Raw genomic sequence first — 54,573 nt, 5'->3', positions numbered from 1 at the left:
CGTAGGCGGGGCGGGGCAAGGAGTCAGTCCTCGTCGAGGCTGCCAGCGACCGCGTTCCAGATCTCGTCGGCACGCCAGCGCTCGCGACCGCCTCTGCCCGCTCGCCCGAGTGACCGGAGCCAGCCGTACTCCTCGGCTCGACGGAGCAACGCGGATGCCGTCGGCTGTGACACGCCGAGCGCCCTCCGGACCGACGCCACCGTGAGGACGGGGTTCTTGAAGATCACGTCGACGAGCCCGGGGAGCGCCGAACGCTCCGTCCGCGCAGCGAGGCGGTATCGCTCGCGGATCTCCACGAGCTGCCGGATCCGCTCGGCGCTGTCATTCGCTCGGACGGTCACCGCCTCGGCGAAGAACTGGATCCACTCGTTGACCTCTCCGCGCTCCCGAACGGCCTGCAACCGCTCGTAGTACTCGGTTCGGTGTTGTTCGAAGTACCCCGAGATGTGCAAGATCGGCGCGGGCAGGATGCCGTCTGCGATCAGCGAGAACCCGATCAGGAGGCGCCCGATCCGACCATTGCCGTCGAGGAACGGGTGGATCGTCTCGAACTGGTAGTGCATCAGAGCGCACTTCACCGTGACCGACATCGAGTCCAGTGGTGCGTTGACGAAACGCTCCCAGTCGTCAAGGGTCTCGGGAAGGTGGTCCTGGTGCGGCGGGATGAACCGGGCAGTCTCCGGTCGAGCGTTCGGAGATCCGATCCACACTGGTGAGCGACGAAGCTCACCGGGCGACTTCTCGTCTCCACGGACCTCCCGCATCAGGGTCTCGTGGAGCGAACAGATGAACCGTTGGGTGATGGGGAGATCTGCGAGGAGCGCCACTCCCTCGCGGGCGGCCCGGAGGTAGTTGTCCACCTCGCGGAGATCCTCGTCGAGGATCTCGTCGTCGTTCTCGACGCTGAGCACATCGCTCAGTGACGCCTGGGTCCCCTCGATGCGCGAACTCGCCAGCGCCTCCTGCGCCATGGACGGGCCGAGCAGGAGTTCTGGTTCCTGGATGAGCTGCCCGAGCCCGGCGAGCCGACCGATCGCGATGTCCGCGCGGGACACTGCGGCGTTCGTCATCGGCTCGAGGACGAGCTCACGTGGTAACGGCGCGGGCAAGAAGTAGGCGTGCGGCCACTCGGACAACGGACGCGTGGCGAGTGTGCCGAAGCGTTCTGATCGGAAGTCTTCTCGGCGCATCTCCTCATCATAAGCAAAGTGCCCTCTGCCCTATAACTTCAGATCGAACTTCCAAGCACCTGCACGTCGGGACGCGGGGACGTTCGATCCGTCATGCAAGTCAGGGGGCCGCGGCTAGTCGAAACGGACCGTGCTGGTGGGCGACGTCGCGCCCGTACCCGTCGCGGCCTCGTCCGCTGCTCCTCGAAGGTGCCGCAGCCGGGACCGCACACCGCCGTCCTGGCGACGCAGGACGATCGCAACGTCCGCCACGGACATCCCCGCGGCCGTCATTGCCTCGAGCCCGGTGTCCTCTTGCTGCGTCCACGGCGCGTAGGCGGCGGGCCGGTCGAGCCGAGCAGCGTCGACCTGCGGGTTGCCGGTCGGTGCAGCCCGGACCACCAGCGGGGACGACGGGTCGTCCGCTCCGGACGTCGTGGCGACGGCCGGCACCGGCGCCGACGCTGACCGCGGGCCGGTCGCCCGGACGTCCAGGCAGACGACGGCGGTCACCGGATGGCGTGCCACGACCGCTCCTGCGGGCGACCGGAACACCAACTCGGTGTCGTCACGGTCCACCGTGCCGACCTCCACGTCGCTGAAGCCGCCGGTATCGAGGACGATGCGCATGGTTCCCCCGTTCGCGCTGACCAGATCTGCTGCGAGGCTACCGGTCGCCGGCCGGGGCACGGTCGACGACCGCCCGACGGACACCCTCCACCGCCGCGGCGACCGCGCGCTCGCGGGCCTCGGCGTCCTCGGTCTCGGAGTCGTGCACGAACACGGTGGCGCCCCGCCGGGCACCGCAGAAGTCGACAATGCCGTGCTCGACCTGCGTCCGGAGCCCCTCGGCGTACCCGTGCCGTTCGTACACGCCGGCGTCGTCGCCCGCGATCGGCACCAGGTGGACAGTGAGCCGTTCGAGCGCCCGACGGATGCCGCCGTCCGGATCGACGTCGAACGCCCAGCCGTTCACGAACACGCGGTCGATCCACCCCTTGAGCACCGCGGGCACGGACCACCACCAGACCGGGAACACGAGGACGAGGTCGGTGGCGCGGTCGATGCGCTGCTGCTCGGCGACGACGTCGGCCAGCGCGTCCGTGCCGGTCCGGTAGGTCTGCCGGTCGGCGAGGGTGAAGCGCGGGTCGAACCCCTCGGCCGCCAGGTCGGCGGTCTCGACCGTCCCCGCGGGCAGGGCGTCCCGCAGGCGAGCCGCGAGGTGGTGGGTGAGGGAGTCGGGGTCCGGGTGGGCGGTCACGATGAGCGTCGGCACACCGCATCCTCCCGGAGCCGGCTGGGTGGTACCGGGACACCCGCTGTCGCCCGGCCGCGCCGGCTCACACCGCGGTCAGGTCGAGGGACCAGGCGACCTCGCGCGCGAGCTGCCCGGTCCGCCGGAACGACCGGACCTGGTGGGTGGCGGCCAGGGCGGCCGCCAGGTCGTCGCGGTCGGCGAGGGTGAACCCGAGCGACTGCCAGAACGGACCGGAGCGCCGCGAGAACAGCCACGCCCGTCGCGCGCCCGTGACCGCGGCGTGGTCGACGGCGAAGCGCGCGAGCCGGGTGCCGTGGCCGAGCCCCCGGAGCTGCGGCGCGACCGCCACGCTGCGGACGAGCACGTGGACGCCGTCGGCGCTCGTCTCGTACCCGGTGCTGCCGACCACGCGGCCGTCCTCGGCACGGTCGACCCACAGCCGGACGGTCGGCTCGAGACCGGCACGGTCGTGGCCAGCACGGTCGAGCCCGGCGACGGTCAGGTCGGCACCGACGAGGAAGGTGCGGAGGTCGTCGACCGCACCGGTGTCCACGCGCTGCAGGGTCAGAGGTCGACGCCCGTCCAGCGCGGCCCCGTCGCGGTGACGACGACCCGGCGCGGCTCGTCGGGCACGTCGTCCGGATCGAGGTCGTCGTCGACACCGTGGTCGGCCGCGTCGGCACCGGTGGCGCGCGTGATCTCGACGTCGAGCACGCTGTCGCTGATGCCGTCGACCATGCCGCGACCCCACTCGACGACGACGATGGCGGCATCCCAGTCGAGGTCGAGGTCGTCGAGCTCGACCGGGTCGGACAGACGGTAGGCGTCGACGTGCACCAGGTCGGGGCCGGCGGCCGTCGGGTGCGTCCGGGCGAGGACGAAGGTCGGGCTGGACACCTGGCCGCGCGCACCGAGTGCGGCCCCGAGCCCGCGCGTCAGGGTCGTCTTGCCGGCACCGAGCGGCCCGGTCAGCACGACGAGGTCCCCCGCGCGCAGCACCGCGGCCAACCGGGCCCCGAGCTCCCCCATCGCCTCGGTGCCGTCGACGGTGGTGTCGAGCAGGACGTGCGGCAACTCGGTCACGGCCGCTCGCCCCGCAGGTACTCCCCGACCCGTCCCTCGATGTCGTGGCCCTCGTAGAACCGGGGCACACGGCTGCCGATCCGGCAGACGATCTCCTCGCCGATGGTCTCGAGCGCCGCGCCCCACTCGAGCACGGTCATCTCGTCGTGCTCGCCGGTGCCGAACAGCACGACGGTGTCGCCGGTCTGCACGTCGTCCTCGCCGACGTCCACCAGGAACTGGTCCATCGCGACGCGGCCGGCGATCGGGTAGCGCTTGCCGCCGATCGCGACCTCGATGCGGCCCTGCGCCAGACGCGGGACCCCGTCGGCGTACCCGACGGGCACGAGCGCCAGGGTCGTCTCGGTCGCCGTGCGGTACGTGTAGTCGTAGGAGACGCCGGTGTCGACGGGGACGCGCTTCGTCTTCGCGACCGACGCGGTCAGGGTCATCACCGGCTCGAGTCCGAGGTCGGCCGCCGAGACGCCGTCGGCTCCGGGGATGCCGAACAGGTTCGCGCCCATCCGGACCATGTCCTTGCGGAACTCCTTGCGCTCCAGCCCCGCGAGCGACGCGGCGACGTGCTCCATCGGGACGTCGAGCCCCAGGTCCTCGGCGATCTCGATCGCGGCGTCGAACACGGCGACCGCGGCGCTGTCCTCGTGGTCGGACGCCTCGGCCAGGTGCGTGTACGCGGCGACGACCTCGATGCGGCCGTTCCGCTGGGCGTCCCGGGCGAGCTCGACGAGCGCCGGCCAGTCCGCCGGGGTCGCGCCGTCGCGGTGCAGGCCGGAGTCGACGCCGAGGTGCACCCGGGCCGGTCGCTGGTCGACGGCGTCGATGATGCGCTGCAGCTCGGCGACGTTCGAGACGCCGAGGTCGACGGCCGAGTCGATGGCGTCACGGAAGTCCAGGTCGGGGTCGTGCTGCCAGGTGAACAGGTGGACGTCCTCGCCGACGCCGATCGAGCGCAGGCGCAGGGCCGCGGGCACCGTCAGCACACCGATCCAGCGGATGCCGGCGTCGACGGCGGCGAGCGCGATCGGCTCGAGGCCGTGTCCGTACGCGTCGGCCTTCATGATCGCCATGACGGCGACCGGGTCCATCCACTCGCGGACACGGTCGAGGTTGGCCCGGTAGGCGTCGAGGTCGATGCGCGCCTGACGCAGCGGTGCGGAGCTCACGTCGTCCTCCGTTCCACGCTGCGGCCGATCCGGGCGACCACCTCGTAGTTGATCGTGCCGATGGCGTCGGCCCAGTCCTCGACGGCTGGGTCGCCGTTCGCGGGGTCGCCCCACAACACCGCCTCGTCGCCGACCTGCACGTCGGCGTCGCCGATGTCGACGTGCATGGCGTTCATCGCGACCCGTCCGACCACCGGGAACGTCCGGTCGCCGATCCGCACCGAGACCCGGTTGCCGAAGTCCCGGTCGAAGCCGTCCGCGTAGCCGAGGCCGATCACGGCGAGACGGGTGTCCGTCTCGGCGCGCCAGGTGTAGCCGTAGGAGACGCCGTCGCCCGCGGCGACCGGCACGGTGCGGAGCACGGCGGCGGTGACCCGCATCGCGGGGCGCAGCCCCAGGTCAGCCGAGGTGCGACCGTCGAAGGGGCTCAGCCCGTACAGGGCGAGTCCGACGCGGGACAGGTCGTGGCGGGTCTCCGGCACGGCGATGCTCGCGGCACTCGCGGCGAGGTGCACCACGTCCGGCACGATGCCGTTCGCGGCGAGGCCGTCCAGCGCCCGCTGCAGTGCGGCGTCCTGGTCGAGGTCGTCGGTGCGCGACGCGTTCGACAGGTGGGACATGAGCCCTTCGACCCGGGTGCGGTTGCCGCCGCGGGCCAGGGCGCCGGCGGTCGCGAAGAGCTCGGCCCACTCGGACTCGACCGCACCGTTGCGGCTCAGGCCGGTGTCGACGCACAGGTGCACGGCGCGGACGTCGGAGTCGGCTGCTGCGGAGAGCTGCTCGACGCTCGACACCGCGGGCGTGACGTCGAACTGCGCGGCGCGACGGAAGTCCTCGTCGGGGGCGTGCAGCCACGCGAGGATCCGGACCCCCTCGTCGATGCCGCCCTGCCGCAGCGCGACGGCCTCGTCGATGTCGGCGACCCCGAGCCACTCGGCACCGGCGTCCACGAAGGCCTGCGCGGCGTCGAGGGCGCCGTGGCCGTAGGCGTTCGCCTTGACCACCGCGATGACCCCGGCCGGGGCGACCCGGTCGGCGATGGTCGCGTAGTTCTCGATCAGGGCTCCGCGATCGACCGTGATGCCGGTGAACGCACTCACCGGGGAGTTCCTTCCAGGACCACGTCTGTTCCTTCCAGGACCACGAACGCGGTCGCGATCCCTCCATCATGCGAGAGCGACAGGTGCACGCTCGTCACGCCACGCGCGTCCGCCACCTGCCGGGCGCCCTGGTGCAGGGTGAGCGACGGGTTCCGCTGGTCGTCGGACACGACCTCGAGGTCCTGCCAGCTCAGCCCGGCACTCGACCCGAAGGCCTTGATCAGGGCTTCCTTGGCAGCGAACCGTGCGGCGAGGGACGCGATCGGCCGGGGTTCGCCGTCACGGACCTGCTCGGACGGCGTGAACAGCCGCGCCAGCATCGCCGGTGTGCGCTCCAGCACCCGTTCGAACCGTTCCAGGTCGACCACGTCGACCCCGATCCCGATGATCACCGTCGCGACTACTCGACGGTGACCGACTTCGCGAGGTTGCGTGGCTGGTCGACGTCCAGGCCCTTGGCCGCGGCGAGCTCCATGCCGAACATGTGCAGCGGTGCCACGGCGAGCAGCGGCTCGAACAGCGGGGTCGCGAGCGGGATCCGCAGGACCTCGTCGGCGAAGGGCAGCACCGCGGCGTCGCCCTCTTCGGCGATCGCGATCACCCGGGCACCGCGGGCGCGGATCTCCTGGATGTTCGAGACGACCTTCGGGTGCAACGACCGGGGGTCGCGCGGCGACGGCACGATGACGAAGACGATCTGGCCCGGCTCGATGAGGGCGATCGGGCCGTGCTTGAGCTCACCGGCCGCGAAGCCCTCGGCGTGGATGTACGCGAGCTCCTTGAGCTTGAGGGCGCCCTCGAGTGCGATCGGGTAGCCGACGTGGCGGCCGAGGAACAGCACGCTCCGGGTGTCCGCCATCCAACGGGCCAGGTCCTTGATGCCGGCGGCATCCTCGATGGTCTGCTGCAGCTTCGGCGCGAGCCCCTCGAGCTCGGCGACCTGCTCGGCGATCTGCTCGGTGGTGAGCGTGCCGCGCAGCGTCGCCAGGTGCAGCCCGAGCAGGTAGAGCGCGACGCCCTGGGCGATGAAGGCCTTGGTCGACGCGACGGCGACCTCGGGCCCGGCGTGCGTGTAGATCACGGCGTCGGACTCACGCGGGATCGTGGCGCCCTGGGTGTTGCAGATCGACAGGACCTGCGCGCCCTGCTCGCGGGCGTACTTGACGGCCATGAGCGTGTCCATGGTCTCGCCGGACTGGCTGATCGAGACGACCAGGGTGCGCTCGTTCAGCACCGGGTCGCGGTAGCGGAACTCGTGCGCGAGCTCGACCTCGACCGGGATGCGGGCCCACTGCTCGATGGCGTACTTGCCGAGGATGCCGGCGTAGGCGGCGGTACCGCAGGCGATCACGATGACGCGGTCGACCGTCGCCAGGCGCTCGGCGATCGGGTCGAGGTCGGTCAGCGTGACGGCGCCGTCGTGGACGCGACCGAGGATCGTCTTCGCGACGGCCTCGGGCTCCTCGCTGATCTCCTTCGCCATGAACGAGCTCCAGCCGCCCTTGTCGGCGGCGGAGGCGTCCCAGTTGACCTCGAACTCGGTCGGCGTCGCCGGGGTGCCGTCGAAGTGGATGACGTCGACGCCGTCGGGGCGGATCGTGGCGATCTCGTCCTGCCCGATCGACAGCGCGCGCTGTGTGTGGGCGACGAACGCGGCGACGTCCGAGCCCATGAAGTTCTCACCGTCGCCGAGCCCGACCACCAGGGGCGAGTTGCGACGGGCACCGACGACGACGCCGGGCTGGTCGGCGTGCACGACGAGGAGCGTGAAGGCCCCTTCGAGCCGCTGCACGGCCTGCTGCATGGCGGCGGTCAGGTCACCGGTGTCGCGGAAGGCGCGTCCGACCAGGTGCGCGGCGACCTCGGAGTCGGTCTCGCTGCGGAACTCGATGCCCTCGGCCTGCAGCTCGGCGCGGAGCTCGGAGAAGTTCTCGATGATGCCGTTGTGGATGAGGGCGAGCTTGTCGCCGTCGGCCAGGTGCGGGTGGGCGTTGCCGTCGGTCGGGCCACCGTGGGTCGCCCAGCGCGTGTGCCCGATGCCCGTCGTGCCGTCCGGGATCGGCGACGACTCGAGCTCGTCGACCAGGGCCTGGAGCTTGCCGGCCTTCTTGGCCGACACGAGGTCTCCGGCTGGGTCGACGACGGCGATGCCCGCCGAGTCGTAGCCGCGGTACTCGAGGCGACGGAGGCCACCGAGGAGGACGTCCTGGCTGCTGTTGCTGCCGACGTAGCCGACGATTCCACACATGGAACCGATCCTACGGTCTGCCTGGACGCCGACCCTGCGAAGTCCCGGGGGTGGGGATAACGTTTCGGCCATGGGACGCTTCGACGACATCGCCATCACCACGCTGCACGGCGAGGACACCACGTTCGGCGCCTACGCCGACAAGGCCGTACTGGTCGTGAACGTCGCCTCTCGGTGCGGCCTCGCCCCGCAGTACGAGCAGCTCGAGGCCCTGCAGAAGCAGTACGGCCCCCGCGGGTTCACGGTGCTGGGCTTCCCGAGCAACCAGTTCCTGCAGGAGCTCGGCTCGTCCGAGGCGATCGACGAGTACTGCTCCACCACGTGGGGTGTCACGTTCCCGATGTCCGAGAAGGTCAAGGTCAACGGCAAGAGCGCCCACCCGCTCTACCAGGCCCTCAAGGAGACCCCGGACGCCGACGGCAAGGCCGGCCGGGTCGCCTGGAACTTCGAGAAGTTCCTCGTCGCCCCCGACGGCTCCGTCACGCGCTTCCGCCCCACCACGAAGCCGGACGCCCCCGAGGTCGTCGCCGCCATCGAGGCGGCCCTGCCCGCCTGACGCGTCGCGTCCTGCGGACGCGCACCGAGCACTGGACGGGAGGCCCGGGGCACGTGAGCCGACCGGCTCACGTGCCCCGGGCCTCCCGTCTGTACGCTCGATCCCATGCCGTTCTCGGAGACCGCCGTCGCGCACCCGACCCCGTTCGTGGAGATCCCGCGTGACGAGTGGTCCCAGCTCGCCCCGAAGGAACACCTGTCGCTCACCGAGACCGAGATCGTGCAGCTGCGCGGTCTCGGCGACCGGTTGGACATGCAGGAGGTGCAGGAGGTCTACCTGCCGCTGTCCCGCCTGCTCACGCTCTACGCCGCCGGCGCGCGGAACCTGCACGCCGAGACGAGCCGGTTCCTCGGGGAGCGCGCCGGACGCACGCCGTTCGTCATCGGCGTCGCGGGTTCCGTCGCGGTCGGCAAGTCCACCGTCGCCCGTCTGCTGCGCGAGCTGACGAAGCGCTGGCCGGACACCCCTCGGGTCGAGCTCGTGACGACCGACGGCTTCCTGTACCCGAACGCCGAGCTCGAGCGCCGCGGGATCATGGACCGCAAGGGCTTCCCGGAGTCGTACGACCGCCGCTCCCTGCTGCGCTTCGTGAGCCAGGTGAAGAGCGGGGCCACCGAGGTCCGCGCGCCGTACTACTCGCACCTGGTCTACGACATCGTGCCCGATGCCGAGATCGTCGTCCGGCAGCCCGACGTGCTCATCGTCGAGGGCCTCAACGTGTTGGCGCCCCCGGTGCACGGGCGGCTCGCGCTGTCCGACCTGTTCGACTTCACGATCTACGTGGACGCGAAGACGAAGGACATCGAGTCCTGGTACGTCGACCGGTTCCTCGCCCTGCAGGAAGAGGCGTTCTCGAGCCCCGACTCGTTCTTCCACCGGTTCGCCTCGCTCTCGCGTGAGGACGCGGTCCGGACGGCGACCGAGGTCTGGCGGGCGATCAACGAGCCGAACCTGCTCGAGAACGTGCTGCCCACGCGATCCCGCGCCACCCTGGTGCTGAAGAAGGGCGCGAACCACAAGGTGAACTCGGTCCTGCTCCGCAAGATCTGAGCGGAGGGGGCAGCGCAGCCAGCAGGGCAGCGCAAAACACCGGTGTTCGCGAGCTGAACCGCGTTCTGCGCGTGTTCAACCGGCGAACACCGGTGTCTTGCGGAGGGGACCCTACGCGGCGTCGAGCGCCAGGCGGTCCTGCACGACGGCGGCGAGCTCCTCGGCGATGCGCTGGGCGTCGTCCTGGGAAGCGGCCTCGACCATGACGCGCACGACCGGCTCGGTGCCCGACGGACGGAGCAGCACACGACCGCTGTCCCCGAGCGCCTCACTGGCGGCGGCGATGGCGTCCTGCACGCCCTGGTCGGCGAGCCCGTGACGATCGACGCCCCGGACGTTGAGCAGCACCTGCGGGAACACCGTCATGCACGAGGCGAGCTCCTGCAGGGTCTTGCCCGTGCGCGCCATCTCGGCGACCAGGTGCAGCCCGGTCAGGATGCCGTCACCCGTGGTGGCGAACTCATTGAAGATGATGTGACCGGACTGCTCGCCACCGATGGAGTAGTCGCCCTCGGTCATCTTCTCGAGCACGTAACGGTCGCCCACGCCCGCCTCGATCACGGTGATGCCCGCGTCGGCCATGGCGCGCTTCAGCCCGAGGTTCGACATGACCGTCGCGACGAGGGTGTCGTCCTTCAGCCGTCCGCGCTCCTGCAGGGACAGCGCGAGGATCGCCATGATCTGGTCACCGTCGATCGCGTTGCCCGCGGCGTCGACCGCCAGGCAGCGGTCCGCGTCCCCGTCGTGCGCGATGCCGACGTCGGCACCGTGCTCGAGCACCGCGCGGGCGAGGTTGTCGATGTGGGTCGAACCGACGCCGTCGTTGATGTTCCAGCCGTCGGGGTCGGCGCCGATGAGCGTCACGCGGGCTCCCGCGTTGACGAAGACCTCGGGCGAGACGCCGGCGGCGGCACCGTTCGCGCAGTCGAGCACGACGTGGATGCCGTCGAGCCGGTGCGGCAGCGTGCCGAGCAGGTGCACCACGTAGCGGTCCTCGGCGTCGGCGAACCGCGAGATGCGCCCGACGTCGATGCCGGTGGGGGTGGGTGCGGAGTGGTCGTGCATGGCCGCTTCGATGCGGTCCTCGACCTCGTCCGGCAGCTTGCGGCCACCCGTGGCGAAGAACTTGATCCCGTTGTCGGGAGCGGGGTTGTGCGATGCGGAGATCATCACGCCGAAGTCGGCGTCGATGTCCGCGACGAGGAACGCCGCGGCGGGGGTGGGGATGACCCCGGCGTCGAGCACGTCGACGCCGGCCGAGGCGAGCCCGGCCGCGACGGCGGCACCGAGGAACTCGCCGGAGACGCGCGGGTCACGCGCGAGGACCGCGCGCGGGCGCGGTCGACCCGACGCCCGGCGGGCGTCGGCATGGTGTCCGTGTGTGAGGACGGCCGCGCTCGCCTGGGCAAGACCCAGTGCGAGCGCGGCCGTCAGCTCGCCGTTGGCGAGACCACGAACCCCGTCGGTACCGAACAGACGCGGCATTGCGATCTTCAGCCGGTGACGACTAGCGCTTCGAGAACTGCGAAGCCTTGCGGGCCTTCTTGAGACCGGCCTTCTTGCGCTCGATGACGCGGGCGTCACGGGTGAGGAAGCCGGCCTTCTTGAGGGCCGCGCGGTTGTTCTCGCGGTCGATCTCGTTCAGGGTGCGGGCGATGGCGAGGCGGAGCGCGCCGGCCTGACCCGAGGGGCCGCCACCGGTGATGCGGGCGACGACGTCGTACGAGCCGAGGAGCTCGAGCACCTTGAAGGGGTCGTTGATGAGCTGCTGGTGCAGCTTGTTCGGGAAGTAGTCCTCGAGCGTGCGGCCGTTCACGACGAACGTGCCGGAGCCCGGGACGAGCCGGACGCGCGCGATGGCCTCCTTGCGGCGCCCGACGGCACCGCCGGAGACGTTGAGGATCTGACGGGGAGCGGCCTCGGCAGCGGCGGGTGCGCTCTCCGTGGTGAAGCTCTCCGGGGTCTGGTCGAGGGAATCAGCGATCTGAGCCATGAGTTTTCTGTGTCCTTGAAGTCGTCGTGGCCGGAACTACTGTGCGACCTGGTCGAAGATGTACGGCTTGGGCTGCTGCGCGGCGTGCGGGTGCTCCGCGCCGGCGTAGACCTTCAGCTTCTTGAGCTGCTCGCGGCCGAGGGTGTTCTTCGGCAGCATGCCGCGGATCGCCTTCTCGACGGCGCGGGTGGGGTGCTTCTCGAGCATCTCCGGGTAGGAGGTCGCCGTCAGGCCGCCCGGGTAACCCGAGTGACGGTAGTAGACCTTCTTCGCGAGCTTCGAACCGGTCAGGGCGACCTTGTCGGCGTTCACGATGATGACGAAGTCACCCATGTCCATGTGCTGGGCGAAGGTGGCCTTGTGCTTGCCGCGCAGGAGCGCCGCGGCGTGGGTGGCGAGACGGCCGAGGACGACGTCGGTGGCGTCGATGACGATCCAGTCGTGCTGGACGTCTGCCGGCTTCGGTGAGAACGTGCGAGTCACAGGAGTGCTGCTTTCGTGTCGAGGTGAGGAGTCCGTGAATCCCACTCCGGTCGGGAGTTCCACGGGCAGAAGCACGGGGAACACCTCGGTTGGAGGGCTCATCTGACTGTCCGCGCGCGGGGCGCACAGACCAAGGTGAGAGCCTAGCCGACGCGGGGTACGTCGGTCAAACGCGGCTGACTGCCGGCCTGGAGGCGCCGTGCCAGCCCGCACCGCGCCTCCCGTCCGTCGCGCGGTCGCGCCCACCGCGCATGGGTGAGCAGAAGACGTCGGGTCCGCACCGCGAACCCGACGTCTTCTGCACACTCATCGCCCCGACGGGGGGCGTGGGGACTACCCCGCGGCGGCCGCGGTCCTGCGGCGACGCACGATCAGCACACCCGCGCCCGCCGCGAGCAGCAGGAACGCCACCAGCGCACCGGCACCGAGGCCCGCAGCACCCGTGAACGCGAGCTGCCCATCCGTGGTGATCGTGATCGGGGTCCACCCGATCAGGCTCCCGTCCGCAGCCGTCACCGCCAGCCGGTGCGCACCAGCCATCGTGTCCGCCGGGATCGTCACCCGAACCGTCCCGTCAGCAGCAACCACAGCCGTCCCGATCAGCGTCGGCTCCGAGAACAACCACACGTTCACCGTGTCACCGGCAGAAGCAGTGCCGACCGTCACCGTGATCGTCTCCCCCGCACGAGCGGTCGCCGGAGCAGACACCCCGCCACGGTTCGCCTCCGTCAACAACGACTCCGACGGTGCCACCGGAGCAACCGGCGGGGTGATCCCGTCGACCGGCGGCACCGGAGTCGGGGTCGGGGTCGGCGTCGGGTTCGGCACCGGGGTCGGCGTCGGCACCGGCGTCGGGTCCGTGCCCGGGTCGGTGCCCGCGGCGTCAAGGTCGAACCCGACCAGGATCGGGTCGTGGTCGCTCGCCCGGTACACGTCGTCGGTGTACAGGTTCGTCGCGTTGTAGTTGTAACGGCTGTACTCCAGGCCCACCGACTCGACCGAGTTGATGTTCCAGATGTCCACGCCCGTGACCGTCTCGAGCGCGGCCTCCGACGCGAACACGTGGTCGAGCGAGCCGCTCAGGCCGGAGAACACGTACGAGTACTCGGTGCTGTCGAGCGATGGGCCGAGGTCGGTGTAGCCGGCCTCGTCGAGGACCACCACCGGGTCCTCCTTGCTGTAGGCGTTGAAGTCGCCGAGCATGAACACCTTGTCGGTGCCGTACTGCTCCTGCATGTCGGTGGAGAAGGTCACGAGGGCCTTCGCCTGCTCGACGCGGTCGGCGTTCGAGGCCCCCTGCCCGTCGCCCTGGTCGGCGTTCTCACCGGTGCCGGAGCCCTTGGACTTGAAGTGGTTCGCGATCACCAGGAAGTCGTCGTCCGCGGTGCCGCCGACCGGGCGGAACGCGTCCGCGACGGGCTGGCGGGCGTTCGTGAACGCGTCGTCGAGCAGGATCGTCGACTCGCCGACGGGCTCGACGCGGTCCTTCTTGTAGATGAGGGCGAGGCGGATGACGTCCTCGCTCGCGGGCACGACGGCCGGGGACTTCGCGTAGGCCCAGGTGTCCTGGCCGGTGGCGGCGTTGAGCGCGTCGACCAGGGTGGCCACGGCGGCGTCACGGTCCTGACCGAAGCGGACGGAGTTCTCGATCTCCTCGAGCGAAACGACGTCGGCGTCCAGGCCGTTGATGGCCTTCACGATCTTGACCTGCTGGCGCAGGAAGTCCTCCTGCTCGGCGGCACCGCGGGCGTCGCAGCCGGAGTTCACCGTGACGGGGTCACCGGCGCGGTCCGTGTAGTACTTGCAGCCGGTGAGCTCGTCGCCCGTGGTCGGGAAGTAGTTGAGCACGTTGAAGCCGGCGAGCTTCAGGTCGCCGCCGACGTCCTGCGGTGCCGGCTGGCGCACCTTCGAGAACGACGCCGGCAGCTCGGCGGCCGGGGTCGCACCCGTGATCGGGGCGGTCGGCTGGAACTTCCACCCGTTGTTGCGGTAGTCGAGGACGACCGGCTCGGTGAAGGTGGCGGCGGCCCCGACCGTGACCGGGCCCTGGGTGAGCCACGACACCGGGATGCCCTGGTTCGCCTGGGTCAGGAAGTTGGTGCTCGCACCGTCGTCGAGCGTGACCTTGCGCGCGGCGTTGTCGGCCTCGACGGCCTTCGCCTCGGCGCTGCCCGGTCGGCCGACCTCGGTCGGCTGGATGAGGCGCTTCGTGCCGCTGGCGAGCACGACCTCGCCGTACTGGTTCGTCGTGTAGTTGTCGGCGACGGTGTACGCCCCCTGCGGAGCGACGAGCATGCTCTCGAGCGACTCCCGCTGGGCGTCGGACGACGGGAACGCGACCGCTGCGGGCTGTGGCGCCGCGACGGTGTCGTCCAGCTGCTGCAGCGACGAGGCGCCGGACACCGTGAGCTCGGTCAGGCCGAAGTACTCGGACACGGCGCCGGTGACCCGGACGTGGTCGCCCTCGTGCACCAGGCCGGCGGTGGCCGACGAGAAGACGAACACCGCGTCGGACGCGGTGTGGGCGCCGAGGTCGATCGCACCGCCGGTGCCGGGGGTCTGGATCGTGTAGCCGTTGAAGCCGCCGGTGCCGTAGACCGCGGTGACGACGCCGTCGGTCGTGACGTTCTTGCCGGCGTACGGCGAGGTGTCCGTGGCGCCCTGCAGCTGGGCGATGGTCACCGTCTCGGCGGGGGTGCCGGGCGTGGGGGTCCCGCCGTCACCCGGGTCGGTCGGGTCCGTGGGCTCGGTCGGTGCCGTCGTCTCGCCCGCGGCGTTCCGTGGGGTGAGCGTCGTCGTCATGGAGAAGTCCGCACCGTTGACGTCGGTGTCCGTGGTGCCCTGGCGGACCAGGCCGTTCGGCACGGAGTTGTCCCCGGTCACGGTGCGCACGGCCGACTCGAACGTGTTCGAGGCGCCGTAGCCGAGCAGGTCGACCACGCCGTCGGTGCCGGTGGCGACGGGTCCGGCGGCGAGCGCCAGGGGTGCGGTGGCGTCGGACAGCACGAGCGTGCCGGTGGTGCCCGACGGGTTGAGCGTCGCGGTGTCGTCGGCTGCGGGCAGGTCCTCGCCAGCCGGGCTGGCCCCGCCGTTGCCCGCCATCGACACCAGGAAGGTGCCCTTCGCCGGCACGGTGCCCTCGAGCGCACTGGCCGAGAACGTGCCGGCGCCCGTGGCGGACCGGTACTGCAACGACCACCCGTCGAGCGACACGGCGGCGTCGGTCGGGTTGCCGATCTCGACGAACTTCTCGTTGTAGAACGCGCCCTTGCTCCCCGCCTTCAGGTAGGCCTCCTCGATGACGAGGCCGGTCCCCTCGGGGTTCGCGGTCGCTGCGGTGACGGTGACGAGTGGGGCCGCGAGGAGCGTCGCGGCCGCCGTGGCGCACAGCAGAGTGCGCCCGAGGGTGTTGGCCATGCCCGCACGCTACCGACCTGCGGGGACATTCAGGTTGCGTCGAGGTAAATGATTGCGTTCGGCAACATCAGCCGATCGCGCGGCATCAGCCGATCGGCAGCCAGGTCCCGCCCACGCGTCGGACGGCCGGTCCGTGTCCCGGCAGCACGAGCGCCGGGAACGGCAGCACCCGTGCCGACTCGAGCGCGCGGTCCTGGTCGGCGGTGAAGAAGGGTGTGATCATCCGCGGCCGCGGGGCCCACGACCCCGGCTGGGTGTCGTGCCGACTGACGACCGCGTCGCCCGTGACGATCGCGTCCGCCGCGGGCAGCAGGTACGCCGTCGAGCCGTCGGTGTGGCCGACGGCCGGGAACGGTGCGATCGCCCGACCCGCGAAGTCCGCACCGGTGAACGCGCGAGCGGACGGCACGGTCGTGGGTCGGAGGGCGTCGGAGCGGATCGCCCGTGCCAGCCAGGCGAGCACGCGGGGGCTGGCGAGCCGGCCGCCGATCTCCGCCGGGGTGACCTGCTGCCGTTCCGGTCCGCGCACGTTGGCGAGCTCGTCGGCGTGGGCGAGCACCTCGACGTCGGGGTACCGCTCGAGGATCCCGGGGATGCCGCCGACGTGGTCGACGTGTCCGTGCGTCACGTAGACGCGACGCAGGTCAGCGGGGTCGTGTCCGGCGGCGCGCACGGTGTCGAGCACGAGGTCGGTGTCGGCCGGGTAGCCGGCATCGATCAGCGCGACGCCGTCCTCCTCCGCCAGCACCACCCAGTTGGACACGGGGCCCTCGACGAAGACGACTCCGGGGGCGACGGACACGACGGAACGGGGTTCGCGCGGGCTCATCCCTCGACGGTACCGTCCGCCGACCGTCGGGCCCGGGTCTGCTCCGCCCGCTCCGCGAGCTCCGCGTCTGCCGGGTAGCCCACCTCGGTCAGCGTCAGTCCCTTCGCCGGCGCCGTCTTGAAGGCGCTCGTGCGCTCCTCGGCGACGCGCAGTTCCTCGAGGCGGTCGGGGCCGAAGCGGCCCTCGCCGACGGCGATGGTCGCGCCGACCATGGCCCGCACCATCGAGTGGCAGAAGGCGTCGGCCTGGAGGCGCGCCACCAGCACGCCGTCCGGCTCGCGGTCCCAGCGGAACTGCTGCAACGTCCGGATGGTCGTCGCCCCCTCGCGCGGCTTGCAGAACGTCGCGAAGTCGTGCAGCCCGAGCAACGTCAGCGCACCGCGCTCCATCGCTGCCGGGTCGAGCCTCGCCGCGTGCCAGACCGTGTGCCCACGACGACGTGGATCGCGCGGGGCGTCGGCGTCCGCGATCCGGTACTCGTACCGGCGCCAGAGCGGGGAGAACCGGGCGTCGAACCCCGCGGGTGCCACCGAGGCACCGGTGACGACGACGTCCCCCTCGGGTGCCGCGATGCCGTTGACCCGCTTGAGCAACCCGTCGAGCGATGACCGGCCCGTCCCGCGCTTGGCGGTGAGCGCTGCCCACTGTTCCGCCGACAGGTCCAGGTGCGCGACCTGCCCCGTGGCGTGCACCCCGGCGTCGGTGCGTCCGGCAACGGTGAGCAACGGCGGTTCGCCCCAGCGGGTGAACACGGTGGCGAGTGCGGCCTCGAGGGCGCCCTGGACGGTCCGGAGCCCGGGCTGCCGGGCCCACCCGGAGAACGCCGCCCCGTCGTAGGCGATGTCCAGCCGCAGCCGCACGTCGCCCGTGCCGTCAGGGTCCTGGAAGCCGACCGTCTCGTCCACGTGACCACCGTAGCGGGGGTGATCCGTGCCTCCCGGCCCGCGTTCCGTCTGCCGGACGTGCGGCCGCCCGTACCCGCTCAGCCGCGCGGACGGCCGAACGCCGACGGACCGGTCCGGGTGTCGAGGTCGTCGGTGGCGCGTCGCTCGGACTCGACGATCCCGCGCAGGGCGACGAGCGCGGCCGAGGTGACCGCGACGTGCGAGGGGTTCTCGCGCGATGCGTCGAGCGCGCTCTCGAGTCGTGCGATGGCCTCTTCGGCCTGGTCCTCCGGGGAGTCGCCGCGGATCGTGCTGGCGATCTTCCGCAGTGCCTCGGCGATGGGGGTGGCGAACGCGGGGTCCGGACGCCCGACGCCCTCGGACACCGGGCCGGAGCGTGCCACGAGCTCGGTGAGGTCGGTCGTGTACCAGGCGACCCGCTCCAGTGCGCGGAAGCGTCCGCCGTCCTTCTGGAGCCGTGCTCGCGACCCGCGCAGGGCACCGCGGGGGTTGAGTCGACGGCTCTCGTGCGCGATCGCCACCCGTGACCGGACGTCCGCGATCGCACGGTCCAGGCGGTCCTGCTGGTGGTCCCACGCCTTCTCGTCGCGCTTGCCCTCCTCGAGCACGGCTGCCAGCCCGTCGAGGTGGTCCGCCAGCACGCCGTTCACCGCGTCGATGCGGTGTTCGGCGTCCCAGAAGTGCAGCGGCGGGAACACCAGGAAGTTGACCAGCAGCCCGATCACGACGCCCACCGCCATCTGCACGAGGTACCCGAGCGAGTACCCCTCGGCGTTGGCACCGCCGACGAGCAGGACGAAGAGCGCCGCGGTGGACACCCACGAGCTGCCCTCGCCCAGCACGCGGAACCCGCCGACCAGCACCCCGACGCCGACCGCGAGCGCGATCGCGAGGAAGCCGGGATCGCCGACCCACATCGTGAACGCGGCGATGAGGATGCCGAGGGCGATCCCGACCAGGGTCTGCACACCGCTCCGGATGCCCGCGAACACCGTCGTCTGCATCGCGACGACGGCGCCGAGTGGCGCGTAGTACGGGTACTCGGCCGCGACGCCCGGGATGTGCCGCGCCACGAACCAGGCGATCACCGCGGCGGCGGCGGCCTTGCCGGCGTGCAGCAGGCGCGGCTGTGTGCCCGAGGTCCGGCTCCACCGCCAGACCCGGGTCCCCAGACCCGCAACGTGCTGGAACGCCATGACTTCCTTCCGTCGCACCCGGCCCGTGACGGTACGCCGAGCAGTCGGTGTGCACGACCAGCCTCGGACGCGAGGAAGCCCCCGCGACCTGGGTCGCGGGGGCTTCCTCGTGGTGGTGCAGCGCCCCGGAGGGCACCGGACTACTTGGTGTCGGCGTCGTCCGACTTCTCGGCGGCGTCGGCCTCGACCTCGGCAGCAGCCTCGGTCTCGGACTCGGTCTCCACCGGGGCGGACTCCTCGGTGGTCTCGGTCTCTTCGACCGGGGCCTCCTCGGTGGTCTCGTCGGCGGCGGGCTCGTCGACCGGGGCGGCAGCAGCGGCCGGAGCCGAGTTGCGCTTGACCGGAGCGGGCGTGCTCGAGACGGGCTCGAGGACGAGCTCGATCGACGCCAGCGGGGCGTTGTCGCCCTTGCGGAAGCCGAGCTTCGTGATGCGGGTGTAACCGCCCTGGCGGTCCTCGACCTGGGGAGCGATCTCGGTGAACAGCGTGTGCACGACGGACTTGTCGCGCAGGATGCTGATCACACGACGACGCGCGTGCAGGTCGCCGCGCTTCGCGAACGTGATGAGACGCTCGGCGACCGGGCGGAGGCGCTTGGCCTTCGTCTCGGTGGTCGTGATGCGACCGTGCGTGAAGAGGGCGTTGGCGAGGTTGCTCAGGAGCAGGCGCTCGTGGGCGGGACCGCCACCGAGGCGGGGGCCCTTGGTGGGCTTCGGCATGTCAGTTCTCCAGTGGTGAAAGTGGTGCGCGCGGTGTCAGCGCGCTTGCGCGTGAGCGCGAGGTCAGTTGTTGGACTCGTCCTCGTCGTACCCGCTGTAGAAGTGGGCGCCGTCGAATCCGGGGACGGTGTCCTTGAGGGACAGGCCGAGCTCGGTGAGCTTGTCCTTGACCTCGTCCACCGACTTCTGACCGAAGTTGCGGATGTTCATGAGCTGCGTCTCCGACAGGGCGACGAGCTCGGACACCGTGTTGATGCCCTCCCGCTTCAGGCAGTTGTAGCTGCGGACCGACAGGTCGAGGTCCTCGATCGGGGTCTGCAGTTCGTTCGAGAGCACGGCGTCGACCGGCGCGGGGCCGATCTCGATGCCCTCTGCCGCCGTGTTGAGCTCGCGAGCGAGCCCGAACAGCTCGACCAGCGTGCGACCGGCCGACGCGATGGCGTCGCGCGGCGTGATGGCCGGCTTCGCTTCGACGTCGACGACCAGGCGGTCGAAGTCCGTGCGCTCACCGGCACGCGTCGCCTCGACGCGGTAGGTGACCTTGAGGACGGGCGAGTAGATCGAGTCGATCGGGATCTGCCCGGCTTCGCTGAACTCGGAACGGTTCTGCGTCGCCGAGACGTAGCCACGGCCACGCTCGATCGTGAGCTCGAGCTCGAAGCGCGCGGTGTCGTTCAGGGTCGCGATGACGAGTTCCGGGTTGTGGATCTCGACGCCGGCCGGAGCGGAGATGTCCGCCGCGGTGACCTGACCGGCACCCTGCTTGCGCAGGTACGCCGTGATGGGCTCGTCGTGCTCGCTGGAGACGACCAGGCTCTTGATGTTGAGGATGATCTCGGTGACGTCTTCCTTGACACCGGGAACGGTGCTGAACTCGTGGAGGACGCCGTCGATGCGGATGCTGGTGACAGCCGCGCCGGGGATCGAGGAGAGGAGCGTGCGGCGCAGCGAGTTGCCGAGGGTGTAACCGAAGCCCGGCTCGAGCGGCTCGATGACGAAGCGCGAGCGGTGCTCGGAGATCGGCTCCTCGGTCAGGGTGGGGCGCTGTGCAATGAGCACTGTGGGATTCCTTTCGGCGAAGTGTCCGCTATATGACACTTGGCGGTACGACGGGGCCGCATGGGCCCCGACGGGTCTGTTGAGTTGTGATCACGCGCACACACGTGCGCGATCGAACGACCAGGAATGGCCGCGGGCCCTGCCCGCCCTCGCCGGAACGGATCCGGTCAGGGGACGAGCAGGGCGCGGCCGGTTGCTCCTCGCGTCAGACGCGACGGCGCTTGGGCGGGCGGCACCCGTTGTGCGCCTGCGGCGTGACGTCGTTGATCGAGCCGACCTCGAGGCCAGCGGCCTGGAGGGAACGGATCGCGGTCTCGCGACCCGAACCCGGGCCCTTCACGAAGACGTCGACCTTCTTGACGCCGTGCTCCTGCGCCTGACGCGCAGCGGACTCGGCAGCGAGCTGCGCCGCGAACGGCGTCGACTTGCGCGAACCCTTGAAGCCCACGGCACCCGAGGACGCCCAGCTGAGGACGGCACCCGACGGGTCGGTGATGCTGACGATCGTGTTGTTGAACGTGCTCTTGATGTGGGCCTGGCCCACAGCGACGTTCTTCTTCTCCTTGCGGCGCGGCTTGCGCGCGGCAGTCTTGGGGGTAGCCATCGGGGTCTCCTATCGAGCCTTCTTCTTGCCTGCCACGGTGCGCTTCGGTCCCTTGCGGGTACGAGCGTTGGTCTTGGTGCGCTGACCGCGCACCGGGAGACCACGACGGTGGCGAAGACCCTCGTAGCTGCCGATCTCGACCTTGCGGCGGATGTCGGCGGCGACCTCACGGCGGAGGTCACCCTCGACCTTGAAGTTGCCCTCGATGAAGTCACGGAGGGCGACGAGCTGGTCGTCGGTCAGGTCCTTGACGCGGATGTCACCGGAGATACCGGTCTCCGTCAGTGCCTGGACGGCGCGGGTACGGCCGACGCCGTAGATGTACGTGAGTGCGATCTCCACGCGCTTCTCGCGCGGGATGTCGACGCCTGCTAGACGTGCCATGTGATGGCTGCTCCTGTTGTCGATGGAGGTGTGGCGCAGTACCGGTGCTCGGGCCTCCGCCCCGAGGTGTCCCCCGGTCGTCGTGCGACCGGGTTCTGGTACTGCGTTGTCGATCTTCAGTTGTGGGTCGTGCTCGAGCAGCCTGGTGTCCGATGGACACCGTCGGCGCCGGTCACGCGCCCGGGACTAGCCCTGGCGCTGCTTGTGACGCGGGTTGCTCTTGCAGATCACCATGACGCGGCCCTTGCGGCGAATCACACGGCAGTGTTCGCAGATGGGCTTGACGCTGGGGTTGACCTTCATGGTTCTTTCCTCGTGCTCGCTGGCTTCGTGCTCGGCAGGATTGCCGTGCCGTTCCTTTCCAGCTCGCGGATCACTTGTAGCGGTAGACGATCCGGCCGCGGGTCAGGTCGTACGGGCTCAGCTCAACGATCACGCGGTCCTCGGGGAGGATGCGGATGTAGTGCTGGCGCATCTTCCCGGAGATGTGCGCGAGGACCTTGTGTCCGTTCGTCAGCTCAACGCGGAACATCGCGTTGGGCAGAGCTTCGAGCACCGAGCCTTCGATCTCGATGACGCCGTCTTTCTTGGCCATAGCCTCACTGTCGCTTGGTTGTGGAACAGGTGTGATCCCCGAACCGGTCTGCGGGTCGGTCGCCACACCCGAGAGGGCATGACACACCAAAGATCGATCTTATGTGGTAAACCCGCAATTGCCAAGTGGGGACGCGGAACACCCCACGTCTGGGGCTTCCGGGGCCGTGCCTGAGCGTTGCACAGTGGTTTGACGGCGCGCTCCGGGCGCACACATGCGCGCGAACCGTAGTTTTGCTCCGCAGCCACGTCCGTCGCACCAGCAGCTCGCGCCGGACCACCGAACGGAGAACACGTGCCCGACGCCACCCGACGCCCCTTCGCCAGCCACGGCAAGCAGGCCCGTCGCCGGGGTTGGGGCACGCTCGTCACCGTCGTCGCAACCGCCGTCGCCGTCCTGCTCGTCAGCGGCACGAGCGTCGCCGCGATCGCCGGGGCACAGCTCGCCACCGCGCCGCAGACCGTCGCGCTGAGCACCGACGACCAGAGCACCGCGAAGACCGCCGACATCTCGGCGATCAAGGGCGGAGCGAACATCCTGCTCATCGGGAGCGACACCCGGGTCGGCCAGTTCGACTCCGACGAGGACGTCGAGGGCGCCCGCAACGACGTCACGATGCTCATCCACATCTCGGCGGACCACCAGCAGCTCACCGCGGTCAGCTTCCCCCGCGACCTGATGGTCCCCATCCCGGCCTGCACGAACCCCGCGACCGGCACGACCTACCCGGCTTCCACCTCGGCGATGTTCAACACCGCGCTCGGCAACGGCGGCGTCTCCTGCGTCGTGGACACGGTCGAGAACCTGACCGGCCTGAGCATCCCCTACGCCGGGCTCATCACGTTCGACGGCGTGATCGAGATGTCGAACGCCCTCGGCGGTGTGGACGTCTGCGTCGCCGAACCGATCGACGACACGTTCACCGGCCTGCACCTCACGACGGGCTCGCACTCCCTCGAGGGCTCGGACGCCCTGGCCTTCCTGCGCACCCGCCACGGGGTCGGCGACGGCAGCGACCTCGCCCGCATCAGCTCGCAGCAGGTGTTCCTGTCGGCGCTCCTCCGCAAGGTCACCTCGGACGGCACGCTCTCGAACCCGATCACGCTCTACAAGCTGGCCGGCGCGGCCCTGTCCAACATGACGCTGTCCGACGGCCTGGCCCAGACCGGCACCCTCGTCAAGCTCGCGGCAGCCCTTCGCGGGATGAGCACGGCCAACATGCTCTTCGTGCAGTACCCGGTGGCCGACGACCCCGCCGACAACGCCCGCGTGATCGTCGACCAGGAGACGGCCCACACCCTGAACGTGGCGCTGCAGAACGACGTCCGGTCGTCGCTGAGCGACTCGAGCACCGGTCGCGCCTCCGAGGAGTCGCCGTCGAGCGGCGGGACGTCGAGCAGCACCGGGTCGTCCGGCTCCTCGGGTTCGTCCGGTACCTCGGGTTCGTCCGGGACCTCGTCCGCCGGCACACCGTCGGCGACGCCGAGCGCGACCGCAACGCGGACACCGACCGCGTCGGCGACGCCGCTGCCCTCGTCGATCACCGGGCAGAGCGCCTCCGAGGAGACCTGCTCCGTCGGCAACTGACGCCACGGCGCGTGCGCCCGGCGGTGGTCGGGTGGGTCCACGCGACGTCGTCGACGCGGCGGACGCCAGCCGGGCCTCCCGGCCGTCGCATCGTACGGAGACACCCAGCGTGGGCACCGCGCGCGGACTGGAGGCCCGTCCTACGGGATCGGGACGGGCGTCACACCCAGCGGGGCCAGGCCCCGAGCGCCGCCGTCGGCGGCCGTGAGCACCCAGATGCCGGCCGCGTGGACCGCGACGCTGTGCTCCCAGTGCGCGGCGTCCGAGCCGTCGAGCGTCCGGACCGTCCACTCGTCGTCGTCCGTCGAGCTGTCGATCGCGCCGGCCGTGACCATCGGCTCGATGGCGACCACCAGCCCCGGCTTGACGGCAGGTCCGGCGCCACGGACGCGGTAGTTGAAGACCGGCGGTTCCTCGTGCATCGACCGGCCGATGCCGTGGCCGGTGTAGTCCTCGACGATGCCCCACGCACCGGTCTCGTCGATCGCGTCCTCCACGGCGGAGCCGACCTCGTGCAGGTTCTTCGCGTGGGCGAGCGCGGCGATGCCGTGCCAGAGCGACCGCTCGGTCGTGTCGCAGAGCGTCTGACGGGCTGCGGTGACCGCAGCGTCGCCGCCGGGCACGACGGTCGTGAACGCGCTGTCGCCGTTCCAGCCGTCGACCTCGGCGCCGGCGTCCACCGACACGATGTCGCCGGGCGCGAGCACGCGCTCACCGGGGATCCCGTGCACGATCTCGTCGTTCACCGACACGCACAGCGTGTGGCGGTAGCCGGGCACGAGCTGGAAGTTCGGGATTCCACCGCCGTCACGGATGGTGCGCTCGGCGATCGCATCGAGTTCACCGGTGGTGGTTCCCGGACGGATGGCTGCACGGACGGCGTCGAGCGCCTCGGCGGTCAGCAGACCCGGCCGGACCATCGCCCGGAGCTCGTCCGGGGTCTTGTAGATCGAGGGCTTCTTGAACCGCACCACGCTGGTCAGACGGTCGCGGAGAGCCCGCGGCCCGCCAGTGCCGTCTGGATGCGGTCGCCGACCTCGTCGATGGCACCGAGGCCGTCGACGTCGACCACGAGGCCACGCTCGCCGTACGCCGCCACGATGGGCGCCGTCTGCTCGGCGTAGACCTGCTGGCGACGACGGATCGTCTCCTCGTTGTCGTCGCTGCGGCCCTGGTCCTCGGCCCGCTTGAGCAGGCGACCGACGAGCTCGTCCTGGTCGGCGACGAGCTGCACGACGGCGTCGATCCCGGTGCCCTGCTCAGCGAGCAGTGCGTCGAGGTACTCGACCTGACCGACCGTGCGCGGGTAGCCGTCCAGCAGGAAGCCGTGCTCGGCATCGGGCTCCTGCAGGCGGGACTTCACGAGCTCGTTCGTCAGGGAGTCCGGCACGTAGTCGCCGGCGTCCATGATCGCCTTCGCCTGCACACCGAGGGGCGTGCCCTCTGCCACGTTCTTGCGGAAGATGTCCCCGGTCGAGATCGCGGGGATCCCGAAGGACTCGGCGACGCGGCCGGCCTGGGTGCCCTTCCCGGCTCCGGGAGGTCCGACGATGATGAGACGTGCGCTCAACGGAGAAGCCCTTCGTAGTGACGCTGCTGCAGCTGCGAGTCGATCTGCTTCACGGTCTCGAGACCGACACCCACGATGATGAGGATGCTCGCGCCACCGAACGGGAAGTTCTGGTTCGCGCCGAACAGCGCCAGTGCTGCCAGCGGGATGAGCGCGATGAGACCGAGGTAGAGCGAACCGGGCAGCGTCACCCGGGTGAGGACGTAGTCGAGGTACTCGGCGGTCGGACGACCGGCACGGATGCCGGGGATGAACCCGCCGTACTTCTTCATGTTGTCGGCGACCTCTTCGGGGTTGAAGGTGATCGCCACGTAGAAGTACGTGAACCCGACGATGAGCAGGAAGTACAGGACCATGTAGAACCAGTTGTCACCCGAGGTCAGGTTGTTCTGGATCCAGGTCACCCACGCGGCCGGCTCGGAACCGTCCGAGGGCTGGTTGAACTGCGCGATCAGGGCCGGCAGGTACAGCAGCGACGAGGCGAAGATGACGGGCACGACGCCGGCCATGTTCACCTTGATCGGGATGTAGGTGTTGTTGCCGCCGTACGTCCGCCGCCCGACCATGCGCTTGGCGTACTGCACGGGGATCCGCCGCTGTGACTGCTCGACGAACACGACGGCCATCATGATCACGAGTCCGACCAGGATCACGAACAGGAAGAGCTCGAACGACTGCGACTGCTCGATCGCCCAGAGCGCCGACGGGAACTGGGCCGCGATCGACGTGAAGATCAGGAGCGACATGCCGTTGCCGATGCCGCGCTCGGTGACGAGCTCGCCCATCCACATGATGAGGCCGGTACCCGCGGTCAGCGTGACGACCATCAGCATGATGGCGTACCAGCTGTCGTTCGAGATGATCGACGTGCAGGACGCGGAGGCGTTGGTGCCGAACAGGGCGCCGGAGCGGGCGACCGTGATCAGGGTCGTGGACTGCAGCACACCGAGCGCGATGGTGAGGTAGCGCGTGTACTGCGTCAGCTTCGCCTGGCCAGACTGGCCCTCCTTGTAGAGGGTGTCGAAGTGCGGGATGACCACACGCAGGAGCTGCACGATGATCGACGACGTGATGTACGGCATGATGCCGAGCGCGAAGACCGAGAGCTTCAGCAGCGCGCCGCCGGAGAAGAGGTTGATGAGGTCGTAGAGACCGCCGGAGGACGACGCGCTGGCGAGACAGCTCTGCACGGCGGCGTAGTCGACGAACGGTGCCGGGATGTACGACCCGAGACGGAACAGCGCGATGATCGCGAGGGTGAAGCCGATCTTCTTGCGAAGATCAGGGGTGCGCATGATGCGCGCGACCGCTCTGAACACGATGACTCCGAACTTGTGGGACCGGGGCCGTCGATCGCGGCCGGACCGGTTTCGGTCGGCAGGGCCGACCCGGCTGGCGGATGCCGGCCACTGTCAAGGAAACCGTAACGGCGGCCCGTGCGCAAACGCACGGGCCGCCGACGGGGGTTACTGGGAGACGGTGCCGCCAGCAGCCACGATCTTCTCGGCGGCGGACGCCGAGACCTTGTCGACCGTGACCGTGATCTTCACGGTGATGTCACCCTGACCGAGAACCTTGACCTTCTCGTTCTTGCGGACGGCGCCCTTGGCGACCAGGCCCGCAACGGTGACGTCGCCACCATCGGGGTAGAGCTCCGAGATCTTGTCCAGGTTCACGACCTGGTACTCGACCCGGAACGGGTTCTTGAACCCGCGGAGCTTCGGGGTGCGCATGTGCAGCGGCATCTGCCCACCCTCGAAGCCGACCCGGACCTGGTAACGGGCCTTCGTGCCCTTGGTACCACGCCCAGCGGTCTTGCCCTTCGAGCCCTCACCGCGACCAACACGGGTGCGGTCCTTCTTGGCGCCCTCTGCAGGACGGAGGTGGTGCAGCTTCAGCACCTGCACGCGCTCGTTCTTCTCGTCGCTCATGCGTCGACCTCCTCGACCTTCACGAGGTGCGCCACCGTCGCGATGTACCCGCGGTTCTGGGAGTTGTCCTCACGCTCGACCGAACGGCCGATGCGCTTGAGGCCCAGGCTGCGCAGGGTGTCGCGCTGGTACTGCTTCTCGCTGATAACGGACTTGATCTGCGTGATCTTCAGCATCGCCATCACGCACCTGCCTTCTCGGTCGCGGCACGCAGGGCTGCGGCCTCGGCCTGGAGCAGACGGGCCGGGACGACCCGCTCGACGTCGAGGCCACGACGGCTCGCGACGGCGCGGGGCTCCTCGAGCTGCTTCAGGGCCTCAACGGTCGCGTGCACGATGTTGATGGTGTTCGACGAGCCGAGCGACTTGCTCAGGACGTCGTGGATGCCGGCGCACTCGAGCACGGCGCGGACCGGACCACCGGCGATGACACCGGTACCGGGGCCCGCCGGACGCAGGAGGACGACGCCAGCGGCGGCTTCACCCTGCACCGGGTGCGGGATCGTGTTGCCGACGCGGGGGACGCGGAAGAAGTTCTTCTTCGCCTCTTCGACACCCTTGGAGATCGCCGTGGGGACCTCCTTGGCCTTGCCGTAGCCGACGCCCACGAGGCCGTTGCCGTCACCGACGACGACGAGCGCCGTGAAGCTGAAGCGACGACCACCCTTGACGACCTTCGAGACGCGGTTGATGGTCACCACGCGCTCGAGGAACTGGCTGTCGCCACCGCGGTTGTTGCGGTCGCGGCCCTGCTGACGGTCACGACCGCCACCACGACGGCCACGGTTGTCAGCGGAGTCGCGGTTGTTGGACGCGGAGCCCGCGGCGGTCTCGACCGGACGCTCGGCGACGGCAGGTGCCTCCGCCTCCTTGCCGGTCTTGGCGCCCTCGGTGGTCGCCTCGGCGGTTGCGTCGGTGGCCGTGGCCTCCGTGCTCGCCTCGGTGGTCTCCGTGGTCTCGACAGCCTCGGTCTCCGTGGCCTCGACGGCCTCGGTCTTGGCGTCTTCGTTGGTGTTCGCGTTGTCGCTCACAGGTTCAGCCCTCCTTCACGGGCACCATCGGCGATCGCGGCGACGCGACCGGCGTACTTGCTGCCACCGCGGTCGAAGACCACGGCCTCGACGCCAGCCGACTTCGCGCGCTCGGCGAGGAGCTCACCGACGCGACGGGCCTTGGCGGTCTTGTCGCCGTCGAACGAGCGGAGGTCTGCCTCCATCGTCGAGGCGCTTGCGAGGGTGTGACCCTTCGAGTCGTCGATGACCTGCACGAACACGTGACGCGACGAGCGGGTGACGGCGAGACGGGGACGAGCCTCGGTGCCGGTGATCTTCTTGCGGAGACGGTTGTGACGACGCGCCTTGGCGGCCGCCTTGCTCTTGCCTCGTGTCTTGAGGAGTCCCATGATCACTTACCTGACTTTCCGGCCTTGCGGCGCACGTTCTCGCCGGCGTAACGGACACCCTTGCCCTTGTAGGGCTCGGGCTTCCGGAGCTTCCGGATGTTCGCGGCGACCTCGCCGACAGCCTGCTTGTCGATACCGGCGACGGTGACCTTGTTGTTGCCCTCCACCGCGAAGCTGATGCCCGCCGGCGGCTCGACCGTGATCGAGTGGGAGTACCCGAGGGCGAACTCGAGGTTCGAGCCCTTGGCCGCGACACGGTAACCCGTACCGACGACCTCGAGGCCCTTGGTGTAGCCCTGGGTCACGCCGATGATGTTGTTGGCGATGAGGGTCCGGGTCAGTCCGTGGAGCGAACGCGACTCGCGCTCGTCGTCCGGACGGGTGACGAGGACCTGGTTCTCCTCGACCTTGGCCTGGATGGGCTCCGCGATGACGAGCGCGAGCTCGCCCTTCGGGCCCTTGACCGCCACGTTCTGACCGTCAACGGAGACGGTGACGCCGGCGGGGATGTCGATGGGGAGACGTCCGATTCGTGACATTGTCGATCACCACACGTAGGCGAGGACTTCCCCACCCACGCCCTTCTGCTCGGCTTCGCGGTCGGTCAGGAGGCCGGAGGAGGTCGAGAGGATCGCCACGCCGAGGCCACCGAGGACCTGGGGGATCTCCGTCGACTTCGCGTAGACCCGGAGGCCCGGCTTCGAGACGCGCTTGATGCCGGCGATCGAACGCTCGCGCTCGGGGCCGTACTTCAGGTCGATGGTGAGGGTCTGCCCGACTCGGGCGTCCTCCACCTTCCACTCGCTGATGTAGCCCTCACGCTTGAGGATGTCGGCGATGTTCTTCTTGAGCTTGGAGCTCGGGAGCGCGACTGCGTCGTGGTGCGCGGAGTTCGCGTTCCGCAATCTGGTCAGCATGTCTGCGACCGGATCGGTCATCGTCATGATGTTCGTCCATTTCTCGCCTGGTTTCGACACCCGTTCCACGAATGCCGACCTGAGCGATCGAGTGATCCCGGGGCGGTTCCCCGAGATCGGTGTGTTCGTGCGTGCGGGCCGGAGGACGTGAATCCTCCGGCCCGCACCGCCCGAAGTAGTTTAGACCGTCTGCTCGTTGGAGCGGAACGGGAAGCCGAGCTGGCGGAGCAGCGCGCGTCCCTCGTCGTCCGTCTTCGCGGTGGTGACGACAGTGATGTCGAAGCCGCGGACACGGTCGATGCGGTCCTGGTCGATCTCGTGGAACACGGACTGCTCCGTGAGACCGAACGTGTAGTTGCCGTTGCCGTCGAACTGCTTGTCGCTGAGACCGCGGAAGTCGCGGATGCGGGGCAGTGCGAGCGTCACCAGGCGGTCCAGGAACTCCCACGCGCGGTCACCACGGAGGGTGACGTGCGCGCCGATGGCCTGACCCTCGCGCAGCTTGAACTGTGCGATGGACTTGCGGGCGATGTTGACCTGGGGCTTCTGACCCGTGATCGCCGTGAGGTCCTTGATGGCCCCCTCGATGATCTTGGAGTCACGAGCGGCCTCGCCGACACCGGTGTTCACGACGACCTTGACCAGGCCGGGGACCTGGTTGACGTTCGCGTAACCGAACTGCTCGGTGAGGGCCGTCTTGATCTCGGCCAGGTACTTCTGCTTGAGGCGCGGCTGGATCTTGCCAGCGGACGCAGCAGTCGTGTCAGTCATCAGAGCTTCTCACCAGACTTCTTCGCGTAGCGGACACGGACGGTCTTCTTGACGCCGTCCTTCTCCACCTCTTCGGTGCGGAAGCCGACACGCGTCGGCTTCTTCGTCTTCGGGTCGACGAGTGCGACGTTCGAGACGTGGATCGAGGCTTCGTGCTGCTCGATGCCACCGGTCTTCGAACCACGCTGCGTCTGACCGACGCGGACGTGCTTCGTGACGAAGTTCACGCCCTCGACGACGACGCGGTTCTTGTCCTTGAGGACCTCGATGACCTTGCCCTGCTTGCCACGGTCGCCGCCACGCTCCTGCGTCGCGCCCGTGATGACCTGGACGAGGTCACCCTTCTTGATGTTCGCCATGGCTTACAGCACCTCCGGCGCGAGCGAGATGATCTTCATGAACTTCTTGTCACGGAGCTCGCGACCGACCGGACCGAAGATGCGCGTACCGCGCGGGTCGCCGTCGGCCTTGAGGATCACTGCCGCGTTCTCGTCGAACTTGATGTAGGAGCCGTCCTGACGACGGGTCTCCTTCTTGGTGCGAACGATGACTGCCTTGACGACGTCACCCTTCTTCACGTTGCCGCCGGGGATGGCGTCCTTCACCGTGGCGACGATGACGTCACCGAGGCCGGCGTAGCGACGACCCGAGCCACCGAGCACGCGGATGGTCAAGATCTCCTTGGCACCCGTGTTGTCGGCGACCTTCAGGCGGGATTCCTGCTGAATCACTGCTGTCTCCTATTCCGAAGCAGGCCGAGGCCTACTTGGCCTTCTCGAGGATCTCGACCAGGCGCCAGCGCTTGGAGGCGCTGAGGGGACGGGTCTCGCTGATCACGACGAGGTCGCCGACACCAGCGGTGCCGAGCTCGTCGTGGGCCTTCACCTTGGACGTACGACGGATGATCTTGCCGTAGAGCGCGTGCTTCACGCGGTCCTCGACCTCGACCACGATGGTCTTGTCCATCTTGTCGCTCGTCACGTAGCCGCGACGCGTCTTGCGGTAGCCGCGAGTGAGGGCGGCGGAGTTCTTCTCTTCGTTCGCCATTACTTCTCCTCGGCGGTCTCGGCCTCGGTCGACTCGGCCGGCTTGTCAGCCTTCTTCGTCGTCTTCTTGGCCTTGGGGGCGGTCTCGACGGGCGCGGGAGTGGCACGGATGCCGAGCTCGCGCTCGCGGAGGACGGTGTAGATGCGGGCGATGTCGCGCTTGACGGCACGGAGACGACCGTGGCTCTCCAGCTGGCCGGTGGCCGACTGGAAGCGGAGGTTGAAGAGTTCCTCCTTGGCCTTCTTCAGCTCGTCAGCGAGACGCTCGTTCTCGAACGTGTCGAGCTCCGTCGGACGGAGCTCCTTGGAACCGATCGCCATTATGCGTCGCCCTCCTCGCGCTTGATGATGCGTGCCTTGAGGGGCAGCTTGTGGATTGCACGAGTCAACGCCTCACGGGCGATCTCCTCGCTGACGCCGGAGAGCTCGAAGAGCACCCGGCCCGGCTTCACGTTCGCGACCCACCACTCGGGCGAACCCTTACCGGAACCCATGCGGGTCTCGGCGGGCTTCTTGGTCAGCGGACGGTCCGGGTAGATGTTGATCCAGACCTTGCCACCACGCTTGATGTGACGCGTCATGGCGATACGAGCGGACTCGATCTGACGGTTGGTCACGTACGCCGGGGTGAGGGCCTGGATGCCGTAGTCGCCGAAGCTGACCTTGGTACCACCGGTGGCCTGACCCGAACGCTTCGGGTGGTGCTGCTTGCGGTGCTTGACTCGACGGGGAATAAGCATGGTTACGCCTCAACTCCTGCGCCGGCCGGCGCGTCCTGCGGGGCCTGCTGCGGACGACGGTCACCGCGGTCGCCGCCACGACGGTCGCCGCCACGGTCGCCACGCTCACCGCGCGGGCCGCCACGACGCTCCGGGCGCGACGAACGCTGGTTCGCCTGCTCGCGAGCGAGCTCCTTGTTCGTGATGTCGCCCTTGTAGATCCAGACCTTCACGCCGATGCGGCCGAACGTGGTCCGGGCCTCGTAGAAGCCGTAGTCGATGTTCGCGCGCAGGGTGTGCAGCGGCACACGGCCTTCGCGGTAGAACTCCGAACGCGACATCTCGGCGCCGCCGAGACGACCCGACACCTGGATGCGGACACCCTTGGCGCCGGCGCGCTGTGCACCCTGCAGGCCCTTGCGCATGGCGCGACGGAACGCGACACGAGCGGAGAGCTGCTCGGCGATGCCCTGCGCGACGAGCTGGGCCTCGGTCTCGGGGTTCTTGACCTCGAGGATGTTCAGCTGGATCTGCTTCTTGGTGAGCTTCTCGAGCTCACCGCGAACGCGCTCCGCCTCGGCGCCGCGGCGGCCGATGACGATGCCCGGACGAGCCGTGTGGATGTCCACGCGGACACGGTCACGGGTGCGCTCGAGCTCGATGCGTGCGACGCCGGCGCGGTCGAGGGTCTTCTTCAGGTACTCGCGCACCTTGATGTCCTCGGCCACGTAGTCGGCGTAGCGCTGACCGGCCTTCTTGCTGTCGGTGAACCAGTGCGAGACGTGGTCCGTCGTGATCCCGAGACGGAAGCCGTACGGGTTGACCTTCTGGCCCATTACTTGCTCGCCTTCTTGCTCGTCGCGGCAACCTCGGCCTCGTCGGGCGTCGCGAGGACGACCGTGATGTGGCTGGTGCGCTTGTTGATGCGGAAGGCGCGGCCCTGGGCGCGCGGCTGGAACCGCTTCAGGGTCGTGCCCTCGTCGACGAAGACGCGGCTCACGTAGAGGTCGCGCTCGTCGAGGAAGCTGTTCGTCGAGTCCGCCTTGACCCGTGCGTTCGCGATCGCCGAGGCGACCAGCTTGTACACGGGCTCCGAAGCGCCCTGGGGGGCGAACTTCAGGATGGCGAGGGCCTCGTGGGCCTGCTTGCCGCGGATCAGCTCGATGACGCGACGGGCCTTCTGAGGCGTGACGCGGATGTGTCGCACGCGTGCGATCGACTCCACCATTTCGTTCCTCCTCTGCGTCGCCGCCTCAGCGGCGACGGCCCTTCTTGTCGTCCTTCACGTGACCACGGAAGGTGCGGGTCGGCGCGAACTCGCCGAGCTTGTGACCGACCATCGACTCGGTGACGAACACCGGGATGTGCTTGCGGCCGTCGTGGACGGCGATCGTGTGCCCGAGCATGTTCGGGACGATCATCGACCGACGCGACCACGTACGGATCACGTTCTTGGTGTTGGCCTCGTTCTGCGTGACGACCTTGCGGAGCAGGTGCTCGTCGACGAAGGGGCCCTTCTTCAGACTGCGTGGCATCTTCTGAACTCCTACTTGCGCTTCTTGCCGGCGTTACGGCGACGGACGATGAGCTTGTCGCTCGGCTTGTTCGGCTTGCGCGTACGGCCCTCGGACTGGCCCCAGGGGCTGACCGGGTGACGACCACCGGACGTCTTGCCCTCACCACCACCGTGCGGGTGGTCGACCGGGTTCATGGCGACACCACGGACGGTCGGGCGGACGCCCTTCCAGCGCATGCGGCCGGCCTTGCCCCAGTTGATGTTCGACTGCTCGGCGTTGCCGACCTCGCCGATCGTGGCGCGGCAGCGTGCATCGACGTTGCGGACCTCGCCCGACGGCAGACGGAGCTGCGCGTAGGGGCCGTCCTTGGCGACGAGACGCACCGAGGCGCCGGCGGAGCGGGCCATCTTGGCGCCGCCACCGGGGCGGAGCTCGATGGCGTGCACGACGGTACCCACGGGGATGTTGCGCAGCGGCAGGTTGTTGCCGGGCTTGATGTCGGCGCCGGGGCCCTGCTCGATGACGTCGCCCTGCTTCAGCTTGTTCGGCGCGATGATGTACCGCTTCGTGCCGTCCACGTAGTGCAGGAGCGCGATGCGCGCAGTGCGGTTGGGGTCGTACTCGATGTGAGCGACCTTGGCGTCGACGCCGTCCTTGTCGGAGCGACGGAAGTCGATCACGCGGTACTGGCGCTTGTGGCCACCACCGATGTGACGCGTGGTGATACGGCCGGAGCTGTTGCGACCACCGGTCTTCGGCAGCGGACGAAGCAGTGACTTCTCCGGAGTCGAACGGGTGATCTCAGCGAAGTCGGCGACCGACGAGCCGCGACGACCGGGGGTCGTCGGCTTGTAGTTACGAATAGCCATGATTTATCCCTCTGGTCCTCAGCCGACAGCCGTGAAGATGTCGATCGAACCGGACTTGAGCGTCACGATGGCGCGCTTGGTGTCCTTGCGCTTGCCGAGACCGAACTTGGTGCGACGGGTCTTGCCCGGGCGGTTCAGCGTGTTGATGCTCGCGACCTTGACGTCGAAGATCTTCTCGATGGCGAGCTTGATCTCGGTCTTGTTCGAGCGGGGGTCCACGATGAACGTGTACTTGCCCTGGTCGATGAGCGCGTAGCTCTTCTCCGAGACGACCGGCGAGATGATGACGTCGCGCGGGTCCTTGTTGAAGCCGCTCATGCGGTGATCTCCTTCGCGGTCTTCGACGCGATGAAGGCGTCGAGGGCGCTCTTGCTGAAGACGACGGCGTCCGAACGCAGCACGTCGTAGGCGTTGAGCTGGCCGTACGAGAGCGCGTGGACGTTCGACAGGTTGCGGATCGACTTGAGCGTCAGCTCGTCGTCCGTCTCGAGCACGACGAGCACGTTCTTGACGGGCGCGACCTTCTCGAGGAGCGTGCGGGCGGTCTTGGTCGACGGCAGTTCAGCCGCGACGAAGCCCTCCACAGCGGAGATGCGGCCACCGCGGGCGCGGTCCGAGAGCGAGCCGAGCAGAGCAGCGGCGATCATCTTCTTCGGGGTGCGCTGCGAGTAGTCGCGCGGGGTCGGTCCGTGGACGACGCCACCGCCGGTGTGCTCCGGAGCACGGACGGAACCCTGACGGGCGCGGCCGGTGCCCTTCTGCTTGAACGGCTTGCGACCGGCACCGCGGACTTCGCCACGGTTCTTGGTCTTGTGGGTGCCCTGACGCGCGGCTGCGAGCTGCGCGGTGACGACCTGGTGGATCAGCGGGACGTTGGTCTCGACGTCGAAGAGAGCTGCGGGGAGCTCGACGGTGCCGGACTTGGCACCCGATGCGTCGAGGACGTCGATCGTGGTTGCGGTCGTGGTGGCCATGATCACTTACCCTTCACGGCGGTGCGGACGAAGACGGAGCGGCCACGAGCACCGGGGACGGCGCCCTTGACGAGCAGCAGACCCTTCTCGGCGTCGACGGCGTGCACCGTGAGGTTGAGGACGGTCACGCGGTCGCCACCCATACGACCAGCCATGCGCATGCCCTTGAAGACGCGCGACGGGGTCGAGGAAGCACCGATCGAGCCGGGCTTGCGGTGGTTGCGGTGCGCACCGTGCGAGGCGCCGACGCCGTGGAAGCCGTGGCGCTTCATGACACCGGCGAAGCCCTTGCCCTTGGAGGTACCGACGACGTCGACCTTCTGGCCCGCCGTGAACGTGCCGTCCACGGTGAGCTCCTGGCCGAGCGTGTACTCAGCGGAGTCGTTGGTACGGATCTCGGTGAGGGTGCGACGCGGGGTCACGCCAGCGGCCTCGAAGTGGCCAGCGGCCGGCTTGTTGACCTTGCGCGGGTCGATGGCACCGGCGGCGATCTGGATCGCCTCGTAGCCGTCGCGCTCCGCGTTGCGGATCTGGGTGACCACGTTCGGGCCGACCTCGATCACGGTGACGGGGATGAACTTGTTGTTCTCGTCCCACACCTGGGTCATCCCGAGCTTCTTGCCGAGGAGGCCCTTGACGGTCTTGGTTGAGTTCGCCATTGGTCAGCCCCCTTACAGCTTGATCTCGATGTTGACGTCTGCCGGCAGGTCGAGTCGCATGAGCGAGTCAACGGCCTTCGGCGTCGGGTCGACGATGTCGATGACCCGCTTGTGCGTGCGCTTCTCGAAGTGCTCGCGCGAGTCCTTGTACTTGTGAGGGGAACGGATCACTGCGATCACGTTCTTCTCGGTGGGGAGCGGCACCGGGCCGACCACGGTTGCACCGGCACGGGTCACCGTGTCGACGATCTTCCGGGCCGACGTGTCGATGACCTCGTGGTCATACGACTTGAGCCGGATGCGGATCTTCTGTCCCGCCATGTGTCTCTTGTCCTCTCTGCGCCGCGCACCCTCTGGCCGCCTGACGCCGCTCGGTTCCGCATTCCTGCGGACCGTGCTGTTTTCCTGAACCAACCGGCCGCATCCACTGGGGATGACCGCTGTTCACCTGTCAACCTCGCGGGCGACCGTGGCCGTCCAGCGTGGGCAATCGACTGCCTCGTGCTCCGGGCGCAGCAGTGGTACACCGCGTCCGTCACCCTTCGGGGAGTCGTGTTCTGCTGCCTGCGGCCCAACCCAGCCCTGCTGAACAAGGGGGTTGTGCACTGCCAGAGCAGTGATCCTGTGGGCGTACACCCACGGGGAATTCGGAACCGGACAAGTCTCGCATAGCCCCGGCCCACGTGCAACCCGGGCGTGTCGCGAATTACCGGGCGTGTCACGCGGGCTCGCTTGCCCGGATCCACGCGGATCGGACGGCCTGGAGGCCCGGCTCGGCCCCGCAACGCGACGCACCCTCCGGACGGGGTCCGGAGGGTGCGTCGACACGGGTCAGGAGACCGTCACTCGGCGGTCACCGGGGGCACGAACCACGGCGGGAAGACGGCCACTCGCGGAGCGTGTCCACCGTGGTCGGCGAGCACGGCGCGGACGGTCTGCCGGGCCTTGTCGTTCGGGACGCCGATGACCGCGACCGACGTGAACGGCACGCTCGGTCCGGCGAGCAGCTCGAGGCCGTGCATCTCCGGGTCCGTGAAGTCGGTGCGACGGATCAGGTTCGTGCCGGCGTCGGGACCGACGGCGAACCGGACGTCGTCGGCGTCGGCGTCCTGGTCGGCGACGATCACCGAGGCACCGAACGCGGAGACCGGCACGACGAGCACGACGTAGTCGATCGCCCGGGTGCGGCGGGCGGCGTCCGACCAGCGCTCGCCCTCGGCGCCCGTACGGAGCTCGTCCCAGCGGGTGGCGTCGGGCGACAGCGTGAACGGCACGTGGCCGGCGATCGAGGAGCCGTCGGGCGCCTCGGCCTCGGCGCGGGCGGCGCGGGTGTCGGCGGAACTGACGTCCACGACCGGCTCGGCCTGGTCGGACGCCAGGATGGCGCCGGCACCGACGATGCCGTCGAGGTTGTCGATGTGGGTGACGTGGTGGGCGCGGAGCGCTGCGAACTCACGTGCTTCGGGCAGGTCGGCGGACGACGAACGGAGCGACGTCGGCGACCGGAGCGACGTCCCGGGCCCGGAGGCCGGCGGGTCGACGCGCAGGTTGGTGGTGATGCGGGTCCGGCGGGGTGCCGGGGTGGCTGGGATCTCCGACGCCTCGCGCTGCCGGGGTGCGCAGATGTCGCAGAGCTCGGTGGGGAATCCGTGGATGCACTCGTCGGTCACGACTGTTGTGGGTCCTTCCGTGCCGTGTGGGGGTGGTCCGGCACGTCGACCAACGCTACGTCATCCGGACGGCCCCCGGGTCATTGTCGGTAGAGCAGTGCCCGGACCTCGGCCTCGGCGGACGCCAGGCGGTTCGGATCGATGGTCTCGCCGTGGTCGTACGCGTCGAGCAACCGGGGGTCGATGTAGCTCTGCCGGCACACCGTCGGGGTGTTGCCGAGTTCGTCGCTGGCGGCCTTCACGGCGTGCGAGACGGCCTTCTTCCGCTTGGCCTGGGACGACTGCGGTCCGGTCTTCGCCAGGTCGACCGCGGCCGCGACCGTCCCGTGCAGCGTCCGGAAGTCCTTCGCGGTGAACTCGTCGCCCGCGCGTTCCTTCACGTACGCGTTGATGTCCTCGGCGGAGAGCGGCTCCCACTCCGCACCGCGACGCTCGCGGAACGAGAGCAACCGCGCGTTGGGCCCGCGACGCTTCATGCCGGCGATGACCCGCGCGAGGTCGTGGTCGTGGATCGACGACGACCACTCCTGCCCGCTCTTGCCGGGGAAGTCGAGCTCGATGTCGTCGCCCGACACGTGGGCGTGCGCGCACAGCAGCGTGGACAGCCCCCGACTGCCGTGCTCGGTGGCGTACCGCTCGGACCCGACCCGGAGGGACCCCTGGTCGAGCATGCGGAACGCTGCGCCCAGCGCACGGCGGCGGTCCGGCTCGGGGCGACGGAGGTCCTGCGTGACACCGCGGCGGGCGACCGGCAGGGACTCCGCCAGTGCCAGCGCACGGTCGTACTTGATCCGGTCCATCCGTTCACGCCAGGACGGGTGGTACATGTACTGGCGGCGCCCCGCACCGTCCGTACCCGTGGCCAGGATGTGGCCGTTCTCGTACGGGGAGATCCAGACGTCGTCCCACGCCGGCGGGATCACGAACTCCTCGAGTCGACGGCGCTCGTCCGGATCGGTCACGGTGTTGCCGTCGGGGTCGCGGAACGAGAAACCGCGTCCGGAACGGACGCGGTGGTAGCCGCGACCGGACGTCGCGGATCTGCGGAGGCGGGTCACGCGGTCGAGCCAACTCCGTGACGCCTGTGACGGGTCACGGGGCGGACAGGAGGCCCGTTTCGGGCGCCGCCCCGGGCCTCCTGTCCGGCGCCCTGTACGGCCCGCCAGTGGCCGCGTACGACGAAGCGGGGCCGGGCCCGAAGGCCCGACCCCGCTGCCGCAAGGAACCGGAGTTACTTGATGATCTTCTCGACCGTACCGGCACCGACCGTACGACCACCCTCGCGGATGGCGAAACGGAGGCCCTCTTCCATGGCGATCGGCTGGATCAGCTCGACCGTCATGGCGACGGTGTCACCGGGCATGACCATCTCGGTGCCCTCGGGCAGCGTGATGACGCCGGTGACGTCCGTGGTGCGGAAGTAGAACTGCGGGCGGTAGTTCGCGTAGAACGGGTTGTGACGCCCACCCTCGTCCTTGGTCAGGATGTACGCGTTCGCCTGGAACTCGGTGTGCGGCGTGACCGAACCCGGCTTCACGACGACCTGGCCGCGCTCCACGTCCTCGCGCTTGAGGCCACGGATGAGCAGACCGGTGTTGTCACCGGCGACCGCCTGGTCGAGCAGCTTGCGGAACATCTCGATGCCCGTGACGGTGGTCTTCTGCGTCGCGCGGATGCCGACGATCTCGACCTCGGCGTTCAGGTTGAGCGTGCCACGCTCGACGCGACCGGTGACGACCGTGCCACGACCGGTGATCGTGAAGACGTCCTCGATCGGCATCAGGAACGGCTGGTCGGTGGCGCGCACCGGGTCCGGCACGTGCTCGTCGACCTGGGCCATGAGGTCCTGGACCGACTTGACCCACTTCTCGTCGCCCTCGAGCGCCTTGAGCGCCGAGACCTGCACGACGGGAGCGTCCTCGTCGAACTGCTGCGAGCCGAGGAGCTCACGGACCTCGAGCTCGACGAGCTCCAGGATCTCCTCGTCGTCCACCATGTCGGACTTGTTCAGTGCGACGACGATGTAGGGGACGCCGACCTGGCGGGCGAGCAGGACGTGCTCACGCGTCTGGGGCATCGGGCCGTCGGTGGCGGCGACCACGAGGATCGCGCCGTCCATCTGTGCCGCACCCGTGATCATGTTCTTCACGTAGTCGGCGTGACCGGGGGCGTCGACGTGCGCGTAGTGACGCTTCTCGGTCTGGTACTCGACGTGCGAGATGTTGATCGTGATGCCGCGCTGGCGCTCCTCGGGAGCGTTGTCGATCTGCGCGAAGTCGCGGGCCTCGTTGAGGTCCGGGTACTGGTCGTGCAGAACCTTGGTGATCGCCGCCGTGAGCGTGGTCTTGCCGTGGTCGACGTGACCGATGGTTCCGATGTTGACGTGCGGCTTGGTGCGCTCGAACTTGGCCTTGGCCACTGTGGGTCCTCCTCAGGACTCGGAAGCGTCACCCCCGGCCGGCCCTGGATGGGCTCGGGACCGTTGGTGCGCGGTGTGTGTCTGTACTTTACTTGGTGGCGAGGGGCCCGTCGCCGGGCGCCCCCGCCTGTGGAGAAGCGCTGAGCGCTACTCCCCCGCGTTCTTCGCGATGATCTCCTCGGCGACCTTGGCCGGGACCTGGCTGTAGGTCTCGAAGGTCATCGAGTAGACCGCACGACCAGAGGTCTTCGACCGCAGGTCGCCGACGTAGCCGAACATCTCGGACAGCGGCACGCTCGCGCGGACCACCTTGACGCCCGAGGCGTCCTCCATCGAGGCGATCTGGCCACGACGGGAGTTCAGGTCACCGATGACGTCGCCCATGTACTCCTCAGGAGTACGGACCTCGACGGCCATGATCGGCTCGAGGATCGCCGGACCGGCCTTGCGAGCCGCTTCCTTGTAGGCGATCGAGCCGGCGATCTTGAACGCCATCTCGGACGAGTCGACGTCGTGCGCCGCGCCGTCCTTGAGGATGGCCTTCACGCCGACCGTCGGGTAGCCCGCGAGGATGCCGACCTGCATGGCGTCCTGGATACCGGCGTCGACCGACGGGATGTACTCGCGCGGGACACGGCCACCGGAGGTCGCGTTGACGAACTCGTAGACCTTCTCGCTCGTGACCTCCATCGGCTCGAGCGCGATCTGCACCTTCGCGAACTGGCCGGAACCACCGGTCTGCTTCTTGTGGGTGTAGTCGTAGCGCTCGACGATCTTGGTGAGCGTCTCGCGGTAGGCCACCTGGGGCTTGCCGACGCTCGCCTCGACGTGGAACTCACGCTTCATGCGGTCGACGAGGATGTCGAGGTGGAGCTCGCCCATGCCCTTGATCGTCGTCTGACCGGTCTCGGCGTTGAGCTCGACGCGGAACGTCGGGTCCTCTTCGGCGAGCTTCTGGATGGCCGTGGAGAGCTTCTCCTGGTCGGCCTTCGTGTTCGGCTCGATGGCGACCTCGATGACCGGCTCCGGGAACGTCATCGACTCGAGGACGACCTGGTTGGTCGGGTCGCACAGGGTGTCACCGGTGGTGGTGTCCTTGAGGCCGATGACCGCGTAGATGTGGCCAGCGGTCACGTTGGCGACCGGGTTCTCCTTGTTGGAGTGCATCTGGAAGATCTTGCCGATGCGCTCCTTCTTGCCCTTGGTCGAGTTGATGACCTGGGCACCGGACTCGATCGAGCCGGAGTAGACGCGCACGTAGGTCAGACGACCGAAGAACGGGTGCACCGCGACCTTGAACGCGAGGGCCGAGAACGGCTCCGACGCGTCGGGCTTGCGGATGATCTCCTTCTCCTCGTCCTTGACGTCGTGGCCGATCATCGGCGGCACGTCGAGCGGGGACGGGAGGTAGTCGATGACGGCGTCGAGCATCGGCTGGACACCACGGTTCTTGAACGCGGAACCGCAGAGGACCGGGTAGAGCGTGCTGCTGACCGTGAGGGCACGGATGGCTGCCTTGATCTCGGCGACCGAGAAGTCGGTGTCGCCCTCGAGGTAGCGCTCCATGAGGACGTCGTCTGCCTCGGCCACGCGCTCGATGAGCTTCTCGCGGTACTCGGCGGCGCGGTCCTGCAGGTCGGCCGGGATCTCTTCGATCTCGTACTTCGCGCCCATCGCGACGTCACCCTTGGCGTCGCCGCGCCAGGTGAGTGCACGCATCTGGACGAGGTCGACGACGCCTTCGAACGAGCTCTCGGAACCGATCGGCAGCTGGAGCACGAGGGGCTCCGCGCCGAGGCGGTTCACGATGGTGTCGACGGTGTAGTAGAAGTCGGCGCCCAGCTTGTCCATCTTGTTGACGAAGCAGATGCGCGGGACGTCGTACTTGTCGGCCTGACGCCAGACGGTCTCGGACTGGGGCTCGACGCCCTCCTTGCCGTCGAAGACGGCGACCGCACCGTCGAGGACGCGGAGCGAACGCTCCACCTCGACCGTGAAGTCCACGTGACCGGGGGTGTCGATGATGTTGATCTGGTTGTTGTCCCAGAAGCAGGTCGTCGCGGCCGACGTGATCGTGATGCCGCGCTCCTGCTCCTGCGCCATCCAGTCCATCGTGGCAGCGCCGTCGTGGACCTCACCGATCTTGTGCGTGATGCCCGTGTAGAACAGGATGCGCTCGGTCGTCGTGGTCTTGCCGGCATCGATGTGCGCCATGATGCCGATGTTGCGGACCTTGTTCAGGTCGGTGAGCACGTCCTGTGCCACAGGGTTCCTCCGGAAGAGTTGTAGGAGAGGTTGGCGGCCGTCCGGGCGCCGGGGTTCTTGACCACCGGCACCCGGACGGTGCCGGGACTACCAGCGGTAGTGGGCGAAGGCCTTGTTCGACTCGGCCATCTTGTGCGTGTCCTCGCGGCGCTTGACCGCGGCACCGAGACCGTTCGACGCGTCGAGGATCTCGTTCATGAGACGCTCGGTCATCGTCTTCTCGCGACGGGCCTTGGCGTACGAGGTGAGCCAACGGAGCGCGAGGGTGTTCGCGCGGTGCGGCTTGACCTCGACCGGGACCTGGTAGGTCGAGCCACCGACGCGGCGGCTACGGACCTCGAGGGTCGGACGGACGTTGTCGAGCGCCTTCTTCAGCGTCACGACGGCGTCCTGCTGGTTCTTGGCGGAAACGCCCTCGAGTGCACCGTAGACGATGCGCTCGGCGAGGCCCTTCTTGCCGTCGAGCAGGATCTTGTTGACGAGCTGGCTGACGATCGGCGCACCGTAGACCGGGTCGGCGACGACGGGACGCTTGGGGGCGGGACCCTTACGAGGCATCTAACTCAACCCTTCTTCGCGCCGTAGCGGCTACGAGCCTGCTTACGGTTCTTGACTGCCTGGGTGTCCAGGGCGCCACGGATGATCTTGTACCGCACACCCGGGAGGTCCTTCACACGACCGCCGCGGACGAGCACCATCGAGTGCTCCTGGAGGTTGTGGCCCTCACCGGGGATGTAGGCCGTGACCTCGGTGCCGTTCGAGAGCTTGACACGAGCGACCTTGCGCAGTGCCGAGTTCGGCTTCTTGGGGGTGGTGGTGTAGACGCGGGTGCACACACCACGCTGCTGGGGGTTCGCCTTCAGGGCGGGCGCCTTGGTCTTGGTGACCTTCGGCGTACGACCCTTGCGAACCAGCTGCTGAATAGTAGGCAACTGTTCTCCTGGTTCTTCGCTCGTGCTCTCTGGCCGGCGCGTTCCGCCGGCTTCCTCGTCCCACGCTGAGCACCGCCGGACGGCGGGTGTTCGAGTGGGGGACGGAGTGGTCCGGCTGGGCGATCCCGCTCGCCGGACTTTTCGGGCGCGCCCGAGGGCGCACACCCGGTAGAGACTACCCGCGTAACGGGACGAAATCAATCCGGGTCACCCCGGGAACCGACACCGTCATGAGCCGGTGTCGGACGACCCGTTGCCCACTGCCGAGCGGAACGTGGCGCCGTCGCTCGAGAAGCCCGTGACGTACCCGCTCGCGTTCACGTTGAGCGGCCCCGCGGAGGCCGTTCCGGTGCCGGCAGCACCCGAGATGTCGGCCGTGTACTTCGCCCGGCCGGGCGCCGTCGTCGTGATCAACCAGCCGTTCGTCGTCCAGCTGCCGACCCGGACCGTCGGCCGCGTCTCGAGCGTCCACTTCTGGTTCGAGTACGTGTACGCGGGGTTCTGCCCGTACGCGTAGAAGCTGCACCCGGCGGGGGCGGCGTCGGTGGAGGCGATGCAGCCGTCCACCCAGTCGTCCACCGCCCGCTTGGCGGCCTGCTGCCCGGCGGTGGTCAGGGTCGTGGTCATCTGCACCGGGGTCGAGGTCGACCGACCGAACCCGCTGACGCTCGCCGATCCCCCACGGGCCGTGGTCCACTTGCCGCCGTCGAAGGCGACGTCGTACGTGCCGGGCAGCGCGCGGAGGCTCACCGTGCCGTCCTTCGCGGTCTCCACGTTCCGGCCGGCGACGGTGACCGACGCACCGGACGGCCCCCGCACGGCGACGGCGACCGATCCGAGCTCGGGGGCCTGCAGCTCCCAGATCGGGAACACACCCCAGTCCGTCCCGGTCTTGTCCAGCGTGAAGGTCGCAGCGACGTCCTGCCCGCCCTGGCGCAGGTACGCGCGGACCGTCGCGGTGTCGCCGTCCGTCCGCGTCGCGGCGACGCGGTAGCCGGTGACCTTGTCCGATGCCTTCGCGTAGGCGGCTTCGCCGAGCAGCACGTCGGTCTTCTCGCGTTCGATGCCCGCGTCGTCGAGGGCGTCGGCCACGCGTCCGGCCGTCAGGTCGTCGAGGAACGCCCGCACCGGGCGGTCCGCTGAGTGCGAAGAGGAACCGACCGAGTACCCGACGACACCGGCGACGAGCAGCAGGACGACCGCCGTGCCGCCCGAGATGATGCCGATGAGCTGACCGCGGCGGAGCTTCCGGCGAGGACGCTGCGGCACCGGCCCGGGCATCCCGGGGAATCCGGGGGCTCCTCCGCCGGGACCCGGACCGAACCCCTGGGCCGTTGCCCCGGACGTTCCGTCCCCACGGATCGAGGCCACCGGCGGGACGGCACCCCAGCCGCCCTGCTGGTCCGGATCCTGCGCGTGCTGGTCGCTCATCGTTCCCCCGTTGCGTGTGCGTCGTGCCCTGCGAACACTACCGTCCGGCGGGTTCCTCGCCCGCGTTCGTCCGGTTGGGCCCGGAGCGCTCGTCAGGCCCGTCCAGACGTGCCGCCCCGGCCGCGCCCGAGCCGCCATCGGTCCGTGCCTGGTGGCGAGCCATCGTGATCCCGCCGAGCACCGACAGGAGCGCCACCACGACGGACCCGACCACGAACGGCCCGAGGGCGTACCCCGCGGGGAAGACGAGGAGCTCCGTCGCGTCCGAACGGACGAGCGCGTAGCCCACGGCTCCGACGCCGAGCATGACCAGGTAGACCGTGGCCGCGGCCACCAGGGCCGTGACCCCCGGGTTGCCGTCGCGCACGCCGGCCGCGGTCGCGAGGAACACCACCACCGCGCCACCGACCACCATCGCGGGCCCGAGGTACGGGGTGGCGTCGGGCTGCGAGATGACCTCGACGTCGGCGAGCAGGGCTTCGAAGCCCGTGACGGCGATCACGAGCGCGATGAAGAGGACGGACGTCATCGTCGCGATCAACCATCGGGACATGGGCCGATCGTATCGCCGACCGGCTGGTCAGCGAGCGGGTTCGGCGTGGTCCGTGTCGTCCGCGTGCTCGCGACGGTCCGCCCGGTCGGACTGCTCCTGCGCTGCGGCGACCAGGGCGAGCGCGATCGTCGCCGTGATGATCGGGACGGTCTCCGTCATGGGGGCGGGCACGGAATCCGGCATCGTCGCGGCCGTCTCGTCCGTCGCGTCCGCCGCGTCCGTCTCGTCCGCCGCGTCCGTCGGGACGTCGGACTGGAGGCCCGTGGCGGCGTCCGCCTCGGCGGTGCCCTCCGGCTCGTGGTCACGCAGCGCCGGGCCGATGACCGGCAGCACCCCCGTGGTCGCGGCCGGTTCAGCGTGCAGGACCGGCGGCTCGGTGGACACAGATCCGTCGCGCTTCGCCGCGCGGCGCGCTCGGCCCATCTTCACCAGGACGACGACGGCGACGATCGCCCAGATCCCGTTGACGATGGTCGAGGGGACAGCGTGGTGCGCGGCGACGTTGATGGCCACCGCGAGGCCGCCGACGAGGTTGAACAGCTGGTAGAGCGGGCCGTTCGGGATCTTGCCGGTGGAGAACAAGATGTAACCAGCTAAAACGGTTACTGCACCGAACCAACCCAGGAATTCCACGATTCCGACCAACACGCGCGACTCCGGGCACGACGAGGAACGGCCGGTTCGAGCCGACCGTTCGAGAGGGGATGAGCAGCCGCGATCACGGCGTCTGGTGCATCGTAATCACAACGACGGGTGTCGCGGAAGTGGGGTCGGCGTGGCGCGGACGACCCCGGTCCGTGGGGGTCGGGTCAGCCCTTCGCGGCCGTGTCCGAGTCGGCGGTCAGGACGTACACGTAGCCACCGAACGTCCACGTCGTCGCAGCCGCCGCGGCCGGGTCGGTCGAGTCCTGCGAGATGGAGGACGACACCGTGGTGACCAGGAAGAGTCGAGCGCCGTCCTGCATGCCCCCGACGAAGGACAGGGCCTGGTCGAACGACCCGTCGACCGACACGGAGACGGGGATGGCCGAGAAGTTCGCGGCCGAGATCGCCGGGTCGGTCACCGGCCCCGTCGCAGCGCCGGTGGATGCCGCTGTCGGCTCGGGCGTCGCCTCGTCCGTCGCGGAGGCCGACGAGCCCTCGGTGCCCGCGGCAGTCGAGGCCGCGACGGGGGCGGTGTACGCCACAGCGTCGGACGTCGTGATCGCGGACACCTTCACGCCCGCCCGGGCTGCCACGCCGTCGACTGCGCCGTAGAAGGAGGACATGTTCGCACTCGACGGCACCGAGGTGGTGAGCTCCGCGAGTTCCGCCTTCATCGCCGGCAGGGACTTCGCGCGGTCCTTGAGCCGGGCGAGTTCCGCCGCCGTCGTCCGGTTCGTCGCGTCCACCGACACCTGGTCGGTACGGTCACTCGCGGCCTGTGCGAGATGTGGCTGCACGCCGAGGAAGAACCCGGCGAGTGCCACCACGACCATCGCCACGACGGCGAGGAGCATGTTGAGTCGGTTGCGGGTCATCTCACTCGCCCTTGTCCTGGTACTTGCCGTCGAAGGCGGCCTGGTCGACGTGGATCGTCATGTTCACCGTGTACGTGCCCGTCGTCGGGTCGAGCGTGACCGAGTTCGCGGTCGCGTCGACGAAGCCCTTGAGCCCCTTGACGGCATCGAGCCACGATGGAACGGACGGCAGCGTCGGGCTCTGCGCGTCGATGGTCAGGGTCGCGACACGCTGCCCCTGGAGCGGAGTGTCGGCCTGCGCGTAGGTCTCCAGCGGCGTGGCCGAGTCGATCGCGACGCCGGTGATCTCGACTCCCGCCGGGAGCGATGCCTTCAGCGAAGCGAGGTACGGCTGCCAGGCGATCTCCGTGGCCCCGCCGACCGACTGCGCGGCTTCACGCAGCGCGGTACCGGCCTCCGTGTCCCGGACCTCGCGGTAGTTCGCCTGCTGCTGCAGGAGCGACAGGGTCTCGTCCTGCGCGTGGGTCAGGTCGTCGTGGGCCTGGCTGGACAGGAGGCTGGCTCCGGCGGTCGCGATCCCGACCACGATCGCCACGAGGACCACGCCCGCCCACATCCGACGGACGACACGGCTGCTGCGTCGGTCGGCGAGGACCTCGGTGGGCAGGAGGTCGACGCTGGGGCGGCCCCCGACGACGATCTCGCTGGGGGTGGTCCGACGCTGACGCCTGACGCGCTCCGCGGTCTCGGCGGCGACTCGCAGGGCCGGGTCGGGCGCTGCTCCTCGACGGCGACTCCGCCCAGAGCGCGAGGGCTTCGACTTGGTCGACTGGCTCATGCTGCCTTCCCTCCCGCGGCGAGTCCCCATGCCACCGCGATCGATGCGCCGTGCGCGTGCAGGTCCTCGACCCGGATCGACTTCGCGAGCGCGACGTTCGCGAACGGTGCCCCGAACCGGACGGGCGTCCGGGTGAACTCCGAGAGCGCCGCGGCGAAACCGGGGAGCGCAGCTGCAGCGCCGCAGAGCAGGATCTCGCCGACGGGCTCGGCAGGGTGGGTGTTGACGAAGTAGTTGACGGTGTTGCGGAGACTCGACAGTAGTTCGCCCATCGTCTCGCGGACCGCCGCGACCGCGAGCGCGTCGTCGCCGGTCCGCGCCCGCTCGGGATCCATGCCCAGGTGGCGCTTGACGGCTTCGGCCGCTCCCTCGTCGATCGTCAGCCGGCCGGCGAGGAGCCGCGTGATGTCATCGCCGCCGGTCGGCACGATGCGGACGAACTTCGGGACGCCGTCGGTGACGATGACGACGGTCGTCGTGTTGCCGCCACACTCGACGATGGCCACGGTGCCCGGCCTGTTCGCCGGCGCGAGGACACGTGCCAGGGCGAACGGGATGAGGTCGACACCGACCGGCTTGAGCCCGGCGTTCTGGACCGCGCGGACGTTGGCGAGCACGGCGTCCTTCACGGCGGCGACGAGGAGACCGCTCACGGTGGGGCCGTTCTCCCCCGTCTCCTCGCTGGTCGGGTAGAAGTCGAGGATGGCGTCGCCCACGGGCACCGGGAGCATGTCCTGCACCTGGAAGGGCAACGATTCGCGGATCTGCGCGATGGGGGCTTTCGGGACCGTCAGGTCGCGCGACAGCACCCGCTGGTTGCCCATGCCGAGCACGACGTCCTTCGAGCGGAAGCGCCCGAGCGACCAGAGCTGTCGGAGCGCACCCGCGACGGTGTTCGGCTCGAGCACCTCCCCCTGCTTCGTCGCGCCCGGGGGCACGGGCACCTCGGCGAATCGCAGGATCGTCGGTCTCGGCTTGTCGGCGTCCTGGACCTCGACAGCACGGATCGCGGCGGCGCCGATGTCGACGCCCACGATGCTCTTCGACATGGGTGGTCCTTCCGTGACCGTCTTCGGGTCGGTCTGGTGGGTCAGCGCGCGGCGAGGCGTCAGGCGAGTCCGAGGAGGCGCAGGTAGCCGTCCCAGGCGAGGGCACCGACGGCGATGCCGAGCCACACACCCGCGAGCATCCAGGGGCCGAACGGGATCCCGCTGCGACGGCCCGCCCGGCGCACGACCAGGAGGACGACTGCGAAGGTACCTCCGAGCAGGAACGCCGCGAAAGAACCCACTGCGAGGGGTCCCCATCCGAGGTACGCCAGCACGAGGCCGAGCACGCCGGCGAGCTTCACGTCGCCGAGCCCCATCCCGCCGGGCACCGCCAGCGCGAGCACGAGGTAGACGCCGCCGAGGACGACCAGGCCGATGAGCCCCCGGAGCGCGGCGCCCCAGTCGCCGGACGCCGCCGACGCCGCCAGCAGGAGCACCGGCAGCACGATGTAGGCCGGCAGCACGATCCGGTTCGGCAACGTGTGGGTGTCGAGGTCGATGAGCGTCAACGAGATGCTGATCGCCATCAGGTACAGGAGTGCGACGAGCAGGATCGCAGCGTGGATCGTTCCGGGGACGCCGTCCGGCGCCGCCAGCGGCGACCACGGTGCGAGTACCGAGAGCAGCGTCACCGCGACGAACAGGAGGCCCGTGGCGGCTTCGACGAGCGGGTACCGGGCCGAGATGGGCGCGCCGCAGTCGCGGCACCGGGCGCGCAGGACGAGCCAGGAGATCACGGGCACGTTGTCGCGACCTCGGATCTCGTGACCGCATCGGGGGCAGGAGCTGGCCGGCGCGACGACGGACATGCCCGCGGGCACGCGGTAGACGACGACGTTCAGGAACGACCCGATCGCGAGACCGAGCACGCCGACCAGCGCGGCGACGAGGGGCGCCACCGAGGCCAAGGACGCCACGGTCACTTCCCCGTCGGAGTGCCGTCGGCGCGGAAGGCCGTGGCCGACTCGGTCTCGGTCGTCACGCCGTACGTGGTCGAGACCGGCTGCAGGAACTTGGGCGGGGCCGAGGACTTGAGTCTGCTGTCGTACGAGTACGCCTTCGCGTACCCGGTGAGGTACGAACCGTAGGAGGTCCGCACCGAGCCGCGGAACTGCTGCGCGATCGAACCGTAGATCGTCAGGATCCCGAGGTTCGACCCGAACGCACTGTTCTGCACGTTGAAGGTGCCGAGGTTGCTCGCGATGGCGGCATCGATCTCGATGTTCCGGGTCGGGGCGAGGTTGGCGGACGAACCCGACGAAGTGGAGCACGCGCTGCTCGTCCCGGAGGAGCACGAGATGGGGTTGTAGACGGACACTGCTCGCTGCCCCACGAGGCCGAGCATGTCGTCCGAGCCACGCCCGTTCTGGTAGACGATGCTCCCGGTCACGTAGACGAAGTTCTCGGCGGCCAGCGTCATCTGCCCTCCGAACGAACCCGACACGAAGACGTCGCCGTTCCGGCATCCGTAGTACCCGGAGTCACCGAGGCTGCCGGTGAACTCGTTGCTCTTCGGGTAGCCGAGTCCGTTCCCGTAGTCAGAGGTGGTCTTGCCGCTGGCGTCCTTCACGTTCTGCTGGCAGTAGACCGGCGAACCGGCGTTCACGGTCCCGTTCACGGTTCCGCCCGGGGGTGGTGTCGTGTTGGGCGCCCAGTAGTTGGGATCTCCGCTTGCGCTGGGGACCGTCTGCACGAAGACCAGGTTCGACGGCAGGGTCGGGATGACCGCCCCCGCACCCGTCAGCGCCGAGACCGATCCACAGAGTGCGTCGTTCGTGCTGCCGCCGATGATCGTGCCGTTCGCGGCGCCGGAGAGCTGGGTCTTCTTCGTCCACGGTGAGACGACGCGCATCTTGCCGCCGGACAGGAAGGTGATCGACGTCGGCCCGGTGTAGATGCAGCCGGGCTTCGCGACCTTGTCGGGGATGTCCGTCCGTGCCTCCTGCTTCATGTTCGCGTTCGTGCTCGGCATCGGGAGGGTGCCCCTGGTCTCGATCCGACCGCCGTTGAACTTCGTCGAGGTCCGGCACGACGAGTCGACCTTCGTCTCCTTGCTCGTGTAGAAGAAGTCGGCTGCTCCGGTGTCGTACACGGCCCGGTTGAACGTCGCACCGCAGGCGGTGATGACGTCGTTCGTCCGGACGGGGCCGTCGAGCGTGTCGCCCGCTCCGAACTGCACCGCGTCGCAGCTGGTGTAGTAGTTCCAGTTGCTGTCGTTGCGGTGCGCCGAGGTACACCGCGTCGTCGTCGCAGCGCCCGTTGACGTCGTCGCGGTCTCACCGGTGAGGCTGGGGTCCTGCGACTCGTAGTTCGTGAACCACAGGTAGTTCACGAAGCCGTCACCGCGCAGGTCGACGACGAGTGTCCGGGTCGCGGCGTCCGCCTTGCCGGTGACGCGGAGGCGGACCTTGCCGGTGTTCGCGTAGGCGGAGTTGTCGACCTCGTACCGGTAGAACTGATCAGTGCTCCCCACGACCGGTGCCCACGTCCCGCCCACGGTTGTTCCGAAGGCCTTGTTCGCAGTGTCGGTGGAGTACGTGCTCTCGCCTGAGAACGGGGTCCGCACCCCGTACCTCACGTACGCGTTGTCCGCCGCGAGGCGTCCCTGGTAGTCCGACAGGCCGGCGTACGCCGCAGCCATCGCCTTGTTGTAGTCGTCGTCGTTCGACGCCTTCGTCGCGCCACTCGTCGCGGTCGCGACCACCAGCGAGAGCACGATCATGAGCACCGCGCCGAGGCCGATGACCGCGGCGAGCGCCACGCCACGTTCGTCGTCACGGCTGCGGAGGGCACGGACAAGTCGGATGAGCATCATGACTCCGTCGCTGCGCCGTAGTCGAGGTTGCGCAGGTTGATGTTCGCTTCGAAGGTGGTGTCGTTCGCGGTCGTCCCCGTCACGGATCCGACCGTGAGGGCCACGTCGACCGAGCGGATCGAGTCGAGGGTTGCGGCTGTCGGGGTGACGACGCCATCGGCGGCGTTCCGGTAGCTGAACAGGGGGCTGCCGGCGTTCGTCCGGATGACGTCGGCCAGCACGATGGTCTTCGTCGTGCCGGTGAACGTGCAGTACCCGTTCGCCGGGCAGTCGCCGCGCTGGAGCTGCATGCGGAGCTTCGTGCCCTGCGTGTCGATCGTGACCTTGGTGAGCCCGGCCCGGGACGTTGAGAGGTCGACGCCGGAGTAGAACCGCATGCTCGTCGCCGTCGCACTCTCGAACGCCGCCAGGTTCGTCGTCTTCGTCAGCTGCACGCGGGACGCTTCACGCAGGTACCGGCTCACCTGCGTCATGGAGGTCGTGCCCTGCCGCGTGCTGTCGTTGACCGACGAGACCGTCCGCTGGGCCTTGATCATCGAGACGAAGAAGCTCCCGACCAACGTGAGCAGCAGTGACGTGACGAGCATCGCCACGAGGAGCTCGACGAGCGTGATGCCCCGTTGCTCCGAGTGGAGACGACGGATGATCGCCCGCATCAGCTGACCGGCCTGGGATCGACCATCACGGCACCACTCCGGACGGCGCCGTTCGTGACCATCGCGGCGTTCTCGTTCGTGAGGGCGAGGGCGTTCGTCGTGGATCCGGCCGTGTCCCCGGAGTAGATCTTCCAGGTCCCCCACGGCAACGCGATCGACGCAGTGCCCGCTGCGAGCTTCGGGAACTGCAGGGTCATCCCTGCGGCACAGCCCGGGTCGCCGTTCACGGGCGTCGTCGTCTTCGCGGTCAGGAACTTGCCCGCCGTCAGACCCGAGAGCTTGACCGCCCCCATCTGCACGGTGATCGTCGCCTTGTTGTTCAAGGGCTCCGAGGGTGTCCCGACCTTCAACTTCGCATTCGGGGTCGTCCAGGACCCCGGCTCCGGGCTGAGACAGGTCGACGACGAGGTACCCGACGCGTCGACGACGTACGACCCGGCGACCACCCGGTAGCTCCCGTACGGGAACAGCGACGCCGACCCGGCGGTGTTCGGCAGTTGGGTGGTGCCGGAGGTCGGGTTGATGAGCGTCGTCGGCATGTTGGTGGGGAGCATCGCGCCCACGTCCGGGGTGGACGTGTACGTGAACGTGTACTTCGCTGCCATGTCGAAGCTGAACGCCGCAGCCCCGGAGGCGCCCGCAGCGACGGTGATCGTCTGCGATGACGGGCTGACCTGCTGGTTCGAGTCGACGTAGCCGCTCCGAGCGATCTTCACCGAGTACGTGCCGGGATCGACTCCGGAGACGTAGGTGCACCCCTCGTCATCGGTCGCGGGCATGGTGACCCCGTCCGGGCCGGTGACCGTCGGGATGATCCCGGAAACCCCGACGCCGTTCGCGTTCGTGACCCCGATCAGGATCGAACCCGTGCTGTCCGAGTTGATGTTCGTCAGCGGAGCGATGGCGCTCGACATGGTGACCTGCTGCGAGCCCGACGACGATGCACTCGTCTTCCAGCTGACCGTGACGGTGACGGCTTTGTAGGACAGCACGCCTTCGCCGGTGCCGCAGGCCGTCGCGCTTCCCGAGGACCGGGTCCACGACACCTTGCGCGTGAGGGCGAAGGTCTGGTTACCGACCTTCGGCGAATCGGTACCGCTCTTGATGTCGAAGATGCTCGGGAGGTCGCGGAGGCCGTCGATGTCCTCCATCGCGATCGTCGACGCGACCTCTCGAGCACGGGTGTCCTTCGAGAGCACGAGCGAAGCGGTGATGCCGGCGGCGATGCCGGCTGCGATCAGGGCGAAGATCGTCATCGCGACCATCACCTCGATGATCGTGAAGCCGTCCTCGTTGTCGCGTGCGGAACGCAGTCGCTCGGCGATGCGCGAGATCATGGCGTCCCTTCTTGCTGCAGTGGAAGTGCATCAGGGCGGACGGCGACCCACGGGTCAGCGTCCGCCCCGACTGTCGTGTTACGGGGTCTTCTTCGTGAATACGCCAGCGGAGCACTTGCCCTCTGCCACGCCGGTGGAATCGGTGGCACCGAAGGTCTTCTTCGTCGCCGTGCTCGTGCCCTGGATGCAGAAGGCGGTCTTGTCGGCGTTGGCCGTGTAGACCAGCGTGGTGTCGTCTCCGACCGTCGTGCCAGCCTTCTTGTAGTCAGCGGTGGTGATGTCCGTCGCAGTGACGGGGAACGTTCCGTCCCCGTTCGTCGCGATGCTCACGACGGCGGTCTTCGCGTTGGTGACGTCGGACTTGACTGCCGAGTCCTTCGCGTTGTTCTGCACGCCGATGTACACCGGGATGGCGATCGCGGCGAGGATGCCGATGATGATGACGACGACGAGGAGCTCGATGAGCGTGAAGCCCTTCTCGCCGTCCTTCAGGAGACCCTTGCGGCGAGCGTCGAGCTTGCCCATGAGAGCGAAGTACATGGTTGTTTCCATTCTGCGGGGAATGTCGGGGAAATGAGTTCGGGGCTTGCTCGGCCGCCGCAGATCAGCGTATTGGGGGCACATCGAGCGGCCAATCCCGAGAACGGGGGCCATGCTGGGCACAAAACACCCCCAGTGCGGGGGAGGGTCGATATCGACAATGCCCCCGCATGGGGGTGGAATGACTAGGAAGCGTTCTGCACGACGTTGGTGATCTGGAAGATCGGCATGTAGAGCGCGATGATCATCCCGCCCACCACAACGCCAAGGAACGCGATGAGCAGCGGCTCGATCAGCGAGGTGAGGGCGTCGGTGGTCGCCTCGACCTCGGCGTCGTAGAACACCGCGATCTTCTCGAGCATGATCTCGAGGGAACCGGCGTCTTCACCGACCGCGACCATCTGCGTCACCATTGCCGGGAAAACCGATTGTGCGGCGAGCGGCACCGCGATTGATTCACCTTTCCGCACGGCCTCTGCGACATTGTCGAGCGCGTGCTTCACGACGAAGTTGTTCGACACTTCCCCGACGATCCGCAATGCCTGCAGAATGGGAACACCGGCGCCGATCATGTTCGAGAAGTTGCGAGCGAACCGAGCAATGACGATCTTCTTCTGCAGCGGGCCGAAGACCGGCAGTTTCAGGGTGATCGGATCGATGAACGCTCGGACGCGTTCGGTGTTCTTGTTCGCTCGCCACCAGAGCCACGCCAGCACGACGACGATCGCGAGCGGGATCGCGACGTACCGCATGGCGTGCGAGAGGGAGACGAGGATCTGCGTCGGCAGCGGGAGCGTTCCGCCGAGCGAAGAGAACATGTCCTGGAAGATCGGGAC

Annotated in this window: 66 protein-coding genes (1 of these 66 only partly in view); 3 read left to right on the top strand and 63 right to left on the bottom strand. The window is 69.0% G+C overall.

Annotation, left to right across the window (positions count from 1 at the left end; translation table 11 throughout):
• Nucleotides 1–23: 23 nt before the first annotated feature.
• The 9 genes from DEJ09_RS04465 to glmS all read right to left on the bottom strand — a co-directional run bounded on the left by DEJ09_RS04465 (nt 24) and on the right by glmS (nt 8,021).
• A complete protein-coding gene (locus DEJ09_RS04465) occupies nt 24–1,070 on the bottom strand; it encodes a Fic family protein (protein WP_258373785.1) in 1,047 nt (348 codons plus the stop codon).
• A 234-nt stretch (nt 1,071–1,304) separates the two neighbouring features.
• Nucleotides 1,305–1,799 carry a hypothetical protein gene (locus DEJ09_RS04460; RefSeq protein ID WP_128780465.1) on the bottom strand — a complete coding sequence of 165 codons (495 nt, stop codon included), beginning with the start codon at nt 1,797–1,799 and terminating at the stop codon, nt 1,305–1,307.
• A gap of 37 nt (nt 1,800–1,836) precedes the next feature.
• Entirely contained in the window at nt 1,837–2,445 is a 609-nt protein-coding gene (locus DEJ09_RS04455; RefSeq protein ID WP_111087749.1) for an NAD(P)H-dependent oxidoreductase, read from the bottom strand.
• Nucleotides 2,446–2,509: 64 nt separating this feature from the next.
• Entirely contained in the window at nt 2,510–2,980 is a 471-nt protein-coding gene (locus DEJ09_RS04450; RefSeq protein WP_111032258.1) for a GNAT family N-acetyltransferase, read from the bottom strand.
• 11 nt (nt 2,981–2,991) lie between these two features.
• On the bottom strand, nt 2,992–3,510 hold the full coding sequence (tsaE, locus tag DEJ09_RS04445) for a tRNA (adenosine(37)-N6)-threonylcarbamoyltransferase complex ATPase subunit type 1 TsaE (RefSeq protein WP_181433260.1): 519 nt from the start codon (nt 3,508–3,510) through the stop codon (nt 2,992–2,994).
• Nucleotides 3,507–4,673 carry an alanine racemase gene (gene alr, locus DEJ09_RS04440; protein ID WP_164941159.1) on the bottom strand — a complete coding sequence of 389 codons (1,167 nt, stop codon included), beginning with the start codon at nt 4,671–4,673 and terminating at the stop codon, nt 3,507–3,509. The genes tsaE and alr (DEJ09_RS04440) overlap by 4 nt, the downstream gene beginning before the upstream one ends.
• On the bottom strand, nt 4,670–5,773 hold the full coding sequence (gene alr / locus DEJ09_RS04435; protein ID WP_071406148.1) for an alanine racemase: 1,104 nt from the start codon (nt 5,771–5,773) through the stop codon (nt 4,670–4,672). The genes alr (DEJ09_RS04440) and alr (DEJ09_RS04435) overlap by 4 nt, the downstream gene beginning before the upstream one ends.
• Complete coding sequence (locus DEJ09_RS04430) at nt 5,770–6,165, bottom strand: holo-ACP synthase (protein WP_111087747.1); 396 nt, start codon at nt 6,163–6,165, stop codon at nt 5,770–5,772. Before DEJ09_RS04430 ends, alr (DEJ09_RS04435) begins: the two co-directional genes overlap by 4 nt.
• An 8-nt stretch (nt 6,166–6,173) precedes the next feature.
• Complete coding sequence (glmS, locus tag DEJ09_RS04425; RefSeq protein ID WP_111038493.1) at nt 6,174–8,021, bottom strand: glutamine--fructose-6-phosphate transaminase (isomerizing); 1,848 nt, start codon at nt 8,019–8,021, stop codon at nt 6,174–6,176.
• A 70-nt stretch (nt 8,022–8,091) separates the two neighbouring features.
• Here glmS and DEJ09_RS04420 point away from each other — a divergent pair, with 70 nt between their 5' ends.
• Nucleotides 8,092–8,577, top strand: a complete 486-nt coding sequence (locus DEJ09_RS04420) for a glutathione peroxidase (protein ID WP_111023295.1) — start codon at nt 8,092–8,094, stop codon at nt 8,575–8,577.
• 105 nt (nt 8,578–8,682) lie between these two features.
• Nucleotides 8,683–9,627, top strand: a complete 945-nt coding sequence (coaA, locus tag DEJ09_RS04415; RefSeq protein ID WP_111046473.1) for a type I pantothenate kinase — start codon at nt 8,683–8,685, stop codon at nt 9,625–9,627.
• Nucleotides 9,628–9,738: 111 nt separating this feature from the next.
• Here the strand turns inward: coaA and glmM are convergent, their stop codons facing one another.
• From glmM to infA, 13 genes are all read right to left on the bottom strand, one after another.
• Nucleotides 9,739–11,112 (bottom strand): phosphoglucosamine mutase, encoded by a 1,374-nt coding sequence (gene glmM, locus DEJ09_RS04410; protein ID WP_071406153.1) that lies wholly within the window; start codon nt 11,110–11,112, stop codon nt 9,739–9,741.
• 22 nt (nt 11,113–11,134) lie between these two features.
• A complete protein-coding gene (gene rpsI / locus DEJ09_RS04405) occupies nt 11,135–11,620 on the bottom strand; it encodes a 30S ribosomal protein S9 (protein ID WP_017885499.1) in 486 nt (161 codons plus the stop codon).
• Nucleotides 11,621–11,656: 36 nt separating this feature from the next.
• Complete coding sequence (gene rplM, locus DEJ09_RS04400; protein ID WP_027466717.1) at nt 11,657–12,103, bottom strand: 50S ribosomal protein L13; 447 nt, start codon at nt 12,101–12,103, stop codon at nt 11,657–11,659.
• A gap of 333 nt (nt 12,104–12,436) precedes the next feature.
• Nucleotides 12,437–15,520, bottom strand: a complete 3,084-nt coding sequence (locus DEJ09_RS04395; protein WP_111087746.1) for an ExeM/NucH family extracellular endonuclease — start codon at nt 15,518–15,520, stop codon at nt 12,437–12,439.
• Between the two features lie 85 nt (nt 15,521–15,605).
• Complete coding sequence (locus DEJ09_RS04390; protein WP_111087745.1) at nt 15,606–16,349, bottom strand: MBL fold metallo-hydrolase; 744 nt, start codon at nt 16,347–16,349, stop codon at nt 15,606–15,608.
• Complete coding sequence (truA, locus tag DEJ09_RS04385) at nt 16,346–17,254, bottom strand: tRNA pseudouridine(38-40) synthase TruA (protein WP_181433259.1); 909 nt, start codon at nt 17,252–17,254, stop codon at nt 16,346–16,348. Before truA ends, DEJ09_RS04390 begins: the two co-directional genes overlap by 4 nt.
• A 77-nt stretch (nt 17,255–17,331) precedes the next feature.
• On the bottom strand, nt 17,332–18,468 hold the full coding sequence (locus tag DEJ09_RS04380; protein WP_146244986.1) for an aromatic acid exporter family protein: 1,137 nt from the start codon (nt 18,466–18,468) through the stop codon (nt 17,332–17,334).
• Nucleotides 18,469–18,590: 122 nt separating this feature from the next.
• Nucleotides 18,591–19,169: a 50S ribosomal protein L17 gene (gene rplQ, locus DEJ09_RS04375; protein WP_071245471.1), complete on the bottom strand. Its 579-nt coding sequence runs from the start codon at nt 19,167–19,169 to the stop codon at nt 18,591–18,593.
• 63 nt (nt 19,170–19,232) lie between these two features.
• Nucleotides 19,233–20,228 (bottom strand): DNA-directed RNA polymerase subunit alpha, encoded by a 996-nt coding sequence (locus DEJ09_RS04370; RefSeq protein ID WP_017885506.1) that lies wholly within the window; start codon nt 20,226–20,228, stop codon nt 19,233–19,235.
• 205 nt (nt 20,229–20,433) lie between these two features.
• Nucleotides 20,434–20,832, bottom strand: coding sequence for a 30S ribosomal protein S11 (gene rpsK, locus DEJ09_RS04365; protein ID WP_017885507.1), 399 nt, complete (start codon nt 20,830–20,832; stop codon nt 20,434–20,436).
• A 9-nt stretch (nt 20,833–20,841) separates the two neighbouring features.
• Nucleotides 20,842–21,216 carry a 30S ribosomal protein S13 gene (rpsM, locus tag DEJ09_RS04360; protein WP_017885508.1) on the bottom strand — a complete coding sequence of 125 codons (375 nt, stop codon included), beginning with the start codon at nt 21,214–21,216 and terminating at the stop codon, nt 20,842–20,844.
• A gap of 186 nt (nt 21,217–21,402) precedes the next feature.
• Nucleotides 21,403–21,519, bottom strand: coding sequence for a 50S ribosomal protein L36 (rpmJ, locus tag DEJ09_RS04355; RefSeq protein ID WP_022903266.1), 117 nt, complete (start codon nt 21,517–21,519; stop codon nt 21,403–21,405).
• A gap of 70 nt (nt 21,520–21,589) precedes the next feature.
• Nucleotides 21,590–21,811, bottom strand: a complete 222-nt coding sequence (gene infA, locus DEJ09_RS04350) for a translation initiation factor IF-1 (RefSeq protein ID WP_017885509.1) — start codon at nt 21,809–21,811, stop codon at nt 21,590–21,592.
• 294 nt (nt 21,812–22,105) lie between these two features.
• Between infA and DEJ09_RS04345 the strand changes: the two genes are divergently transcribed.
• The gene (locus DEJ09_RS04345; RefSeq protein WP_111087744.1) at nt 22,106–23,398 is read left to right on the top strand and encodes an LCP family protein; all 1,293 of its coding nucleotides are present in this window, start codon (nt 22,106–22,108) and stop codon (nt 23,396–23,398) included.
• Between the two features lie 140 nt (nt 23,399–23,538).
• Here DEJ09_RS04345 and map read toward each other — a convergent pair whose 3' ends face one another.
• The 41 genes from map to DEJ09_RS04140 all read right to left on the bottom strand — a co-directional run.
• Entirely contained in the window at nt 23,539–24,318 is a 780-nt protein-coding gene (map, locus tag DEJ09_RS04340) for a type I methionyl aminopeptidase (RefSeq protein ID WP_375537950.1), read from the bottom strand.
• 59 nt (nt 24,319–24,377) lie between these two features.
• Nucleotides 24,378–24,968, bottom strand: a complete 591-nt coding sequence (locus tag DEJ09_RS04335) for an adenylate kinase (protein ID WP_111087742.1) — start codon at nt 24,966–24,968, stop codon at nt 24,378–24,380.
• Nucleotides 24,965–26,287 carry a preprotein translocase subunit SecY gene (gene secY, locus DEJ09_RS04330; RefSeq protein WP_027466722.1) on the bottom strand — a complete coding sequence of 441 codons (1,323 nt, stop codon included), beginning with the start codon at nt 26,285–26,287 and terminating at the stop codon, nt 24,965–24,967. Before secY ends, DEJ09_RS04335 begins: the two co-directional genes overlap by 4 nt.
• A gap of 147 nt (nt 26,288–26,434) precedes the next feature.
• Nucleotides 26,435–26,899 carry a 50S ribosomal protein L15 gene (gene rplO / locus DEJ09_RS04325; protein WP_027466723.1) on the bottom strand — a complete coding sequence of 155 codons (465 nt, stop codon included), beginning with the start codon at nt 26,897–26,899 and terminating at the stop codon, nt 26,435–26,437.
• On the bottom strand, nt 26,896–27,081 hold the full coding sequence (gene rpmD, locus DEJ09_RS04320; RefSeq protein ID WP_017885515.1) for a 50S ribosomal protein L30: 186 nt from the start codon (nt 27,079–27,081) through the stop codon (nt 26,896–26,898). Before rpmD ends, rplO begins: the two co-directional genes overlap by 4 nt.
• Entirely contained in the window at nt 27,081–27,929 is an 849-nt protein-coding gene (gene rpsE, locus DEJ09_RS04315; RefSeq protein ID WP_071406161.1) for a 30S ribosomal protein S5, read from the bottom strand. The genes rpmD and rpsE overlap by 1 nt, the downstream gene beginning before the upstream one ends.
• Nucleotides 27,926–28,300, bottom strand: coding sequence for a 50S ribosomal protein L18 (gene rplR, locus DEJ09_RS04310; protein WP_027466725.1), 375 nt, complete (start codon nt 28,298–28,300; stop codon nt 27,926–27,928). The genes rpsE and rplR overlap by 4 nt, the downstream gene beginning before the upstream one ends.
• 2 nt (nt 28,301–28,302) lie before the next feature.
• Nucleotides 28,303–28,839, bottom strand: a complete 537-nt coding sequence (gene rplF, locus DEJ09_RS04305) for a 50S ribosomal protein L6 (protein WP_017885518.1) — start codon at nt 28,837–28,839, stop codon at nt 28,303–28,305.
• Between the two features lie 6 nt (nt 28,840–28,845).
• Nucleotides 28,846–29,244 carry a 30S ribosomal protein S8 gene (gene rpsH / locus DEJ09_RS04300; protein WP_017885519.1) on the bottom strand — a complete coding sequence of 133 codons (399 nt, stop codon included), beginning with the start codon at nt 29,242–29,244 and terminating at the stop codon, nt 28,846–28,848.
• A 153-nt stretch (nt 29,245–29,397) separates the two neighbouring features.
• A complete protein-coding gene (rplE, locus tag DEJ09_RS04295; RefSeq protein WP_111087741.1) occupies nt 29,398–29,988 on the bottom strand; it encodes a 50S ribosomal protein L5 in 591 nt (196 codons plus the stop codon).
• Entirely contained in the window at nt 29,988–30,347 is a 360-nt protein-coding gene (rplX, locus tag DEJ09_RS04290) for a 50S ribosomal protein L24 (RefSeq protein ID WP_017885522.1), read from the bottom strand. The genes rplE and rplX overlap by 1 nt, the downstream gene beginning before the upstream one ends.
• A 3-nt stretch (nt 30,348–30,350) precedes the next feature.
• Complete coding sequence (gene rplN / locus DEJ09_RS04285) at nt 30,351–30,719, bottom strand: 50S ribosomal protein L14 (RefSeq protein WP_017885523.1); 369 nt, start codon at nt 30,717–30,719, stop codon at nt 30,351–30,353.
• A 31-nt stretch (nt 30,720–30,750) separates the two neighbouring features.
• On the bottom strand, nt 30,751–31,035 hold the full coding sequence (gene rpsQ, locus DEJ09_RS04280; RefSeq protein WP_017885524.1) for a 30S ribosomal protein S17: 285 nt from the start codon (nt 31,033–31,035) through the stop codon (nt 30,751–30,753).
• Nucleotides 31,035–31,355: a 50S ribosomal protein L29 gene (gene rpmC / locus DEJ09_RS04275; RefSeq protein ID WP_017885525.1), complete on the bottom strand. Its 321-nt coding sequence runs from the start codon at nt 31,353–31,355 to the stop codon at nt 31,035–31,037. The genes rpsQ and rpmC overlap by 1 nt, the downstream gene beginning before the upstream one ends.
• On the bottom strand, nt 31,355–31,774 hold the full coding sequence (rplP, locus tag DEJ09_RS04270; protein WP_017885526.1) for a 50S ribosomal protein L16: 420 nt from the start codon (nt 31,772–31,774) through the stop codon (nt 31,355–31,357). Before rplP ends, rpmC begins: the two co-directional genes overlap by 1 nt.
• 2 nt (nt 31,775–31,776) lie before the next feature.
• Nucleotides 31,777–32,589, bottom strand: a complete 813-nt coding sequence (rpsC, locus tag DEJ09_RS04265; protein WP_017885527.1) for a 30S ribosomal protein S3 — start codon at nt 32,587–32,589, stop codon at nt 31,777–31,779.
• On the bottom strand, nt 32,589–32,981 hold the full coding sequence (rplV, locus tag DEJ09_RS04260; protein WP_035809257.1) for a 50S ribosomal protein L22: 393 nt from the start codon (nt 32,979–32,981) through the stop codon (nt 32,589–32,591). The genes rpsC and rplV overlap by 1 nt, the downstream gene beginning before the upstream one ends.
• A 25-nt stretch (nt 32,982–33,006) precedes the next feature.
• The gene (gene rpsS / locus DEJ09_RS04255) at nt 33,007–33,288 is read right to left on the bottom strand and encodes a 30S ribosomal protein S19 (RefSeq protein ID WP_017885529.1); all 282 of its coding nucleotides are present in this window, start codon (nt 33,286–33,288) and stop codon (nt 33,007–33,009) included.
• Between the two features lie 11 nt (nt 33,289–33,299).
• Entirely contained in the window at nt 33,300–34,139 is an 840-nt protein-coding gene (rplB, locus tag DEJ09_RS04250) for a 50S ribosomal protein L2 (protein WP_027466728.1), read from the bottom strand.
• A gap of 18 nt (nt 34,140–34,157) precedes the next feature.
• The gene (rplW, locus tag DEJ09_RS04245) at nt 34,158–34,457 is read right to left on the bottom strand and encodes a 50S ribosomal protein L23 (RefSeq protein WP_027466729.1); all 300 of its coding nucleotides are present in this window, start codon (nt 34,455–34,457) and stop codon (nt 34,158–34,160) included.
• On the bottom strand, nt 34,454–35,113 hold the full coding sequence (rplD, locus tag DEJ09_RS04240; RefSeq protein WP_027466730.1) for a 50S ribosomal protein L4: 660 nt from the start codon (nt 35,111–35,113) through the stop codon (nt 34,454–34,456). The genes rplW and rplD overlap by 4 nt, the downstream gene beginning before the upstream one ends.
• Nucleotides 35,114–35,115: 2 nt before the next feature.
• The gene (rplC, locus tag DEJ09_RS04235; RefSeq protein WP_027466731.1) at nt 35,116–35,772 is read right to left on the bottom strand and encodes a 50S ribosomal protein L3; all 657 of its coding nucleotides are present in this window, start codon (nt 35,770–35,772) and stop codon (nt 35,116–35,118) included.
• 12 nt (nt 35,773–35,784) lie between these two features.
• Nucleotides 35,785–36,093, bottom strand: a complete 309-nt coding sequence (gene rpsJ / locus DEJ09_RS04230; protein ID WP_017885534.1) for a 30S ribosomal protein S10 — start codon at nt 36,091–36,093, stop codon at nt 35,785–35,787.
• A 521-nt stretch (nt 36,094–36,614) separates the two neighbouring features.
• Complete coding sequence (locus tag DEJ09_RS04225; RefSeq protein ID WP_084741336.1) at nt 36,615–37,442, bottom strand: DarT ssDNA thymidine ADP-ribosyltransferase family protein; 828 nt, start codon at nt 37,440–37,442, stop codon at nt 36,615–36,617.
• Between the two features lie 80 nt (nt 37,443–37,522).
• Nucleotides 37,523–38,500 carry a DNA topoisomerase IB gene (locus tag DEJ09_RS04220; protein ID WP_111087740.1) on the bottom strand — a complete coding sequence of 326 codons (978 nt, stop codon included), beginning with the start codon at nt 38,498–38,500 and terminating at the stop codon, nt 37,523–37,525.
• A gap of 173 nt (nt 38,501–38,673) precedes the next feature.
• Nucleotides 38,674–39,861, bottom strand: a complete 1,188-nt coding sequence (gene tuf / locus DEJ09_RS04215) for an elongation factor Tu (RefSeq protein ID WP_027466734.1) — start codon at nt 39,859–39,861, stop codon at nt 38,674–38,676.
• Between the two features lie 147 nt (nt 39,862–40,008).
• The gene (fusA, locus tag DEJ09_RS04210) at nt 40,009–42,126 is read right to left on the bottom strand and encodes an elongation factor G (protein ID WP_027466735.1); all 2,118 of its coding nucleotides are present in this window, start codon (nt 42,124–42,126) and stop codon (nt 40,009–40,011) included.
• An 87-nt stretch (nt 42,127–42,213) separates the two neighbouring features.
• On the bottom strand, nt 42,214–42,684 hold the full coding sequence (gene rpsG, locus DEJ09_RS04205) for a 30S ribosomal protein S7 (protein WP_017885539.1): 471 nt from the start codon (nt 42,682–42,684) through the stop codon (nt 42,214–42,216).
• Nucleotides 42,685–42,689: 5 nt separating this feature from the next.
• A complete protein-coding gene (gene rpsL / locus DEJ09_RS04200) occupies nt 42,690–43,058 on the bottom strand; it encodes a 30S ribosomal protein S12 (RefSeq protein ID WP_017885540.1) in 369 nt (122 codons plus the stop codon).
• A 228-nt stretch (nt 43,059–43,286) separates the two neighbouring features.
• Nucleotides 43,287–44,489, bottom strand: coding sequence for a hypothetical protein (locus DEJ09_RS04195; RefSeq protein WP_146245666.1), 1,203 nt, complete (start codon nt 44,487–44,489; stop codon nt 43,287–43,289).
• A 37-nt stretch (nt 44,490–44,526) separates the two neighbouring features.
• Entirely contained in the window at nt 44,527–45,042 is a 516-nt protein-coding gene (locus tag DEJ09_RS04190) for a DUF6121 family protein (protein ID WP_111087738.1), read from the bottom strand.
• A gap of 27 nt (nt 45,043–45,069) precedes the next feature.
• On the bottom strand, nt 45,070–45,624 hold the full coding sequence (locus tag DEJ09_RS04185) for a hypothetical protein (protein ID WP_111087737.1): 555 nt from the start codon (nt 45,622–45,624) through the stop codon (nt 45,070–45,072).
• A gap of 227 nt (nt 45,625–45,851) precedes the next feature.
• Entirely contained in the window at nt 45,852–46,562 is a 711-nt protein-coding gene (locus tag DEJ09_RS04180) for a hypothetical protein (protein ID WP_111087736.1), read from the bottom strand.
• A gap of 1 nt (nt 46,563) precedes the next feature.
• Complete coding sequence (locus tag DEJ09_RS04175; protein ID WP_111087735.1) at nt 46,564–47,340, bottom strand: hypothetical protein; 777 nt, start codon at nt 47,338–47,340, stop codon at nt 46,564–46,566.
• Entirely contained in the window at nt 47,337–48,389 is a 1,053-nt protein-coding gene (gene pilM, locus DEJ09_RS04170) for a type IV pilus assembly protein PilM (RefSeq protein ID WP_111046462.1), read from the bottom strand. Before pilM ends, DEJ09_RS04175 begins: the two co-directional genes overlap by 4 nt.
• 59 nt (nt 48,390–48,448) lie before the next feature.
• A complete protein-coding gene (locus tag DEJ09_RS04165) occupies nt 48,449–49,312 on the bottom strand; it encodes a prepilin peptidase (protein WP_375537949.1) in 864 nt (287 codons plus the stop codon).
• The gene (locus DEJ09_RS04160) at nt 49,309–51,201 is read right to left on the bottom strand and encodes a hypothetical protein (protein WP_111032238.1); all 1,893 of its coding nucleotides are present in this window, start codon (nt 51,199–51,201) and stop codon (nt 49,309–49,311) included. The genes DEJ09_RS04165 and DEJ09_RS04160 overlap by 4 nt, the downstream gene beginning before the upstream one ends.
• A complete protein-coding gene (locus tag DEJ09_RS04155; protein WP_111032237.1) occupies nt 51,201–51,860 on the bottom strand; it encodes a PilW family protein in 660 nt (219 codons plus the stop codon). Before DEJ09_RS04155 ends, DEJ09_RS04160 begins: the two co-directional genes overlap by 1 nt.
• A complete protein-coding gene (locus DEJ09_RS04150; RefSeq protein ID WP_111087734.1) occupies nt 51,860–53,197 on the bottom strand; it encodes a prepilin-type N-terminal cleavage/methylation domain-containing protein in 1,338 nt (445 codons plus the stop codon). The genes DEJ09_RS04155 and DEJ09_RS04150 overlap by 1 nt, the downstream gene beginning before the upstream one ends.
• A 78-nt stretch (nt 53,198–53,275) precedes the next feature.
• Nucleotides 53,276–53,737, bottom strand: coding sequence for a type II secretion system protein (locus DEJ09_RS18455; protein ID WP_111087733.1), 462 nt, complete (start codon nt 53,735–53,737; stop codon nt 53,276–53,278).
• 185 nt (nt 53,738–53,922) lie between these two features.
• On the bottom strand, nt 53,923–54,573 hold the 3' portion of the coding sequence (locus DEJ09_RS04140) for a type II secretion system F family protein (protein WP_111087732.1). The gene runs 582 nt beyond the window's last position; the window shows 651 of its 1,233 coding nt (coding positions 583–1,233); its start codon lies beyond the right edge, outside the window; its stop codon occupies nt 53,923–53,925.

Origin of the sequence: Curtobacterium sp. MCLR17_055, from assembly GCF_003234305.1 — a bacterium.
In the GTDB taxonomy this organism is placed as follows: Bacteria; Actinomycetota; Actinomycetes; order Actinomycetales; family Microbacteriaceae; genus Curtobacterium; species Curtobacterium flaccumfaciens.
The sequence above is the reverse complement of the archived record's forward strand: the minus strand, read 5'-3'. Positions and strand labels throughout refer to the sequence as shown.

Coding starts and splice junctions, on each gene's coding strand:
- DEJ09_RS04465 (WP_258373785.1), bottom strand. CDS start 1,070: ATGACGAACGCCGCAGTGTCCCGCGCGGACATCGCGATCGGTCGGCTC.
- DEJ09_RS04460 (WP_128780465.1), bottom strand. CDS start 1,799: ATGCGCATCGTCCTCGATACCGGCGGCTTCAGCGACGTGGAGGTCGGC.
- glmS (WP_111038493.1), bottom strand. CDS start 8,021: ATGTGTGGAATCGTCGGCTACGTCGGCAGCAACAGCAGCCAGGACGTC.
- DEJ09_RS04420 (WP_111023295.1), top strand. CDS start 8,092: ATGGGACGCTTCGACGACATCGCCATCACCACGCTGCACGGCGAGGAC.
- coaA (WP_111046473.1), top strand. CDS start 8,683: ATGCCGTTCTCGGAGACCGCCGTCGCGCACCCGACCCCGTTCGTGGAG.
- glmM (WP_071406153.1), bottom strand. CDS start 11,112: ATGCCGCGTCTGTTCGGTACCGACGGGGTTCGTGGTCTCGCCAACGGC.
- rpsI (WP_017885499.1), bottom strand. CDS start 11,620: ATGGCTCAGATCGCTGATTCCCTCGACCAGACCCCGGAGAGCTTCACC.
- DEJ09_RS04395 (WP_111087746.1), bottom strand. CDS start 15,520: ATGGCCAACACCCTCGGGCGCACTCTGCTGTGCGCCACGGCGGCCGCG.
- DEJ09_RS04390 (WP_111087745.1), bottom strand. CDS start 16,349: ATGAGCCCGCGCGAACCCCGTTCCGTCGTGTCCGTCGCCCCCGGAGTC.
- rplQ (WP_071245471.1), bottom strand. CDS start 19,169: ATGCCGAAGCCCACCAAGGGCCCCCGCCTCGGTGGCGGTCCCGCCCAC.
- rpsK (WP_017885507.1), bottom strand. CDS start 20,832: ATGGCTACCCCCAAGACTGCCGCGCGCAAGCCGCGCCGCAAGGAGAAG.
- rpsM (WP_017885508.1), bottom strand. CDS start 21,216: ATGGCACGTCTAGCAGGCGTCGACATCCCGCGCGAGAAGCGCGTGGAG.
- rpmJ (WP_022903266.1), bottom strand. CDS start 21,519: ATGAAGGTCAACCCCAGCGTCAAGCCCATCTGCGAACACTGCCGTGTG.
- infA (WP_017885509.1), bottom strand. CDS start 21,811: ATGGCCAAGAAAGACGGCGTCATCGAGATCGAAGGCTCGGTGCTCGAA.
- map (WP_375537950.1), bottom strand. CDS start 24,318: ATGGTCCGGCCGGGTCTGCTGACCGCCGAGGCGCTCGACGCCGTCCGT.
- rplO (WP_027466723.1), bottom strand. CDS start 26,899: ATGAGCGACGAGAAGAACGAGCGCGTGCAGGTGCTGAAGCTGCACCAC.
- rpmD (WP_017885515.1), bottom strand. CDS start 27,081: ATGGCGATGCTGAAGATCACGCAGATCAAGTCCGTTATCAGCGAGAAG.
- rplR (WP_027466725.1), bottom strand. CDS start 28,300: ATGGGACTCCTCAAGACACGAGGCAAGAGCAAGGCGGCCGCCAAGGCG.
- rplF (WP_017885518.1), bottom strand. CDS start 28,839: ATGTCACGAATCGGACGTCTCCCCATCGACATCCCCGCCGGCGTCACC.
- rpsH (WP_017885519.1), bottom strand. CDS start 29,244: ATGACGATGACCGATCCGGTCGCAGACATGCTGACCAGATTGCGGAAC.
- rplE (WP_111087741.1), bottom strand. CDS start 29,988: ATGACTGACACGACTGCTGCGTCCGCTGGCAAGATCCAGCCGCGCCTC.
- rplX (WP_017885522.1), bottom strand. CDS start 30,347: ATGGCGAACATCAAGAAGGGTGACCTCGTCCAGGTCATCACGGGCGCG.
- rpsQ (WP_017885524.1), bottom strand. CDS start 31,035: ATGGCGAACGAAGAGAAGAACTCCGCCGCCCTCACTCGCGGCTACCGC.
- rpmC (WP_017885525.1), bottom strand. CDS start 31,355: ATGGCGATCGGTTCCAAGGAGCTCCGTCCGACGGAGCTCGACACGTTC.
- rplP (WP_017885526.1), bottom strand. CDS start 31,774: ATGCTTATTCCCCGTCGAGTCAAGCACCGCAAGCAGCACCACCCGAAG.
- rpsC (WP_017885527.1), bottom strand. CDS start 32,589: ATGGGCCAGAAGGTCAACCCGTACGGCTTCCGTCTCGGGATCACGACG.
- rplV (WP_035809257.1), bottom strand. CDS start 32,981: ATGGTGGAGTCGATCGCACGCGTGCGACACATCCGCGTCACGCCTCAG.
- rpsS (WP_017885529.1), bottom strand. CDS start 33,288: ATGCCACGCAGTCTGAAGAAGGGCCCCTTCGTCGACGAGCACCTGCTC.
- rplB (WP_027466728.1), bottom strand. CDS start 34,139: ATGGCTATTCGTAACTACAAGCCGACGACCCCCGGTCGTCGCGGCTCG.
- rplW (WP_027466729.1), bottom strand. CDS start 34,457: ATGAGCGGCTTCAACAAGGACCCGCGCGACGTCATCATCTCGCCGGTC.
- rplD (WP_027466730.1), bottom strand. CDS start 35,113: ATGGCCACCACGACCGCAACCACGATCGACGTCCTCGACGCATCGGGT.
- rplC (WP_027466731.1), bottom strand. CDS start 35,772: ATGGCGAACTCAACCAAGACCGTCAAGGGCCTCCTCGGCAAGAAGCTC.
- rpsJ (WP_017885534.1), bottom strand. CDS start 36,093: ATGGCGGGACAGAAGATCCGCATCCGGCTCAAGTCGTATGACCACGAG.
- rpsG (WP_017885539.1), bottom strand. CDS start 42,684: ATGCCTCGTAAGGGTCCCGCCCCCAAGCGTCCCGTCGTCGCCGACCCG.
- DEJ09_RS04195 (WP_146245666.1), bottom strand. CDS start 44,489: ATGAGCGACCAGCACGCGCAGGATCCGGACCAGCAGGGCGGCTGGGGT.
- DEJ09_RS04190 (WP_111087738.1), bottom strand. CDS start 45,042: ATGTCCCGATGGTTGATCGCGACGATGACGTCCGTCCTCTTCATCGCG.
- DEJ09_RS04180 (WP_111087736.1), bottom strand. CDS start 46,562: ATGACCCGCAACCGACTCAACATGCTCCTCGCCGTCGTGGCGATGGTC.
- DEJ09_RS04175 (WP_111087735.1), bottom strand. CDS start 47,340: ATGAGCCAGTCGACCAAGTCGAAGCCCTCGCGCTCTGGGCGGAGTCGC.
- pilM (WP_111046462.1), bottom strand. CDS start 48,389: ATGTCGAAGAGCATCGTGGGCGTCGACATCGGCGCCGCCGCGATCCGT.
- DEJ09_RS04160 (WP_111032238.1), bottom strand. CDS start 51,201: ATGCTCATCCGACTTGTCCGTGCCCTCCGCAGCCGTGACGACGAACGT.
- DEJ09_RS04155 (WP_111032237.1), bottom strand. CDS start 51,860: ATGCGGGCGATCATCCGTCGTCTCCACTCGGAGCAACGGGGCATCACG.
- DEJ09_RS04150 (WP_111087734.1), bottom strand. CDS start 53,197: ATGATCTCGCGCATCGCCGAGCGACTGCGTTCCGCACGCGACAACGAG.
- DEJ09_RS18455 (WP_111087733.1), bottom strand. CDS start 53,737: ATGTACTTCGCTCTCATGGGCAAGCTCGACGCTCGCCGCAAGGGTCTC.